Origin of the sequence: Amycolatopsis sp. NPDC051128 (assembly GCF_040682715.1) — a bacterium.
In the GTDB taxonomy this organism is placed as follows: domain Bacteria; phylum Actinomycetota; class Actinomycetes; order Mycobacteriales; family Pseudonocardiaceae; genus Amycolatopsis.
This window is the reverse complement of sequence record NZ_JBFBBN010000030.1, coordinates 1-54,513: the sequence shown is the minus strand read 5'-3', so window position 1 is coordinate 54,513 and position 54,513 is coordinate 1. Positions and strand designations below refer to the sequence as shown.

54 protein-coding genes, 1 tRNA gene, 1 pseudogene and 1 riboswitch are annotated in these 54,513 nt (G+C 71.1%); of the genes and pseudogenes, 30 read left to right on the top strand and 26 right to left on the bottom strand.

Going from position 1 to position 54,513, the window contains the following annotated elements:
- Positions 1-62 precede the first annotated feature (62 nt).
- The 3 genes from AB0M82_RS27460 to AB0M82_RS27450 are packed head-to-tail and all read left to right on the top strand — an operon-like array spanning position 63 to position 3,239.
- On the top strand, positions 63-1,481 hold the full coding sequence (locus AB0M82_RS27460; RefSeq protein ID WP_364727492.1) for a hypothetical protein: 1,419 nt from the start codon (positions 63-65) through the stop codon (positions 1,479-1,481).
- Positions 1,482-1,491: 10 nt separating this feature from the next.
- On the top strand, positions 1,492-2,193 hold the full coding sequence (locus AB0M82_RS27455; protein WP_364727490.1) for a response regulator transcription factor: 702 nt from the start codon (positions 1,492-1,494) through the stop codon (positions 2,191-2,193).
- A complete protein-coding gene (locus AB0M82_RS27450; protein WP_364727488.1) occupies positions 2,190-3,239 on the top strand; it encodes a HAMP domain-containing sensor histidine kinase in 1,050 nt (349 codons plus the stop codon). The genes AB0M82_RS27455 and AB0M82_RS27450 overlap by 4 nt, the downstream gene beginning before the upstream one ends.
- Positions 3,240-3,256: 17 nt before the next feature.
- Here the strand turns inward: AB0M82_RS27450 and AB0M82_RS27445 are convergent, their stop codons facing one another.
- Positions 3,257-4,318, bottom strand: a complete 1,062-nt coding sequence (locus tag AB0M82_RS27445; protein WP_364727485.1) for an NAD-dependent epimerase/dehydratase family protein — start codon at positions 4,316-4,318, stop codon at positions 3,257-3,259.
- A 125-nt stretch (positions 4,319-4,443) separates the two neighbouring features.
- On the opposite strand from AB0M82_RS27445, the gene AB0M82_RS27440 reads away from it, so the two are divergent.
- The 4 genes and pseudogenes from AB0M82_RS27440 (at position 4,444) to AB0M82_RS27425 (ending at position 5,837) form a co-directional block, all read left to right on the top strand.
- Positions 4,444-4,944 (top strand): molybdenum cofactor biosynthesis protein B, encoded by a 501-nt coding sequence (locus AB0M82_RS27440; RefSeq protein ID WP_360265923.1) that lies wholly within the window; start codon positions 4,444-4,446, stop codon positions 4,942-4,944.
- Positions 4,945-5,000: 56 nt separating this feature from the next.
- Positions 5,001-5,261: pseudogene (locus tag AB0M82_RS27435) on the top strand (aldo/keto reductase); the annotation flags it as partial.
- Between the two features lie 71 nt (positions 5,262-5,332).
- Positions 5,333-5,602 (top strand): aldo/keto reductase, encoded by a 270-nt coding sequence (locus AB0M82_RS27430; protein WP_364727482.1) that lies wholly within the window; start codon positions 5,333-5,335, stop codon positions 5,600-5,602.
- A gap of 61 nt (positions 5,603-5,663) precedes the next feature.
- Entirely contained in the window at positions 5,664-5,837 is a 174-nt protein-coding gene (locus AB0M82_RS27425; RefSeq protein WP_364727479.1) for a hypothetical protein, read from the top strand.
- A 5-nt stretch (positions 5,838-5,842) separates the two neighbouring features.
- On the opposite strand, the gene mscL is transcribed toward AB0M82_RS27425, so the two are convergent.
- From mscL to AB0M82_RS27405, 4 genes are all read right to left on the bottom strand, one after another.
- Entirely contained in the window at positions 5,843-6,256 is a 414-nt protein-coding gene (gene mscL / locus AB0M82_RS27420) for a large-conductance mechanosensitive channel protein MscL (protein ID WP_364727476.1), read from the bottom strand.
- 83 nt (positions 6,257-6,339) lie between these two features.
- Positions 6,340-6,987, bottom strand: a complete 648-nt coding sequence (locus AB0M82_RS27415; protein WP_364727473.1) for an SAF domain-containing protein — start codon at positions 6,985-6,987, stop codon at positions 6,340-6,342.
- A gap of 131 nt (positions 6,988-7,118) precedes the next feature.
- Positions 7,119-7,430 (bottom strand): FmdB family zinc ribbon protein, encoded by a 312-nt coding sequence (locus AB0M82_RS27410; RefSeq protein ID WP_364727470.1) that lies wholly within the window; start codon positions 7,428-7,430, stop codon positions 7,119-7,121.
- An 86-nt stretch (positions 7,431-7,516) separates the two neighbouring features.
- Positions 7,517-8,107, bottom strand: a complete 591-nt coding sequence (locus AB0M82_RS27405; protein ID WP_364727468.1) for a 5-formyltetrahydrofolate cyclo-ligase — start codon at positions 8,105-8,107, stop codon at positions 7,517-7,519.
- A gap of 24 nt (positions 8,108-8,131) precedes the next feature.
- Between AB0M82_RS27405 and AB0M82_RS27400 the strand changes: the two genes are divergently transcribed.
- From AB0M82_RS27400 to AB0M82_RS27370, 7 genes are all read left to right on the top strand, one after another.
- Positions 8,132-9,037 carry a UTP--glucose-1-phosphate uridylyltransferase gene (locus tag AB0M82_RS27400; protein WP_364727465.1) on the top strand — a complete coding sequence of 302 codons (906 nt, stop codon included), beginning with the start codon at positions 8,132-8,134 and terminating at the stop codon, positions 9,035-9,037.
- Positions 9,034-10,311: a gephyrin-like molybdotransferase Glp gene (glp, locus tag AB0M82_RS27395; protein ID WP_364727462.1), complete on the top strand. Its 1,278-nt coding sequence runs from the start codon at positions 9,034-9,036 to the stop codon at positions 10,309-10,311. The genes AB0M82_RS27400 and glp overlap by 4 nt, the downstream gene beginning before the upstream one ends.
- Positions 10,311-10,979, top strand: coding sequence for a GNAT family protein (locus AB0M82_RS27390; protein ID WP_364727460.1), 669 nt, complete (start codon positions 10,311-10,313; stop codon positions 10,977-10,979). Before glp ends, AB0M82_RS27390 begins: the two co-directional genes overlap by 1 nt.
- Before the next feature lie 188 nt (positions 10,980-11,167).
- Positions 11,168-12,016, top strand: a complete 849-nt coding sequence (gene glpR, locus AB0M82_RS27385; protein ID WP_364727458.1) for a gephyrin-like molybdotransferase receptor GlpR — start codon at positions 11,168-11,170, stop codon at positions 12,014-12,016.
- Between the two features lie 53 nt (positions 12,017-12,069).
- Positions 12,070-12,145: transfer RNA gene (locus tag AB0M82_RS27380), tRNA-Ala, on the top strand.
- 224 nt (positions 12,146-12,369) lie between these two features.
- Positions 12,370-13,521 carry a histidine kinase gene (locus tag AB0M82_RS27375; RefSeq protein WP_364727455.1) on the top strand — a complete coding sequence of 384 codons (1,152 nt, stop codon included), beginning with the start codon at positions 12,370-12,372 and terminating at the stop codon, positions 13,519-13,521.
- A gap of 8 nt (positions 13,522-13,529) precedes the next feature.
- Positions 13,530-14,183, top strand: a complete 654-nt coding sequence (locus AB0M82_RS27370; protein ID WP_364727452.1) for a response regulator transcription factor — start codon at positions 13,530-13,532, stop codon at positions 14,181-14,183.
- Here AB0M82_RS27370 and AB0M82_RS27365 read toward each other — a convergent pair whose 3' ends face one another.
- The 3 genes from AB0M82_RS27365 to AB0M82_RS27355 form a co-directional block, all read right to left on the bottom strand.
- Positions 14,184-14,684, bottom strand: a complete 501-nt coding sequence (locus AB0M82_RS27365) for a DUF1772 domain-containing protein (protein ID WP_364727449.1) — start codon at positions 14,682-14,684, stop codon at positions 14,184-14,186.
- A 146-nt stretch (positions 14,685-14,830) separates the two neighbouring features.
- Positions 14,831-15,823, bottom strand: a complete 993-nt coding sequence (locus AB0M82_RS27360; protein WP_364727448.1) for a LuxR C-terminal-related transcriptional regulator — start codon at positions 15,821-15,823, stop codon at positions 14,831-14,833.
- 192 nt (positions 15,824-16,015) lie between these two features.
- Entirely contained in the window at positions 16,016-17,314 is a 1,299-nt protein-coding gene (locus AB0M82_RS27355) for a cytochrome P450 (protein ID WP_364727445.1), read from the bottom strand.
- A gap of 200 nt (positions 17,315-17,514) precedes the next feature.
- Between AB0M82_RS27355 and AB0M82_RS27350 the strand changes: the two genes are divergently transcribed.
- Entirely contained in the window at positions 17,515-17,754 is a 240-nt protein-coding gene (locus tag AB0M82_RS27350) for a hypothetical protein (RefSeq protein WP_364727442.1), read from the top strand.
- 8 nt (positions 17,755-17,762) lie between these two features.
- Entirely contained in the window at positions 17,763-19,886 is a 2,124-nt protein-coding gene (locus AB0M82_RS27345) for an EAL domain-containing protein (protein WP_364727439.1), read from the top strand.
- Here the strand turns inward: AB0M82_RS27345 and AB0M82_RS27340 are convergent.
- The 5 genes from AB0M82_RS27340 to AB0M82_RS27320 all read right to left on the bottom strand — a co-directional run bounded on the left by AB0M82_RS27340 (position 19,829) and on the right by AB0M82_RS27320 (position 24,166).
- A complete protein-coding gene (locus tag AB0M82_RS27340) occupies positions 19,829-20,812 on the bottom strand; it encodes a DMT family transporter (RefSeq protein WP_364727436.1) in 984 nt (327 codons plus the stop codon). The two genes, AB0M82_RS27345 and AB0M82_RS27340, sit on opposite strands and share 58 nt — an antisense overlap.
- Before the next feature lie 26 nt (positions 20,813-20,838).
- Positions 20,839-21,909 carry an MMPL family transporter gene (locus AB0M82_RS27335; protein ID WP_364727433.1) on the bottom strand — a complete coding sequence of 357 codons (1,071 nt, stop codon included), beginning with the start codon at positions 21,907-21,909 and terminating at the stop codon, positions 20,839-20,841.
- A gap of 70 nt (positions 21,910-21,979) precedes the next feature.
- Positions 21,980-22,702, bottom strand: coding sequence for a DUF2786 domain-containing protein (locus AB0M82_RS27330; protein ID WP_364727430.1), 723 nt, complete (start codon positions 22,700-22,702; stop codon positions 21,980-21,982).
- A 139-nt stretch (positions 22,703-22,841) separates the two neighbouring features.
- Positions 22,842-23,390 (bottom strand): TetR/AcrR family transcriptional regulator, encoded by a 549-nt coding sequence (locus tag AB0M82_RS27325; protein ID WP_364727429.1) that lies wholly within the window; start codon positions 23,388-23,390, stop codon positions 22,842-22,844.
- Positions 23,369-24,166: an SGNH/GDSL hydrolase family protein gene (locus tag AB0M82_RS27320; protein WP_364727426.1), complete on the bottom strand. Its 798-nt coding sequence runs from the start codon at positions 24,164-24,166 to the stop codon at positions 23,369-23,371. The genes AB0M82_RS27325 and AB0M82_RS27320 overlap by 22 nt, the downstream gene beginning before the upstream one ends.
- 118 nt (positions 24,167-24,284) lie before the next feature.
- Here AB0M82_RS27320 and AB0M82_RS27315 point away from each other — a divergent pair, with 118 nt between their 5' ends.
- Complete coding sequence (locus tag AB0M82_RS27315; protein WP_364727424.1) at positions 24,285-25,064, top strand: class I SAM-dependent methyltransferase; 780 nt, start codon at positions 24,285-24,287, stop codon at positions 25,062-25,064.
- A 6-nt stretch (positions 25,065-25,070) separates the two neighbouring features.
- Here the strand turns inward: AB0M82_RS27315 and sigJ are convergent, their stop codons facing one another.
- Positions 25,071-25,970, bottom strand: coding sequence for an RNA polymerase sigma factor SigJ (sigJ, locus tag AB0M82_RS27310; protein WP_364727421.1), 900 nt, complete (start codon positions 25,968-25,970; stop codon positions 25,071-25,073).
- Between the two features lie 98 nt (positions 25,971-26,068).
- On the opposite strand from sigJ, the gene AB0M82_RS27305 reads away from it, so the two are divergent.
- Positions 26,069-27,046 carry an NAD(P)H-dependent oxidoreductase gene (locus AB0M82_RS27305; protein WP_364727419.1) on the top strand — a complete coding sequence of 326 codons (978 nt, stop codon included), beginning with the start codon at positions 26,069-26,071 and terminating at the stop codon, positions 27,044-27,046.
- A gap of 3 nt (positions 27,047-27,049) precedes the next feature.
- Here the strand turns inward: AB0M82_RS27305 and AB0M82_RS27300 are convergent, their stop codons facing one another.
- Positions 27,050-28,315 (bottom strand): MFS transporter, encoded by a 1,266-nt coding sequence (locus AB0M82_RS27300; RefSeq protein ID WP_364727416.1) that lies wholly within the window; start codon positions 28,313-28,315, stop codon positions 27,050-27,052.
- Positions 28,312-29,682, bottom strand: coding sequence for a M20 family metallopeptidase (locus tag AB0M82_RS27295; protein WP_364727413.1), 1,371 nt, complete (start codon positions 29,680-29,682; stop codon positions 28,312-28,314). The genes AB0M82_RS27300 and AB0M82_RS27295 overlap by 4 nt, the downstream gene beginning before the upstream one ends.
- A 107-nt stretch (positions 29,683-29,789) precedes the next feature.
- Between AB0M82_RS27295 and AB0M82_RS27290 the strand changes: the two genes are divergently transcribed.
- The 3 genes from AB0M82_RS27290 to AB0M82_RS27280 are packed head-to-tail and all read left to right on the top strand — an operon-like array spanning position 29,790 to position 32,009.
- Complete coding sequence (locus AB0M82_RS27290) at positions 29,790-30,704, top strand: LysR family transcriptional regulator (protein ID WP_364727410.1); 915 nt, start codon at positions 29,790-29,792, stop codon at positions 30,702-30,704.
- 26 nt (positions 30,705-30,730) lie between these two features.
- A complete protein-coding gene (locus AB0M82_RS27285; RefSeq protein ID WP_364727408.1) occupies positions 30,731-31,414 on the top strand; it encodes an MOSC domain-containing protein in 684 nt (227 codons plus the stop codon).
- A complete protein-coding gene (locus tag AB0M82_RS27280; RefSeq protein ID WP_364727618.1) occupies positions 31,404-32,009 on the top strand; it encodes a TetR/AcrR family transcriptional regulator in 606 nt (201 codons plus the stop codon). Before AB0M82_RS27285 ends, AB0M82_RS27280 begins: the two co-directional genes overlap by 11 nt.
- Positions 32,010-32,062: 53 nt before the next feature.
- On the opposite strand, the gene AB0M82_RS27275 is transcribed toward AB0M82_RS27280, so the two are convergent.
- Together AB0M82_RS27275 and AB0M82_RS27270 are read right to left on the bottom strand one after the other, a co-directional pair.
- Complete coding sequence (locus AB0M82_RS27275; RefSeq protein WP_364727406.1) at positions 32,063-33,631, bottom strand: beta-N-acetylhexosaminidase; 1,569 nt, start codon at positions 33,629-33,631, stop codon at positions 32,063-32,065.
- Between the two features lie 145 nt (positions 33,632-33,776).
- Positions 33,777-35,651, bottom strand: a complete 1,875-nt coding sequence (locus tag AB0M82_RS27270) for a propionyl-CoA synthetase (RefSeq protein ID WP_364727404.1) — start codon at positions 35,649-35,651, stop codon at positions 33,777-33,779.
- Between the two features lie 184 nt (positions 35,652-35,835).
- Between AB0M82_RS27270 and AB0M82_RS27265 the strand changes: the two genes are divergently transcribed.
- On the top strand, positions 35,836-37,575 hold the full coding sequence (locus AB0M82_RS27265; protein WP_364727402.1) for a serine/threonine-protein kinase: 1,740 nt from the start codon (positions 35,836-35,838) through the stop codon (positions 37,573-37,575).
- A 129-nt stretch (positions 37,576-37,704) separates the two neighbouring features.
- Here the strand turns inward: AB0M82_RS27265 and AB0M82_RS27260 are convergent, their stop codons facing one another.
- Positions 37,705-38,274, bottom strand: a complete 570-nt coding sequence (locus tag AB0M82_RS27260; protein WP_364727400.1) for a class I SAM-dependent methyltransferase — start codon at positions 38,272-38,274, stop codon at positions 37,705-37,707.
- 82 nt (positions 38,275-38,356) lie between these two features.
- Between AB0M82_RS27260 and AB0M82_RS27255 the strand changes: the two genes are divergently transcribed.
- Positions 38,357-39,070, top strand: a complete 714-nt coding sequence (locus tag AB0M82_RS27255; RefSeq protein WP_364727616.1) for a helix-turn-helix transcriptional regulator — start codon at positions 38,357-38,359, stop codon at positions 39,068-39,070.
- Position 39,071: 1 nt separating this feature from the next.
- Here AB0M82_RS27255 and AB0M82_RS27250 read toward each other — a convergent pair whose 3' ends face one another.
- Entirely contained in the window at positions 39,072-40,640 is a 1,569-nt protein-coding gene (locus AB0M82_RS27250) for a phospholipid carrier-dependent glycosyltransferase (protein ID WP_364727398.1), read from the bottom strand.
- Positions 40,641-40,719: 79 nt separating this feature from the next.
- On the opposite strand from AB0M82_RS27250, the gene rsmI reads away from it, so the two are divergent.
- Entirely contained in the window at positions 40,720-41,556 is an 837-nt protein-coding gene (rsmI, locus tag AB0M82_RS27245; protein WP_364727613.1) for a 16S rRNA (cytidine(1402)-2'-O)-methyltransferase, read from the top strand.
- Here rsmI and AB0M82_RS27240 read toward each other — a convergent pair.
- Positions 41,549-42,082 (bottom strand): QsdR family transcriptional regulator, encoded by a 534-nt coding sequence (locus tag AB0M82_RS27240; protein ID WP_364727395.1) that lies wholly within the window; start codon positions 42,080-42,082, stop codon positions 41,549-41,551. The genes rsmI and AB0M82_RS27240 overlap by 8 nt on opposite strands.
- A gap of 48 nt (positions 42,083-42,130) precedes the next feature.
- Here AB0M82_RS27240 and AB0M82_RS27235 point away from each other — a divergent pair, with 48 nt between their 5' ends.
- Entirely contained in the window at positions 42,131-43,087 is a 957-nt protein-coding gene (locus AB0M82_RS27235; protein ID WP_364727392.1) for a zinc-binding dehydrogenase, read from the top strand.
- Here AB0M82_RS27235 and AB0M82_RS27230 read toward each other — a convergent pair.
- The 5 genes from AB0M82_RS27230 to AB0M82_RS27210 form a co-directional block, all read right to left on the bottom strand.
- Positions 43,064-44,329 (bottom strand): aminodeoxychorismate synthase component I, encoded by a 1,266-nt coding sequence (locus AB0M82_RS27230; protein WP_364727389.1) that lies wholly within the window; start codon positions 44,327-44,329, stop codon positions 43,064-43,066. The genes AB0M82_RS27235 and AB0M82_RS27230 overlap by 24 nt on opposite strands.
- Positions 44,330-44,348: 19 nt before the next feature.
- Complete coding sequence (locus tag AB0M82_RS27225) at positions 44,349-44,963, bottom strand: GH25 family lysozyme (RefSeq protein WP_364727386.1); 615 nt, start codon at positions 44,961-44,963, stop codon at positions 44,349-44,351.
- Between the two features lie 92 nt (positions 44,964-45,055).
- A complete protein-coding gene (locus AB0M82_RS27220; protein WP_364727384.1) occupies positions 45,056-45,820 on the bottom strand; it encodes an ABC transporter permease in 765 nt (254 codons plus the stop codon).
- Positions 45,810-46,787, bottom strand: coding sequence for an ATP-binding cassette domain-containing protein (locus AB0M82_RS27215; protein WP_364727381.1), 978 nt, complete (start codon positions 46,785-46,787; stop codon positions 45,810-45,812). Before AB0M82_RS27215 ends, AB0M82_RS27220 begins: the two co-directional genes overlap by 11 nt.
- A gap of 80 nt (positions 46,788-46,867) precedes the next feature.
- Positions 46,868-47,464 carry a PadR family transcriptional regulator gene (locus tag AB0M82_RS27210; RefSeq protein ID WP_364727379.1) on the bottom strand — a complete coding sequence of 199 codons (597 nt, stop codon included), beginning with the start codon at positions 47,462-47,464 and terminating at the stop codon, positions 46,868-46,870.
- A 52-nt stretch (positions 47,465-47,516) separates the two neighbouring features.
- Here AB0M82_RS27210 and metG point away from each other — a divergent pair, with 52 nt between their 5' ends.
- The 5 genes from metG (at position 47,517) to AB0M82_RS27185 (ending at position 54,404) form a co-directional block, all read left to right on the top strand.
- Positions 47,517-49,313 (top strand): methionine--tRNA ligase, encoded by a 1,797-nt coding sequence (gene metG, locus AB0M82_RS27205; protein WP_364727376.1) that lies wholly within the window; start codon positions 47,517-47,519, stop codon positions 49,311-49,313.
- A 9-nt stretch (positions 49,314-49,322) separates the two neighbouring features.
- Positions 49,323-50,159: a TatD family hydrolase gene (locus AB0M82_RS27200; RefSeq protein ID WP_364727373.1), complete on the top strand. Its 837-nt coding sequence runs from the start codon at positions 49,323-49,325 to the stop codon at positions 50,157-50,159.
- A gap of 287 nt (positions 50,160-50,446) precedes the next feature.
- Positions 50,447-51,874: a transglycosylase family protein gene (locus AB0M82_RS27195; RefSeq protein ID WP_364727371.1), complete on the top strand. Its 1,428-nt coding sequence runs from the start codon at positions 50,447-50,449 to the stop codon at positions 51,872-51,874.
- A 240-nt stretch (positions 51,875-52,114) separates the two neighbouring features.
- Positions 52,115-52,954 carry a 16S rRNA (adenine(1518)-N(6)/adenine(1519)-N(6))-dimethyltransferase RsmA gene (gene rsmA / locus AB0M82_RS27190; protein ID WP_364727368.1) on the top strand — a complete coding sequence of 280 codons (840 nt, stop codon included), beginning with the start codon at positions 52,115-52,117 and terminating at the stop codon, positions 52,952-52,954.
- A gap of 134 nt (positions 52,955-53,088) precedes the next feature.
- A riboswitch (SAM riboswitch) is annotated at positions 53,089-53,179 on the top strand.
- Between the two features lie 211 nt (positions 53,180-53,390).
- On the top strand, positions 53,391-54,404 hold the full coding sequence (locus tag AB0M82_RS27185) for an ATP-binding cassette domain-containing protein (protein WP_364727365.1): 1,014 nt from the start codon (positions 53,391-53,393) through the stop codon (positions 54,402-54,404).
- Positions 54,405-54,513: the final 109 nt, after the last annotated feature.

The window sequence follows — 54,513 nt, the reverse complement described above, 5'->3', positions numbered from 1 at the left end:
CATCGTTACGGCTACCGTTCCGGGGGCGCGGGTCGCCCTCCGCGGACCTAGGGTGGGCGACGATGAGCGAGCCGAATCAGGCAGCCCGGCTCGCCGAGCCGCCTGCCCGCGAACCCGGTGTCCCGGCACCCGATCGGTCCGGACGCCGCGCCGACCTCCTCGCCGTGGCGATGGCCGTGGCGCTCGTCGCCGCGGCCACCGCGGTCGGCCTCCACTACAACCGGCCGAACTCCGGCGTGGTCATCTTCGTCGCCTCGCCGCCGTTGTTCGCCGACTGGTTGCCGCACGTCGGCCCGGGCTCGGTGTTCGCCGTGCTCACCGCCGCCGCGGTGGTGCTCCAGGGCCCGGCTTTGGCCGCCCGCCTGCCGTGGCGGCGCGCGCTCGCCGCCGGCTACCTGGCCTCGCTCGCCTGGATCTTCTCGCTGGCCATGGTCGACGGCTGGGCACGCGGCTTCGCGGGACGGCTCACCATTCCGCAGGAGTACCTCCACGAGGTACCGGGGATCACCGACATCCCGCGGATGCTGCGCGAGTTCTCCTCGCGCATCCTCGACTTCCAGCCGGACTCCTGGACGACGCACGTGTCCGGGCACCCGCCGGGCGCGACGCTCGTCTTCGTCTGGCTGGACCGGATCGGCCTGCACGGCGGCGCGTGGGCGGCGACGGCCGTCGTCCTCGCCGGCAGCCTCGTCGCGGTCGCCGTGCCCGCGACGGTCGCCCTCCTCGGCCGGGCCGAAGCGGCACGCGCGGTGCTGCCGTTCGCCGTCCTCACTCCCGGAGCGGTGTGGATCGGCGTGTCGGCGGACGGCTTGTTCGCCGGGACGACCGCCACTGGCCTCGCTCTGCTCGCGTTGTCCGCGAAGGGCTTCAGCGAAGGCCGCCGCTACGCCGTCCCCGCCGGGTCGGCCGCCGGAGTGCTGCTCGGCTTCGGCATTTTTCTGTCCTACGGCCTGGTGTTGCTCGGCCTGCTCGCGGTGACCGTGGCGGTCCTCGGCCGGCAGTGGCGGGCGGCCATCCTGGCGACCGCCGCGGCGGTCGGCGTCGTCGGCCTCTTCGCCTGGGCGGGCTTCTGGTGGCTCGACGGCTACCACCTGGTCGTCGAGCGCTACTACCAGGGAGTGGCGCTGGTCCGGCCCTATTCGTACTGGGTCTGGGCGGACCTGGCGGCCGTGGCCGTCGCTCTCGGCCCCGCGGTGGTGGTGGCCCTTCGGCGGGGGCTCACCGAGGCCTTCCTGCCCCGCCCGCGCCGTGCCGTGCTCGCCGACCCGGTGCTGCTGCTCGGCGTCGCCGCCCTGCTCACCATGGTGTTCGCCGACGTTTCAGGCCTGTCGAAGGCCGAGACCGAACGGATCTGGCTACCGTTCGGGGTGTGGTTGCTGCCGATGACGGCGTTGCTGCCGCGGCCCGGGCGCCGGTGGTGGCTCGCCGCGCAGGCGGGGACGGCGCTCGCGGTCAACCACCTGCTGCTGACGGGCTGGTGAGGGAGAAGTGATGAGCGATCAGGCCGGACGGGTGCTCGTGGTCGACGACGACGAGACGGTCCGCGACGTAGTCCGCCGCTACCTCGAGGTGGCCGGCTTCGCCGTCGACATGGCCGGCGACGGCGCCGAAGGGCTGGCGAAGTTCGCCGCCCACGAGCCGGACCTGGTCGTCCTCGACGTCATGATGCCGGGGATCAACGGCCTCGAGGTGTGCCGGCGGCTGCGTCACGTCAGCCAGGTGCCCATCGTCATGCTCACCGCCCTCGGCGAGGAGGAGAACCGGATCGCCGGGCTCCAGCTCGGCGCCGACGACTACGTGACGAAACCCTTCAGCCCCAAGGAACTCGCCCTCCGCGTCGTCTCGGTGCTGCGCCGCGCGCGAATGCCGCGCCCGGAACCGGTCGCCGCCGAACTGAGGGACGGCGACCTGCGCCTGCAGATGACCGCGCGGACCGCGACCCTCGGTGGTCGCGAACTGCCGCTCACCAGCCGCGAGTTCGACCTGCTGGCGTACTTCCTCGCGCACCCGGGTGTCGCCTACTCTCGGGCCGACCTGCTCGAGAAGGTGTGGGGCTGGGACTTCGGCGACCAGTCCACTGTGACCGTCCACGTGCGACGGTTGCGCGAAAAGATCGAGCGCGACCCGGCCAAGCCGAGCCGGGTGGCGACCGTGTGGGGCGTCGGCTACCGCTACGACCGGGAGCAACCATGATCGACTCCGGTGAGTCAGTCGCAGCGATGCTGACGCATCTCTGGCACATCCTGCCGTTCGCGCTGCTGTTCTCCCTGCCGGTCGCGGCACTGGGCGGCGTGGTGCTGTACGTCCTGCGCCGGGGCTCACTGGCCACCACGCTCACCGTGCTGGTGCTGATCCCGGTGCTCTCCACGCTGGTCGGCGTCCTGGGCGTCAGCGGGTTCATGTTCACCCCGGCACTGACCACGATGCTGCTGGTCTGCCTGCTCGTCGCGGTGGTCACCGTGCCCGCGGCGATCATCCTCGGCCGTGCCATCGCCCGCCGCAGTGTCTGGGAACGGGAGGCGCGGAACCGGGAACGCGCGGCCGAGGCGTCCCGGCGCGAGCTCGTCGCCTGGATCAGCCACGACCTGCGCAGCCCCCTGGCCGGGATCCAGGCGATGGCCGAAGCACTGGCCGACGGCGTGGTGTCCGAACGCCACGAGGTCGCCGACTACGCCCAGCGGATCAGCGGCGAGACCACCCGGCTCTCCGCGATGGTCGGCGACCTGTTCGAGCTCTCGCGCATCACCGCGGGCGCCCTCGAGCTGACCATGTCCGCGGTGCCGCTGCGCGACGTCGTGAGCGACGCCGTCGCCGCCCAAGCGCCGGTCGCCTACCGGAAGCGGGTGCGGGTGCTCGCCAACGCCTCGACCTGGCCGGTCGTGACGGGCAGCGATCCGGAACTGGCCCGGATCGTGCGGAACCTCGTGTCCAACGCCATCCGCCACACCCCGCCGGACGGCACGGTGGCCGTGCAGATCGGCGTCGACGGCGACGAGGCGCTGCTCGCCGTCGACGACTCCTGCGGCGGCATTCCGGACGACGAGATCAGCCGCGTCTTCGACGTCGCCTTCCGCGGGACACAGGCTCGGACGCCCGAGCGTGGGGGGACGACCAGCGGTGGCGGGCTCGGCCTGGCCATCGCCAAGGGGCTGGTCGAAGCCCACCGCGGGAAGATCGGAGTGCAGAACCACGGGCCCGGGTGCCGGTTCGAGGTCCGCCTGCCGTTGGCGATGTCGTAGACCGAGGTCCCCGCCCGTCAGGGGGTGACCGAGGCGCGGAGTTCGGCTGTCGCGAAGTCCGCCATGCCCTTTTCGAAGCCGATCTCCGCCGTGAAGCCCAGCAGCTCGCGGGCTCGGGCCGGGTCGGCCACCACGTGGCGGACGTCGGCCGGACGGGCGCCGCCGACCACCTCAGGCGCCGGGCCGTCGCAGGCCCGGGCCAGCTCCTCGGCCAGCTCGCCCACTGTGTGCGGGGTGCCGGAGCAGACGTTCACCGGGGTGATGTCGCCCGGCTGGCCCTCCGCGCGCAGCGCCAGCACGTTCGCCCTGGCGACGTCGTGGACGTGCACGAAGTCACGCTGCTGGCGGCCGTCCTCCAACACTCGGGGAGCCTCGCCGCGCACCAGCGCCGAGCGGAACAGCGACGCCACCCCGGCGTACGGCGTGTTCTGGGGCATCCGCGGGCCGTAGACGTTGTGGTAGCGCATCGCCCACACGCTGCCGCCCGTCTGCCGCGCCCACGCGCCAGCCAGGTGCTCCTGAGCCAGCTTCGTCGCCGCGTACGTGCTCCGGGGGTTCAGGGGCGCGTCCTCGGGCACCAGCCGCCAGCTCAGCTCGGCGCCGCAGGACGGGCACCGCGGCTCGAACCGGCCGGCGTCCACATCGGACCGGCGGCGTGGCGACGGCGCCACCACGCCGTGCTCCTGGCACGAGTACCGGCCTTCGCCGTAGACGACCATCGACGACGCCAGCACGAGCTTCCGCACCCCGGCCGCGTGCATCCCGGCCAGCAGCACCGCCGTGCCGTAGTCGTTGTGCAGGGCGTACGAAGGCGCGTCCGACGGGTCGATCCCGTGCCCGACCACCGCCGCCTGGTGGCACACCGCGTCGACGCCGTCGAGCAGTTCCGCGACGATCTCGGCGTCGGTGACGTCGCCGCGCAGGAAGCGGTGCCTCCCGGTGTACGCCGGCGGGGTGCGGGAGCCGTGGGCCGTGGGGAGCAGGTTGTCCAGCACCACGACGTCGTCACCGCCGTCGGCCAGCAGATCGGCGATGTGTGACCCGATGAACCCGGCTCCGCCGGTGACCAGTACGCGCACACCGGCCACGCTAGGCGGCCAGACCGGAGCCTGCCCCGGCTCGCGCGGCCACGTCACCGAATCGTCAGAACTCACCCCGGGCACCTCCCGGCGCCGCACGACCGAAACCGACTACGGTGGGCGCCATGGAACGGAGTGCACAACGGCTGGGCCGGGCCCTCGTGGTCATCGTGGACGATCGCGTGGCGCACGGCGAGCACGAGGACACCACTGGCGCGCTGGTCACGGAGCTGCTCGAAGAAGCGGGCTTCATCGTCGACGGTGTCGTGGTCGTCGAGGCCGAGACCGCGGGTATCCGCAACGCGCTCAACACGGCCGTGATCGGCGGCGCCGACCTGGTGATCACCGTCGGCGGCACCGGCGTGCTGCCGCGTGACCGCACCCCGGACGCCACCGCCGGCGTGCTCGACCGCCCCATCCCGGGCATCAGCGAGGCGATCCGCGCGTCCGGCCTGGCCGCCGGCGCGGTCGACGCCGGGATCTCGCGGGGCCTCGCCGGGGTGTCGGGCAGCACCCTCGTGGTCAACCTCGCCGGCTCGCGGTCCGCGGTGCGCGACGGGATGGCGACGCTGACCTCGCTCGTCCCGCACGTGATCGACGAGCTTTCGGGTCTCGAAGAGGTGTGACACCCGATTTCCGCATCGGCGGCAGGCGGAACGTCCGCAGGCTCGGTTTCGGGGCCATGCACCTGCCGACCGAAGCCGGGCCCGCCCGGGCAGCCGCGATCGCCGTCGCCCGGCGGGCCGTCGAGCTGGGCGTCACGCTCATCGACACCGCCCACCTCTACGGTGGCGGCGCCAACGAGGAGCTGCTCGCCGAAGCGCTGTACCCCTATCCGGACGACCTGCTGATCACCACGAAGGTGGGCGTCGCACGGACGGGGCCCGACGGTGACTGGCGGCTCGACGCCCGGCCCGAGATCTTGCGTGACCAGGTCGACCAAGCCCTGCGCCGGCTCCGGGTGGAGCGGATCGAGTTGTTCGCTACAGCCTGCTCGATCGCGAGCACGAACCGGTGCTGCGGGCTTGCGCCGAGGCAGGCATCGCCTTCCTGCCGTGGCGGCCCGTGGCTCCGGCCACGGCCGGCGGATCCGAAATCGCCGCCGTCGCGACCGAGCTCGGCGCCACCCCGGCCCAGGTCGCGCTCGCCTGGCTGCTCGACCGTTCGCCGGTGATCCTGCCGATTCCGGGCACCGGCCGGATCGCGCACCTGGAGGAGAACGTCGGCGCGGCCGGGCTCCGGCTCACCCCGGCCCAGCGGCAGCGCCTCGATGCTCTCGGCTGACACGGTGCTCTCGGCTGACACTGTGGAGTTGTCAAAGAACGCGTCGTGGGACACTGGGCGCATGCCGGGCCGTGAACGTGATCCCCAGACCAGCGGCGAGCAGCGCCGCCGGGTCGACGAGATCTTCGGGGACGTCCTGCCCGAGACGACCTCCGACGAGCGCGACCCCGACCGGAGCACCGGCCTCCCGGACGAGTGGTACCGGGAGAACCGGCCACCGCACCACGACCGCTGACGGCTTCAGTCCCGGCTTTCCTCGCGGCGGGCCTGCGCCCGCAGCAGGTCGCGGATCTCGATCAGCAGCTCCACGTCCGTCGGCTCGGACGGACCCGGTTCCTGACCCCGCTTGCGCCGTTGCTGCAGGTGCTTCACCGGCATCACGATCACGAAGTAGACCACCGCCGCGACCAGCACGAAGTTGATCGCCGCGTTGATCACGCCGCCGACGTCCATGAACGTCGACGGGTTGCCGGTGAAGATCTTGAAGCCGAGGCCCTGTGCGGCGTCCGTGCCGCCGACCGCGTTGATCAGCGGCTTGATCAGGCCGTCGGTGAACGCTGTGACGATGGAGGTGAACGCCGCGCCGATGACCACCGCGACGGCGAGGTCGACGACGTTGCCGCGCATCAGGAAGTCCTTGAACCCTTTGAGCACTTACTCTCCTCACGAACGGGGACGGTGCTCCACCGCCCCGAGGCTTCCGGGGGGACGCCGTCACCCGTCTCGGCGGGCGCGGGCTAGCGGAGAGTAACGGTTACCGGACGCTCCAGTGAAATCGCCGCCACCCGGGTCGCGATCGTGTCCGGGAGCCGGAGCAGCACGAGTGGTCCCTTGCCAGGCGGGCCGGTCCCCTTCGCCGCCGTGTCGGAGTGCCCCACCGTGACCACCATCGCGCCACTGGCCAGCACGGACGCGGGCGTCCCCGGTTCCGGCGCGGCCACGACGTCGACGCGCCGGCCGGGCTCCAGCAACTCGGCGACGGCCACGTCGGCCAGCCGGACCGGCACGGCCGCCGTCCCGGGCTCACCTGAGACGGGAACGGCCGAGGCCAGGCGGACGTCGGTCAGCGGTTCGCCGGCGCGGACGGCGCCCGCCAGCAGACGCCCGTCGGCGACGTCGAGGGTGCTCAGCACGCCCCCAGGACGCGCCTCGTCGGGGAGATCGGCCAGCCGGACGTCGACGGCGCGCAGAACGGCGCCGGAGGGAAGATCACGCGCCGCGACGACGGTCGGAGTCGTCGGCGCGCCCCGCGCGGAGCCGGGGTGGACGAACAGCAGCGCACCGGTCAGCAGCAGACCCGCGGCGAGCCAGCGGCGGATCAGCCGCGTCCGCCGGCCTCGCAGCCGGGTGAAATCGGATGGATGGAGCTTCGACAGGACGTCCACGGGGCCCCCTCGGCCGGATCGGGTGCGGCGGCGTGCCACACGAGATCGACGTTAGGGAAGCCGGACGGGCCGCCGGAAGGGCCGCGTCCGGCATCTGTGGACAACCGGGGTGTTGTGGACAACCGCCGGCGTCAGGACGCCGCGGCGGCCGTTTTTGTCGTACCCGAGGAGGATGATGCCGAGCTCGTGTCGGACTTCGTCTCCGTCTTGGTCTCCGTCTTGGTCTCGGTCTTCGCCGGGGCCGACGTCGTGCTCGGCTTGCCCGAGTCACGCGAGTCGGTGCGGTAGAACCCGCTGCCCTTGAAGACGACGCCGACCGAGCTGAAGACCTTGCGCAGCACGCCGGAGCACTGCGGGCAGACGGTCAGGCTGGGGTCCGAGAACGACTGCACGGCTTCGAACCGGTGGTCGCATTCTTTGCAGGCGTACTGGTACGTAGGCACTGACGGCTCCTTTGCTGGCACTCATCCGACAAGAGTGCTAACCCGATTGTGCTGGATGACATTCCCCGAAAGCAATTCCTGATTGCTCACATCGGCAGCTCGAGCACGCCTCGACCCGGTGTCAAGGCCCCACTCATGCGCACGTCGTGAGGTTCCCCCGGCAGCCGGTCGACCAGCTCTTCGTCCCGCACGACGGCGAGCAGCGTCGCGCCGGCCGCGGCGAACACCAGCGAGCGATCGTAGTGGCCGGCGCCCCGGCCGAGCCGGACGCCCCGGCGGTCCACGGCCAGCGCGGGCACCAAGATCAGCTCCGCCGCCCCGACGGCGTCGGTACCCAGGCGTTTCCCGCCGGGCTCACGGATGCCGCGGAACCGGCTGGGCACGAGATCGGCCTCGCCGGTGTACTCGGCCCAGTCGAGCGGGCCCGGTGACGGCAGGATGACGGGCAGCAGCACCCGCGCGCCCCCGGCGGCCAGCGCGTCGGCGAGCGCCGCCGTGCCCGGCTCGGTGCCGAACGGGAGGTACGCGCACACGGTGTTCACTGTGACCTTCGACACCGCGCTGACCAGCGCCGTCGCCTCCCTGGCGTGGGATTCGGCGGTCTGCCCGGCCCGCGCGCGGGTCAGCCGGGTACGCCACTCCGCCTTGCTCAGGTGCTCATTGCCCAGCGCGTGCATGACCTCACGTTAGGCTTTGCGCCCATGACGGGCGCCGCAACCACCCAGACCTTCAGAACCGCCATCGTGCCTGCCGCCGGCCTCGGGACCCGCTTCCTGCCGGCGACGAAAGCAGTGCCCAAGGAACTGCTGCCGGTGGTGGACACGCCGGGGATCGAACTGGTCGCGGCCGAGGCCGCCGCCGCCGGGGCGGAACGCCTGGTCATCGTGACTTCGCCGGGCAAGGAAGCCGTCGTCAAGTACTTCGAGACCCAGCCCGAGCTGGAGGAGAACCTCAAGGCCAAGGGCAAGACCGAACTGCTCGAGAAGGTCCGCCGCGGTCCCGCGCTGCTCGCGGTCGAAACCGCCATCCAGGAGCAGGCGCTCGGCCTCGGCCACGCCGTCGCGCAGGCCGAGCCGAACCTGACTCCCGACGACGAGGCCGTCGCCGTGCTGCTCCCGGACGACCTCGTGCTGCCCACCGGCGTGCTCGAGCGGATGAGCGCGGTCCGGGCGCGGTACGGCGGCAGCGTGCTCTGCGCGTTCGACATCCCGAAGGCCGAGATCTCGCCGTACGGTGTCTTCGACGTCACCGACACCGACGACGAAGACGTCAAGCGCGTGCACGGGATGGTCGAGAAGCCCAAGCCGGAGGACGCGCCGTCGACGTACGCCGCGGCGGGGCGGTACCTGCTCGACCGGGCGATCTTCGACGCGCTGAAGCGGATCACGCCGGGCAGCGGCGGCGAGCTGCAGCTGACCGACGCGGTCGCGCTGCTGATCACCGAGGGACATCCGGTGCACGTCGTCGTGCACCGCGGCGGACGCCACGACCTGGGGAATCCGGGTGGTTTCCTGCGCGCCGCGGTCGATTTCGCACTGGAAACGCCCGAGTACGGTCCATCTTTACGGGCGTGGCTGACGGAACGGATCGGGACAGAACGCCCATGACCGAATCCCTCGACGCGGCGCGGCCCGAGGTGGCCGGGGACGAGGCCGAGCTGCGCTCGGTCGACGCGCAGATCTCGATGACCTTGGACGCCGCCGTCCGGCCCCAGCCGGTGCGCGTGGCGATCTCCGAGGCCCAGGGCCTGCTCTGCGCCGAGGAGGTGGTCGCCGAGCACGCGCTGCCCGGGTTCGACCAGGCCGCGATCGACGGTTACGCGGTGCGCAGCGTCGATGTGCGCGCCGCCGGGCAGGAGCCGGTGCAGCTGCCGGTCGTCGGGGAGATCGCGGCGGGCTCGCGCCAGCCGCGGCGGCTCCAGCCCGGCCAGGCGGTGCGCGTCGACACCGGCGCGCCGCTGCCGACGCTGGCCGACGCGGTCGTGCCGCTCGCCTACACCGACGGGCACCAGGCTCGCGTGACCGTGCACCGGTCGGTGCCGTCGGCGGGATACGTGCGCCGGACCGGCGAAGACGTCCAGATCGGCGACGTCGCGGTGCGCCGCGGCGACACGATCGGATCGGCCCAGGTGGGCCTGCTGGCCGCCGTCGGCCGGGCGAAGGTCCTCGTCTACCCGCGGCCGCGGGTGTCGATCGTGTCAGTGGGCGACGAGCTGGTCGACGTCGATCGGACGCCGTCGGTCGGGCAGGTCTACGACGTCAACTCCTACGCGCTGTCCGCGGCCGCGAGAGATGCGGGCGCCGAGGTCAGCCGGGTCGGCATCGTGCCGAGCGATCCGAAGCGGCTGCGGGAGGTCGTCGAGGGCAGGCTGCTGATGTCGGAGATCGTCGTGGTCGCGGGCGGCGCCGGGGGCGCCACCGGCGACGAGGTCCACGCCGCGCTGGCCGACCTCGGCCGGATCGACATGACGCGGGTGGCGATGCACCCCGGCTCGGTGCAGGGGTTCGGCAGGCTCGGCCCCGACTCGGTGCCGACGTTCCTCATCCCCGGCAACCCGATGAGCGCGCTGGTGGTGTTCGAGGTGCTGGTCCGGCCGCTGATCCGGGCGGCCCGCGGCACCCGCAACCCGCACCGGCGGATCGTCGGCGCGCGGCTGCTCTCGCCGATCAGCTCGACCGAGGGCAGGCGCGGCTTCCTGCGTGGCCAGCTCCTGCGCGACGAGGCCAACGGCGAGTACCTGGTCCAGCCGCTCGGCCAGTCCGGGGCACACCTGCTCGCGTCGCTGGCCGAAGCGAACTGCCTGATCAACGTGCCGGAAGAGCTGACGGAAGTGGCCGCCGGCGAGCAGGTCCAGGTCACCTTCCTGGCGCAACGGGCCTGATGAACTCCGTGTCCGGCGTGTCCTACCCGGTCGAAAGCCGCCACCCGGGCTGGCCGGCGCGGCTCGGCCCGCTGCGGGTGCCCGCGGGCGTGGTCGCGATCCGGCCGGTCCGGCTGCGCGACGCCGGCGAGTGGAGCCGGATCCGGCTCCGGGACCGGGCGCACCTCGAGGTGTGGGAGCCGACCGGCGTCGGCCCGTGGCCGGAACGCAACGCCTTCTGGTCGTGGCCGTCGCAGTGGGCGGCATTACGCTCGCTCGCACGGCGTGGTCAGTGCCTGCCGTTCACGATCACCCTGGACGGTCAGCTCGCGGGTCAGATCACTGTCGGTAACGTCATCCGGGCGTCGCTGAGGTCGGCCTGGATCGGCTACTGGGTGTCGTCCGAGGTGGTCCGCGGCGGGGTCGCGACGGCCGCCGTCGCGCTCGTCACCGACCACGCCTTCGGACCGGCCGGGTTGCACCGGCTGGAGGCCACCGTGCGTCCCGAAAACGCCGCCAGCCTGCGGGTTCTCGCCAAGGCGGGCTACCGGCAGGAGGGGCTGTTCGAACGCTACCTCGACGTCGCCGGGGCGTGGCGCGACCACTACTGCTTCGCCATCACGCGCGAGGAGATCGGGGCCGGACTGGTGTCCCGGCTCGTCGCGGCGGGTCGTGCCGACCACGCCTGACAGTGATTACCCGCCACGATTACCCGCCGTGATTACCCGTCTGGGTTCGTGAGCGCGATACCACATGCAGTGAGATTCACCTAATCCGGTGAGGCATTTCCGTGATCGAAACCGGCGAGCCTCCGTCCGATCTGTTACTCCTGTGACTAGCGTGATTTCAGGTGAAGGATCGGGGGAGGTGACGGGAGATGCCCAGCTCCGTGATCATCGTCGCGCTCGCCGCGGCATGGCTCGTCGTACTCGTGCCCATGGTGGCGCGTCGACGGCAGCAGGTCGCGAGGACGGCCGACTCCGCGTTGGCGGCCAGGGTCGTGCGCAGTGGTGGCGGTGGACGCAACGAAGACCGGGAGGAATTCGCGATGTCCGATGAACCCGAGAAGTCCCGGCCCTCGGTCGAGGACGACCTCGCGGAGCTGGAGGCGGAACTCGAACTCGACGAGGACCTCGAGGACCTCGAGGAACCGGAGGACGAGCCCCAGCCGCTCCCGCAGCCGGCCCGCGGTTCGCGGGCCGAACGCGACCGGCCGGGTTACCGGCCCGGCCGAGGTGGCTTCGACCCCGAAGCCGCGGAGATCGCGGCCCGCGCCAAGTACGGCTTCCGGCAGCGGATCGTCGTGATCCTGCTCGTGATCGCGGTGGGCACCGCCGCCGTCGCCGGGTTCCTCGTTCCCCTGGTCTGGTGGGGCCACGGCGCCGTCGACTTCGTGCTCGTCGGCTACCTCTTCTACCTGCGCCGCCAGGTGCGCATCGAAGAGGAGATCCGGCAGCGCCGGCTCGCCCGCTTCAACAGCTCCCGCGCGCCCCGCCGCGCGGCGCCGCCCCGTCCGGCCGTCCAGGACGAGGAGATCGAGGCTCCGGAGGTCGAGGACGTCGAGGTCGTCGAGCCGGTCCGCCGCGAGGTCGTCGAACGCCGCCCATCCCCGACATCCCGCGTCCGCCGCAGCGCGGTCGTCGTCGACCTCGACGACGAGGATCCGGCGTTCGAGGAGCTCGACGAGCCCGGGACCGGGCCTTACCGGCGAGCCGTCGGGGAGTGACCCCCCGGGTCGGGTGCTCGTAGGGCACTGCTAAGCTCTACGAGCACAACCAAGGGGCTGTAGCGCAGTTGGTAGCGCGTCTCGTTCGCATCGAGAAGGTCAGGGGTTCGATTCCCCTCAGCTCCACCAGTTCTCGGGCGAGGAGTGTCTGCGGAAGGCGCAGACCTGCTCGCCCTGTTTTGTTTCCTGGGGGCCGAGCCCCCAGACCCCCATCCGTGGTCGCTTCGGTCGTCAATGTTCGAGTAAGGTCGACCTGAGGGCAGAGGCCGTCCACTGTGGAGTGGGCGGCCTTTTTCGTTGCCGTGGCGCTCATCGTCGAGGCTTTCGCCGAGGTGGATCTCTAGGCTCACCGCATGCTTTCGTCCACGTGGGCAAAACGGAGTGTGGATCTGGGGGCAGCCACGTCCCTGACCGTGGTCATGCTCGGGGCGGCCGCGATTTCCACCGATCAGCCCGCCCATCCGGTCGACGCGGTGGTGGTGGCCGCCGTGGTCGTCGTCGGGGTGTGGGTCGTGATCGCCCGGCGCGCTCCGCGGATCGCTCTGGCGGGTTCGTGCGTGTGCTTCTTCGGCGCGCTGGCGATGGGTGTTCCCGCCTTCTCACCCGCGTTGGCGCTGGGATACGAGCTCTTCGCCGTGGCGCTGGCCGGTCACCTCTGGTGGGGCGTGACGGTGCTCGGGGTGGTCGGGCTCAGCAGCACGTTCTACCGGTTGCTCGGCGAAGGAGCCGAGACGTTCGCGCAGGTTGCGATCGGAACCCTGTTCGACGTCGCCTTGTTGTCCGTCATCCTGCTGCTCGGCGAGACGCTGCGCAGCCGGCACGCGCTTCGTGAGGAAGCCGGGTTGCGGCTGCGGCTGGCCGAACAGGAACACGAGCAGCGGGTCACCGCCGAACGGCTCCGGATCGCCCGGGACCTGCACGACGTGCTGGCCCACACCGTGACCGTCGTCGGCATCCAGGCGAACGTCGCCGCGGACAACCTGACCGACCGCCCCGATCGAGCCAGGGAAGCCGTCGAGTGGGTGCGTTCGGCCAGTGAGGACGCCATGACCGACCTCCGCAGCACGATCGCCGTGCTGCGGACCCAGGCGGACAGCGGTGACCGGCCGGCGCCGGGCATCGGGCAGCTGGCGGACCTGGCCGAGGCCGCCCGTGCCGCCGGGATGGCGGTGACGCTGAGCGTGCGCGGCGACACCACGTCGCTGCGGCCGGCGGTCGAACTCACCGTCTATCGGCTGGCGCAGGAATCGCTGACCAACGCACTGCGTCACTCCGGGGGCGATACATTGACCCTCACCGTCGACTGCGGACGGGACGAAGTGCTGGTCACCGTGCGGGACAACGGTCGCGGGACGAGCGGGGCCGGCAGGTCGTCCGGCTCTGGTCTGCGCGGTATGGCCGAGCGGGCCGCGGCACTGGGAGGGCTGGTGCGGTGTGGTCCCGCCGACGACGGGATGCCGGGGTGGGCGGTGCGGGCCCGGTTGCCTTCAGGGGGTGTGTCATAGCGATCACGGTGGTTCTCGCCGACGACCAGCCGATGGTGCGGACCGGCCTGCGCACGTTGTGCGAGCGCGACGGCGACATCGTGGTGGTGGCCGAAGTGGAGAACGGGGCGGCGGCGGTGGCCGCGGTTCGAGCGCACCGGCCCGACGTGGTGTTGATGGACATCAGGATGCCGGTGCTGGACGGTCTGACCGCGACCACGCGGATCGTCGCCGACCCGGGCATCGGCCGTGACGTCCGGGTGCTGGTGTTGACGACCTATGAACAAGACGAGTACGTGTTCGCGGCCCTACGGGCGGGCGCCAGCGGGTTCATCACCAAGGACATCAGGCCAGAGGCCCTTCGTGACGCGGTGCGCACGGTAGCGGGCGGGCAGTCGTTGCTGAGTCCGCACGCGACCCGCACGTTGATCGAGGCGTTCGTGACGAACCCTCCCCACCAGCCCGACGACCGGCGGCTCGCGGTCCTCACCGAGCGGGAACGCGAGGTGCTGGCGCTCGTCGGCCGCGGACTGTCCAACGTGGACATCGGCGGGCTGCTGTTCCTCAGCCCGGCGACGGTGAAGACCCACGTGAACCGGTCCATGGTGAAGCTGGACGCGCGTGATCGCGCCCAGCTCGTCGTCGTGGCGTACGAGACCGGCCTGGTGCGGGCCGGTGCGTGACTAGCGCCGTTCGAGCAAGGACAGTGCCCGGATCAGGCACAGCCACCCCGCCGCACCGATCGCCATCCGCACGTAGTTCAGCCCGGTCCACCAGTCGACGAGGGATTCGACCCGGTCCGCCGGCCACGTGGCGCCGTCCGCTTGCAACAAGAGCATCTGCGGCACGAAGAAGCCGTAGCTGAAGACCGCGTACCCGACCATGAGCGCCGCTCCGGCCAGCCACCAGCGCCGGTTCGCCGCCTTCGACCGCCAAGCCACGACGAGGTTGCCCACGGCGAACAACGCGACCAGCGGCGACACGAACGGCCAGAACACCCGCCCCGCCGCCTTCATCCCGCTGTTTTCGATCGCCGCCACCACTTGGTCGCCGGGCAGCGACGACCACTGCGCCACGACGATGATCTTCTCGTAGAGCCCGGCGCCGAACTGGACGCCGACCAGGACGGCGAACGGGAAGAGCCACACGGCCGGGTTCCGCCGCAACCGGTTCGCACTAGTCATCGATCTGCTCCTACCACGTCGATTTGCCTTGTGGAACAGATCTTCGGCACTCGCGCGCCCGTTGCCATCGTCGTCACGGCTCGCGTGCACTACCGCATCCGCGGTAGGCGACCCCGACACCGGCTCAGGGCTGGATCGCGAACGGATCAGCGTGCCAGATGCTTCCTGACGTCGTCGGCGACGGCGCCGCGGCCGGCCATCCGGTACTTGGCCAAGATGTGGCGGACGTGTGTTTTGACCGTGTGCAAGCTGATTCCCAGCTCGCGGGCGAGCTGATCGTTCGGCAGGTCGCTGCTCAAGAGCACTGCGACACCCTGCTCCGCGGCGGTGAGTGAGCGAAAGCGTTCCTCGGGGCCGTTGTCGATGTTGAGCGTGAGTTCCACCAGGTCCGATTGGAGTTGCTGGCACTCGGCGACGATGCGGCGCAAGGCTTCGCGCATCGAACCCGGGTCGGGGGCTGTCAGGGCGTCCTGGGCTCGCTGCCGGACGTCGGCCACGCGCGACGAGAGCAGCTCGACGATGTGGTCGGCGGTGACCAGCTGCGGTGCGTCGTCGACATCAGCCGGCAGCCGGCGGAGTGCGTCGAGGTCTTCGGCCTCCTTCGACAGCACGCGGGCGACCAGGTCGGCCAGCCACTCGAAGGCACGCACGGAGTTGTCGTCGAAGGCGTTGGGCTGGTAGCTCTGCATGGACATCATGCCGAACACCATCGGCTCCCCGTCGCGGCCGCGTCGGAACAACGGCGTGGTGACAGCGTCGGCGGAAGCGCGACTGGTGTCGCCGGACGCGACGCCCGCGTTGAGCGCGGCGCCGTTGTCGTACTGCATCCGGTAGGTCTGACGGTGTTTCAGCAGCCACGCGGCTTGGCCGTGTGGTCCGTACGTGTGCGAAGCCGGATCCGAATACATGCCGTTGTCGTAGCCGTAGGGATAGCGCACCCGGTTGGCGCCGTGGAAGAAACCGATGTAGAAGTGCTCCAGCGGGACGATCTTGCTTGTCACCGCGCGGGCGTAGTCGTAGAGGCCGTAGTGGTCGTTGCGGTAGTTGGCGTCGATCTTGTGGAACGCCTCCCGCAGGATCTGGGTCGTCTCGGCGCTGACCCGAAGCCGGGCCGGCTTTCCGGACTCTTCCGGGGACATCCGTTCATCATCCTTCCAACGCCGCTCCGTGATGAGTGCTTCGGAGGCATTTCGTCGCTCGGCGAGCGATGGAGACGCGCCAGTCGAGCTGCCACGGTTGACGTGCAACGCGCCGGCACGAGAGACGGAGGAGTTCCCATGGAAACCCATTGACGTTCCGCACCAAGGCGGGGCAAGGAGAACGACCTCCGGCTAGCGGGGGACCGCCGTCATCGGCAGGCTGTCGGGGTAGGCGGCGGAGGTGAACTTCACGTGCACCGGCCGGCCCGGTACCGGGACCAGCCGCCACCGCGCGGCCACCGTCGCCACCGTGATGACGATTTCATTCTGGGCGAAACGGTTTCCGATGCACTGCCGGGCGCCCGCCCCGAACGGGACGAACGCGCCCTTCGGCAGCCGCGCCGCCCGCTCCGGCGCCCAGCGGCCGGGATCGAACCGGTCCGGGTGGTCGTACGACGCGGGATCGTGGTGCAGCGCGTGCGGGCTGACGATCACCTCGGCTCCCGCCGGGAGCCGCACGCCGCCGAGGTCGACTTCCTCGAGCGTGCGGCGCATCAGCATCCAGAGCGGGTACTGGCGCAGCACCTCGTCGACCACCTGCCGAACGTAGGTAAGCCGGGTGAGGTCGTCGACCGTGACCGGGCGGCCGGCCAGCACCTCGTCGACCTCGGCGTGCACCCGCTCCTCCACCTGCTTGTGCCTGCCGAGCTCGTGGAACGTCCAGGCCAGCGCGAGCGCGGTGGTCTCGATGCCGGCAGTGAGCAGGGTGAGCACTTCGTCCCGCGCCTGCTCGTCGGTCATGCCGACCAGCAGCAACGTCGAGAGCAGGTCGCCGTGGTCGGCGCCCTCGGCCCGCCACTCGCGGATCACCTCGAGCACGATCGCCCGCATCCGGCTGATGGCCTCGTCGAACCGCCGGTTTCCGGGCACCGGCAGCTTTTCGACGAACTTCGGCGACAGCGCGCGAACCATTCCCTGCTGGATGATCAGGTAGATCGACCGGCGGGCCTCGGCGATCGCCTCTTTCCCCAGTTCCGTGGAGAACAGCGCTTCGCCGACGATCGTCACCGCGAGGCCTTGCAGGTCCTCGTCGATCAGCCGCACTTCGCCGGGCCGCCACGAGTCGCTCAGCTCGGTTGCCGCGCGCCGCATCGTCTCCGCGTAGGCGGCCAGGCGGTCGCGGTGGAACGCCGGCTGCATCAGCCGTCGCTGCTGCCGGTGGAAGTCGCCGTTCGAAAGCACCAAGCCATTTCCGACGAACGGCCGGAACTTGTCGAACATGGCGCCCTTGCGGAACTTCGTCCCTGCCGTGACCAGCACTTCGTGCGTCAGCCGCGCGCTGGTGACGAAGTACGTCGGCGACGGGCCGAGGTAAAGTTTTACAATTTCACCGTACTCGTGCAATGAACTGGTGAACGCGAAGCGTCGCCGCAGCAGTGCCGGCGTGTGCCCCAGAAAGGGCCACCGGCCCGGTGCGACCGGGACGGTCATGTGGGGCTCCCCGTTTGCGCCATTGTGGTGAATTTCCCTAGGAGAAGGTCTACGGTAGGCACATCCAGTCGAACGGGACAGTGCCCGATCGGGTGGTGTGTGCTCACACATATGGCGCAGTGGGCGAACCTGGAGGAATCGCTAAGATCTTTTCGGCCCGACACGACTGAGAAGGTGTTCTCTGTGACACGATCGCCGGAATGGGTGCCACCGGGCCCGGACTCGAAGAAGCGACCGAGGTGATCAAAGAGAGCCGGAGTCCCGATCAAGTGACCCTGCGGCCGCAAGCCCAGGTTTCCACACTTTTCACCGGATTCGCTATCGTTGAGTCGGGTTTGGCCGGCTGCGGCGAATGGCGGCCGTCCGGACTGGCGGACATCTCCGACGCGGCCGCCATGAAATTCTGGTTCACGCCGGAATCGATCGCAGAAGCTGAGTGAAACCACGAATGCCGAAGATTGATCACGCCCCGGAGCGGCTTACGGTTCCCGGCCCGGACCACGGGCGGGCGGTGCTCGCCCGGAAATGGGCCTCCCTGCTCAGCCGGGTGACCGTCGTGTCGCCGGGCCGGGAGGAGCTCGACCGGGAACTTCGCGACATGCTCGACACGCTGTGCGAATGCCTGCACAGCATGTCCTCGGACGCGACACGGGCCGAGCGGGTCGGCGCGCGGCTGGTGGCGCTCGGCTATGTCGGCGAACCCGGCCTGCGGTCGACACTCGACGTCCTCGGGAAGGGCTTCGCGGCGCTGCCCGAATTCCAGCCGGCGGACCGCTTCGCCGAGCGGATCGTGCTGACCTTGGGCGCGCTCTCCTGCGGGTTCCTGCTCGCGCACGAGCGCAGCGTCCTCGGCCTGCAGGAGACCATGCACCTGTCGCTGCTCAAGGCGGTGCGGGACGCCCAGTGGAACCTCAAGGAGAGCGAAGCGCGCTTCGAACAGGTGGTGACGTCGTCGGCGAGCGGCATCGCGCTGGTCGCCGTCGACGGCCGGATCGTGCGGGCCAACGCGGCGCTGGCCGAGATGCTCGGGCGCGGACCCGCCGAGCTCACCGGCGCCGTGCTGTACGACGTCGTCCACCCCGACACCGTCGGACTTCTCCGCGAGGCGATGACGGCGCTGCTCGACGGTGGCAGGGAACGGATCCGGCAGTCTCAGCGGCTGCTGCGCGGCGACGGCGACGTCGCGCGCATCTCGCTCACCGCGTCACTGCTGCGCGACGCCGAAGACCGGCCCGGTCACTTCGTCGTCGTGGTCGAGGACGGCACCGAGCTGATGCTGCTGCGGGGCGAGCTGAGCCGCCAGGCCCTGCACGACGTCCTGACCGGATTGCCGAACCGCCAGTACTTCGGCACCCACCTCGAGACGGCGCTGCGCCGCGCCGACCCGGTCTACGGCGTCACCCTGTTCCACGTCGACCTCGACGCGTTCGGCATGGTCTGCAACAGCCTCGGCCGCCGCGCCGGCGAGCAGCTGCTGGTGCACTTCGCGCAGCGGCTGAGGGTGGTGATGGCCCGCGAGAGGGCGATGATCGCGCGGTTCCACAGCGACGAGTTCGGCATCCTGGTCGAGAACACGGCGGAGACGCCCGACATCGCCGCGATCGTGCGCGCGATCAACGACGAACTCGCCGAGCCCTTCTTCATCGACGGGCACGGGCTCGCGCTGTCGGCCAGCGCCGGCGTGGTCCACCGGCCGGAGCGGGGCATCGACCCGATCGAACTGCTGCGCCAGGCGGACCAGACGCTGCGGCGCGCCAAGACACGGCGGCGCGGCCAGTGGAAGATGTTCGACCGGGAGGCCGACGCCCACGACCGGCGGACGCAGGCGCTGGCCGTCGGCATGGCCGGAGCCTGGGAGAACGGCCGGATCGGCGTGCGGTACCGGCCGATGGGACGGCTGGCCGACGGCGAGGTCGCCGGCGTCGAAGCCCGCCTGCACTGGGACCGGCCGGACGAGACGGCGCTTTCGCACGAGTGCTGCCTGGAGCTCGCCGAGCCGACCGGGCTCGTGCTGCCGCTCGGGGACTGGATGCTGCGCGCGGCGGCCCGCCAGGGCGAGTGGTGGCGGCAGAGCGCGGGCTTCAGTCTCCCGATGGTCGTCGGCCTCACCGCGCACCAGGTGTCGGACGAGGCGCTGGGCACCCGGGTCACGCGGCTGCTGGCCGATACCGGCCTGTCGCCGGGGCAGCTGACGCTCGGGGTGCCGGCCGGCGCGCTGGCCGTGTCCGGCGTCATCGAGAACGTCACCGCGCTCGCCGACCTCGGTGTCCACGTCATGCTTGACGAGTTCGGGCTGGGGCCCGACGACCTGCGGGCGATCGAGGACCTGCCGGTGGGCATCGTGCGCGTCGACCGGCGGCTCGCGGAATGGCAGGCGTGGTCGGACTCGACGTTCCTCGGCGCGCTGGTGCCGCTGGTCCGGCAGGTCGGCGCGACGCTCGTCGTCGACGGCATCCACACCGAGGACCAGGCGAAGTGGTGGCGCGCGGCCGGCGCGGAGCTGGCCACGGGCGACTACTTCGGCACCGCCAGCCCGGCGGGCGAGCTCGCGGGGCCCTTCGCCGGCACCTGAGCTGCGTTTGGGGGGTTCCGGGTGGCGGAGCCCCCGGCCCGGGGCGGAGCCCCGGTTGTCACAGCCTTCCACCGGGTCAGGCCGACGGCGACCAGCACGATCACCATGCCGCCGACGACCCGGGGCGTCAGGGGTTCACCCAGGAAGAGGGCCCCGAGCCCGATCGACACGACCGGGAGCAGGTAGCCGACGGTCGCCGCGGCTGTCGGGCCTTCGTCCGTGAGCAGCCGGTAGTTCAGGTAGAACGTGATCCCGGTGCCGAAGACGCCGAGGATCGTCACCGCGACGACGGCGGTCAGCGTCAGGTGCGGCGCGGTGGACGCGACGGGCAGGGCGACCGCGGTCAGCGCGGTGGCCGTCATCAGCTGCGCGGCCGAGAGTGCCAGCGGAGCGCCGTCCGGTGGCAGTTTCCTGGCCATGTAGGCGAACGCGATCGCGTAGCTGAGGCCCGCGCCGAGCAGGGCGAGCGCGCCCGCGCTCAGCAGGCCGGCCTGCTGCCACGGCGCGAAGATCACCAGGACGCCGCCGAAGCCGAGGGCCAGCCCGAGCAGCCGGACCGGGTTGAGCCGGCGGTCCGTGCCGAGCGCGACGCCGATCAGCAGCGACCACAGCGGGGTGGTGGCATTCATGACGCCCGCGATCCCGGAGTCCACCGTGCGCTCCCCGATGCCGAACAGCGCGAACGGCAGGGCGTTGCAGAAGAACGCGGCGATGACCAGCCTGCCCCAGGTCCGGCGGTCCCGGGGAAGCCGTTGGCGGGCCGCGAACGCCAGCGCCAGCAGCGTCAACGCGCCCAGGGCGCAGCGGACCAGAGTGAGGTGGACGGGGCTCAGCCCGGTCAGGGCCAGCTTGATCCACAGGAATCCAGACCCCCATAGCAGGGCCAGCGCTCCGATGCGCACCAGCGCACCCCGTCCACCGTTCATACCTTCACCGTGCCGGAGATGATCAGTCAGGACAAGTGAAGAGTTCTGGACGGATCTTTAAGGTTTGCTACAGCCTCAGCGCGCCAGAGCCGGTCCCCGAACAGCGCCAGTGCCGCGGGGAGCAGCACGCCGCGGACGATCGTCGCGTCGAGCAGGATCGCGACCGCCATGCCGAGGCCGAGCATCTTGTACTCGATCGCGGCGAGACTCAGGAAGATGCTGAACACACCGGTCATGATCAGCGCGGCGCTCGTCACCACGCCGGAGCTGCGCGCGGTGCCTTCGACGATCGCTTCCCGCGGTGAGCCACCGGAAAGCCGTCGTTCGCGAATCCGGCTGAGGATGAAGACGTGGTAGTCCGTGCTCAGCCCGAACAACAGGACGAACAGGAACATCGGCAGCCAGCCGAGCACGCCGCCGTACGGCGTGAAACCCAGGAGTGGCGCGAGGAAGCCGTCCTGGAACACGAGCGTGAGCACGCCGTAGGCCGCGCCGACCGACAGCAGGTTGAGCAGGATCGACACCACCGGCACCGCGACCGACCGGAACACCACGAGCAGCAGCACGAAGGCGAGCAGCAGGATGAAGCCGAAGACGTACGGCGCGCGGGCGAGCACCTGCGCGGTGAAGTCGTGCGCTTCGGCGGTCCGGCCCGCCACCGCGTACCCGATGCCGTCGAGCCGCCCGATCGTTCGCGGCAGCAGCGTTTCGCGCAACGCCGTGAGCGTCCGGCTCGCCGCTTCGTCGTTGCCGGTTCCGCCGAGCGGGATCCGGACGACGAGCGCCTGGTCCACCGGGACGATCACGGCCGGTTTCGGGGTCGCGGAAGTGAGTTCGCCGATCGCCCGGCGCAGCGCGGGCGTGTCGACCGGGCCGCCGCGGGTGTTCCAGAGGACGAGGTGCGCGGGCATCGTCACGCCGGGAAACGCTTCCTGGACGCGTGCGGCCGCGTCGATCACGGGAATGCCGCGCGGCAGGCTCTCGGCCGGTGCGGGGTCCTGCAGCCGGATCCCGATGGCCGGCACCGTGAGCAGCACCAGCACTCCGGCGGCGATTCCGCTCCACAGAGCCGGACGCCGGGTGACGGTGCCCGCCACGGCGGCCCAGAACCGAGCGCGTTCGTGGAGGAAGTCCGCTCCCCGGTGATCATGCGGCCGCCGGCGCGACTCAGCGCGTGGGGAGCGCCTTCAGCCGGCGCGTGAGCGCGGACGGGTCGAGGTTCGCCTTTGTGCCGGCGTCGTGGCCGTCGAGGTAGCCGCTGCCGGACAGCCGCCGTGGCGCGGCCGACCGCAGGTCGCCGTACTCCGTGTCGAACGCGTGCTGCACCATCTGCGCGCGGTCGCGGACGACCAGCTCGGCCGACCGCGCACCGGACGTCGCCGTGCGGACGGCTTCCTGCTCGGCCAGGGAAAGCCGTTCGTGGACCGCGCGGGCGAAGCCGTGCAGCCACGTGCGCCGGTATGCGGCCAGCGACTCACCGGGGAAGAAGCCGTCCGGCCGGACGCGGGTCAGCTGCGTGCTCGCCTGCAGCAGCAGGCTGGTGAACAGCAGCTCCACCCGGCCGAGGTCGGAGTGGTAGCCGAACACCGTGACACTCTCGACCTTCTGGCCGAGGCGGTGCAGCAGGGTCCGGCAGCGCAGCGGATACGCCACCGAGGTCAGCAGGCTCGCCTTGTCGCGGCTGTACGGGTCGCTGATCGGGATCTTCAGCGTGCCGATCTCGTCGCTCGCGCCGGCCGCCGCGAGCATCGCCTGGTCGATGCCGTACCGCGCGACGAGTTCGGCGGCCTTTGTGTTGTACGCCTCGGCTTCCGCCTCGGTGACCGCCGGATCCTCGGCCTTGGCCAGCAGCTTGCGGATGCGCTCGAGCTGCGGGTCTGACTCGGTCATGGCGGGAAGCCTATTCGATCAGATGTTCGGGTGCGCGCACCGGGGGACCGCGTGTCGCCCGGTGCGCACGAGCTCGGCAAAGGCTGTTGGCCAGGGTTGCATCGAGGGTTTCTTGGCCGCGAATGAGTCATTCGCGACCTCAGTCGAGGTACGCGTCGAGCGTGACGGCCAGCGCCGATTCGGGCGACGGCGCGAAGCTCGCCCCCGCCAGCCCGCCCCACAGCCACAGCTGGGCGAGGCCGTGCAGCGCGGCCCACAGCGACGCCGCGACCAGCCGCGGGTCGGTGCCCCGGTGCCCGCCTGCCGCGGCGACCAGTGCCGCGAACTCGTCGAACACCGCGCTGCTGGCGGCGGCGAGCGCGGGCTCCGCCGGGTCGATCAGGTCCCGGCGGAACATCAGCTCGAACATCGCCGGGCGTCCCAGCGCGAAGTCGACGTAGTTGTGGCAGGCGGCCGTGAGCCGTTCCCGCGGACCGGCGTCCGGCAGGCGCGTCCGGCGGTCCAGCAGTTCGGTGAAGCCCTCGGTGGCGACGGCGGACAGGAGCTCGGCGCGGCCGGAGAAGTGGCGCAGCGGCGCGCCGTGCGAAACCCCGGCTGCCTTGGCGATCCCGCGCAAGGTCACCGCGGCGACGCCTTCCTCGGCGAGCAGCTCGGCCGCCGTCGTGATCAGGCGTTGCCGGGTGCCCACGCCTCGTCCCGGGTCAGGGGGAGCAGGTCCGGGCGCTTCGGGAGGAAGCCGTCGCCGGGCTGGCGGCCGATCAGCCGGTTGCGCGTGCGCGTCACGGCGACCGGCAGCACCTCGCGCAGCAGCCAGCGCAGGTCCGCGCGCCAGCCGCCGTCCGCGGCGACGCCGGGCAGCGGGGCGAGCCAGGCGGGGTCGGGGGCGAGGCCGAGCCGGTCGAGGACGTAGGCGGCGAGCCTGCGGTGGCCGTCGGTGGACAGGTGGAGACGGTCGGCGCCGAAGTACCGCGAGTCGGTGACGGCCTGGTCGGGCCACAGGTCGACGAGCAGCGCGCCGTAGCTGACGGCGGCTTCGCGGATGGCGTCGTTGAGCGCGACGATCCGCGGCCGCATCCGGTGTCCGAGCGGCATCCGGTGGGAGATGTCGCTCAGGGTGAAGGTGACGACGACGGGGCTGATCTCGGTGCAGGCGCGGATGGCGGCGTCGACCCGGCGGGCGACGGTCCGCGCGTCCCAGCCCCGGCTCATGACGTCGTTGCCGCCTCCGAAGAGGGCGACCAGGTCGGGTGCGAGGCGGGTCGCGGCCGGCACCTGCTCGGGGACGATCTGGTCGAGCCGCCGCCCGCGGACGGCGAGGTTCGCGTACCGGAAGCCGGGCTCGTTCTCGGCGAGGCGCGCGGCGACGAAGTCGGCCCAGCCGCGGTAGTGGCTTTCTCCGGGGTACGGGTCGTCGAGGCCTTCGGCGCAGCTGTCGCCGAGGACGACGAAACGGTGGTAGCTCATTCCGGTCTCCGTAACCCGTGGTTCACCTTGCGGACACTGTCTATCAAACTGATGTAGACACTGTCTACTTCGAAAATGGGCTGAGGAGCACGTGGTCGCGGGCGTACCGTCGGTGACCGTGATCAGTGAGGCGAATCCGGAAGACGACCCGGCGGACGGCTGGTTTCCCGAGAGCGTGGCCGCGGGCTACGACGCGCCGGGCGGTGCGAACGCACCCGAGGTGGTGACGCTCGCGGTGGACGTCCTCGAAGACTTGGCCGAAGGCCCGGTCCTCGAGTTCGCCGTCGGCACCGGGCGGATCGCCGCGCCGCTGGCCGCTCGCGGTGTGCCGGTGAGCGGCATCGAGCTGAGCCGGGCGATGGCGGCGCGCCTCGCGAGCAAGCCGGGCGGCGACGCCGTCGAGGTCACGATCGGCGATATGACGACGACGCGGGTCGCCGGTCAGTTCTCGATGGTCTATCTGGTGTACAACACGATCAGCAACGTGACCACTCAGGACGGGCAGGTCGACGTCTTCCGCAATGCGGCCGCGCATCTCCGGCCGGGCGGGTTGTTCCTCGTCGAGGTGGGCCTGCCGGACCTGCGTCGCCTGCCACCCGGACAGGACACCGTCCCGTTCGCGGTGGCGCCCGGCGACAGCGCCGGTTACGTCGGGTTCGACCAGTACGACGTCGTCACGCAGGAGTTCACGTCGAACCACGTCACCGTGTCACCGGACGGGACGGGGCGGTTCCGCCGTATTCCCTTCCGGTATGCCTGGCCGGCCGAGATGGACCTCATGGCGCGCATCGCCGGGATGAGCCTGAAGCACCGCTGGGCGGACTGGGACCGCTCGGAGCTCACTGCCGAAAGCACCAAACACGTGTCGGTCTGGGAGAAGACCCGAGCCGACGCCTGAATAAGGCTAGGCGCGCCGGCCGTCGGCACCTTCCGCCGGACCGGCGATCCACCGGCTGAGCTTCTCCGGGTTCCGCATCGCCCAGATCCGGGTGATCCGGCCGTCCGCGGCATCGAAGGCGTACACGGCCGCGAGGTCGTTCCCGCGCTGGAGCAGCAGGCCGGGCAGGCCGTTGACCGTGCGCTCCACGAGCGTCAGCGCCCCGGCGGCCCCGGTGGCGAGGGCGACGACGTACCGCGCGACCGGCTCGCCGCCTTCGATCGGGGTCAGTGCGGCGCGGACCACGCCGCCACCATCGGCGGTGAGGGTCGCGGCGGGGTCGAGGAGGCCGACCAGGGCGTCGATGTCGCCCGCTTCCCAGGCCTGCTTGAAGTTCCTGACCAGGTCCGCCTGCCGGGTGGCCGGGGCCGCCGGCCGGGCGGCGCGCACGCGGCGGCGGGCCGAAGAGGCCAGTTCGCGGCACGCCGCCGGGGTGCGGCCGGTGATCTCGGCGACCTCGGCGAACGCGTAACCGAAGACGTCGTGCAGGACGAGCGCGACGCGCTGCGCCGGGGTCATCGCTTCGAGCGCGACGAGGAACGCCATGGTGACCGACTCGTCGAGGGTGATCCGGTCGGCGACCGAGTCGTTCTGCTCGGGCACCGGCTCGGGCAGCCACTCGCCCACGTACCGCTCGCGCCGGACCCGCGCCGAGCCGAGCACGTCCAGGCAGACGCGGCCGGCGACCGTCGTCAGCCACGCGCCGGGCGAGGCGATCGCGTCCCGCTGCTCCTGGGAAAGCGCGTACCAGCGGGCATACGTCTCCTGCACCGCGTCCTCGGCTTCGGCCAGCGAGCCGAGCAGGCGGTAGGCGAGGTTGAGCAGGTGACGTCGTTCGCCGACGACCGGCTCCGATGGCGTGGTCATGACTCCTCCGACGACACAGCGTCCCCGATCGTCAGGCCTGACATTCCGCGGGGCCGCTTCGTCGGACCGGTCGAAGCCGAAACGAACAGGGGAGAACGATGATCACGATCGGAATCGTGCTGGGCAGCACCCGCCCCGGCCGCGTGGGGGACCAGGTGGCCCGGTGGGTCCACGAGCGGGCGACCCGGCGCACCGACGCCGAGTTCACGCTGATCGACCTGCGCGACCACCCGCTGCCCCACCTCGAGGAGCCACCGGGTTTCTCGGGCGAGTACCAGGACGAGCGCACCCGGGCCTGGGCCGCCACCGTCGCCGCCTGCGACGGGTTCGTGCTGGTCACGCCGGAGTACAACCACTCCGTTCCCGGCGTGCTGAAGAACGCCATGGACCACGTGCACGTGGAGTGGAACACCAAAGCCGCCGGGTTCGTCTCGTACGGCGGTGTCGGCGGCGCCCGCTCGGTCGAGCAGCTGCGGCTGGTCTGCGGGGCCCTGCAGCTGGCGGACGTGGCCCCGCAGGTCACGCTGCCCCTGGCGACCGAGTTCGAGAACCGCACGGTCTTCAAGCCGGGCGACCACCAGCTCGCCGCGCTGGACCTGCTGCTCGACCACGTCGTCGCGTGGAGCACCGCCCTCGCCCCGCTGCGGCGCGGGGACGCCGAAGCCGCGATCAGGGGCCGGATCGACGCGATCGTCGACGGGCTCCGGAACAAGGACCTCGAAGCGCTGCGCCGCTGCTACGCCCCGGACGTCGTGTCCTTCGACGTCGAACCGCCGCTGCAGCACGTGGGGACCGACGCGAAGCTGAAGAACTGGGCGAAGGTGTTCACGTTCTTCGAAAAGGTGGACTACGAGCTGCGCGACCTGACCGTCACGGTGAGCGGCGACCTCGCCGTCGGGCACGGCTTCGGCCGGGTCAGCGGGATCCTGACGAACGGGGTGGCGGCCGACGGCATGTGGGTCCGGGCCACGTTCGTCTTCCGGAACACCGGTGACGGCTGGGTGATCGTGCACGACCAGGCGTCCGTGCCGTTCGACATGGCGACCGGGAAGGGGGTGACCGACCTCGAACCCTGACGCTCACCGGATGCCCCGGCGCCGGTGGGCGACAGTCAGGGCCGCGATGCTCAGGCAGGCTGTCAAGACGAGGTAGCACCCCGGCGAGACCGGCGACCCGGTGGTGGCGACCAGCGCCGCCGCGATCGTCGGGGTGAAGCCGCCGAAGACGCCGACCGTCGCGTTGTAGCCGAACGAAAGCCCGGTCGCGCGGGTGTGCGGCGGGAAGGCGTCGGCCATCACCGAAGGCAGCGCGCCGAAGTACGCGGCCTTCAGCAGCCCCAGGATCGTCATCGCGGCGGTGAGCGTGAGGAACGACGGCGCCGTGGTGACCCAGACGTAGAGCGGAACCGCGCTCACGCCGATCAGCACCGCCGCCGTCACCATGATCCGGATCCGGCCGTGACGGTCGGCGAGCAGGCCGGCGACCGGCGTGCCCACGGTGAGCACGAAGCCGGTGATCACCAGCGCCACGAACGAAAGCGAGTCGTCGAGGCCCAGTGTCTTGATGGCGAACGTGGGCAGCGACTGCAGGATGAAGTTCAGCGACGTCGACACGACCAGCGCGCCGCCGGCGATCAGCAGCCCGCCCCAGTGGTTCCGGAACAGCGACCGGATCGTCGACGTTGCCGGTTTCTCCGAAGGCATGGCGGGCGATTCGTCGACGTGACGGCGGATGTAGTACCCGACCGGGCCGACGAGCAGGCCGAAGACGAACGGGACCCGCCAGCCCCACGACGTCATGGCGTCGTTCGACAGGAGCGCGGTCAGCCCGGCCGCGAACCCGGCCGAGAGCAGCGTCGAGAAACCCTGGCTCGCGAACTGGAAACTGCCGAGGAAGCCCTTGCGCCGGTCGTCCTGCTCGATGAGGAACGACGTCGCGGCGCCGAATTCGCCGCCGGCCGCGAAGCCCTGGAGCAGCCGCGCGACGATCACGCCGAGCGGCGCGAGCACCCCGATTCGCGCGTACCCCGGCATGATCGCCAGCAGGAGCGTGCCGACGACCATCAGCCGGATCGTCAGCACCAGCGCCTTCTTGCGCCCGTGCCGGTCGGCGTACGCGCCGAGGACGAGGCCGCCGAGCGGGCGGATCAGGAAGGTGATCCCGAAGACGGCGTACGCCTGCACCAGCTGGATCGCCGCGTTGCCGCCGGGGAAGAACGTCTTGCCGATGTAGGCCGCCATGAGCGCGTACGCGGCGAGGTCGAACCACTCGAGCGCGTTGCCGATGGTCGCGGCGGCGATGGCGCGCCGGGTCGTGGCCGGGTGGCGGGTCTGCGTGCCGGTCATCCGCGTTGCCCGAGGGCGTGGAAAAGCGCGGTGGCGAGCACGACGCCTTCGCGGGCCACGGACGCGAGCAGGTGCTCGTCGGGCGCGTGCTGGAGGCAGCCGGGGTAGGAGTGCGGCAGCCACAGCGTCGGCAGCCCGAGGACGTCGGTGAAGACGTGGTTGGGCAGACCGCCGCCGAAGTTGGGCAGGAGCGCGACAGGCCGGTCGGCGACCGCGTCCAAAGTGGACTTGGCCCAGCTCACCCACGGGTCGTCGACCGGCGTGCGGCTGGCCTTGAAGCTGCCGTCGATGGTCACCTCGACCATCGGAAACCCGTGCTCCGCAAGCCGTTTCTTCACGACTTCGGCGATGCCGCCGACGTCCGTGCCCGCGACGTACCGCAGCTGCAGCACCGCCCTGGCCCGGCCGGGGATCGCGTTGACCGGGCGGTCGACGTCGGCCGCGCCGAGGGCGAGGACCTCCAGGGTGTTCCAGCCGTACAGCCGTTCGGCGGCGGTCAGCCGCGGGTCGCCCCAGCCGCTGTCCGGCACCGGGTCGCCCGGGCTGTTGGCGACGACGACGCCGGCCAGCGCCGCCCGCACGGTGCCGGGAAGTCCGGGCGGCAGCAGCTCGGGCACCTGGATGCGGCCGTGGCCGTCGACCAGGCACGCGATGGCCGCGGCGAGCGTGGTGGCGGGGTTGCGCAGGAGGCCGCCCCAGTTCCCGGAATGGTAGGAGCCGGGCCGCAGATCGACGTCGAGCGCGATCCGGACGCTGCCGCGCGCGCCGAGGAACAACGTCGGCGTCGCGGAGTCCAGGCGAGGGCCGTCGGAGGCGATGAGGACGTCGGCGCGGAGCAGTTCCTTGTGCTCTGCCGCGAATTCCGTGAGGCCGGGAGAGCCGATCTCCTCGCCGGTCTCGAACAGGAACTTCAGGTTGAACCCCAGCGAGCCCTGCTCGGCCAGGAGCAGCCGCAGCGCGGTGAGGTTGATCAGGTGCTGGCCCTTGTTGTCGGCCGTTCCGCGGCCGTACCAGCGGTCGCCGTCCGCGGTCAGCGTCCACGGGTCAAGGCCGTCGCTCCACTGTCCCGCCTCCCCGACGACGTCGGCGTGGCCGTAGCAGAGCAGCGTCGGCCGCTCGGGTGACTCGACGCGGGTGCCGACGAGGAACGGGCCGCCGGCCGGGTCGGGATTCGGGTAGGTCGCCACCGCGCAGCCGAGCGCCGTCAAGGCCGGCGTCAGGACGTCGTCGAGGTATGCCTTGATGGCAACACGACCTTCCGGAGCGTCGCTCACCGTCGGATACCCCACGAGCGTGGCGAGTTCGGCGAAGAACGCCCCCGAATCGACGTGGGCCTGCGCCTTGGCAAGCAGTTCGGTCGGAATCACGTGCCCTCCCGGGTCGGGTTGCGCAGCAGCCTAAGCCGGTCCCGGGGCCGTGACCATTGCCGTTTTGGCCGTCGGGCGTTCTCATTGAGGCAAACCAGGAGGCTCTGATGCGACTGCTGCCCACCGGGCTCACCTACTTCCTCGAGGTCGCCCGCACCGGCTCGGTGTCGGAGGCCGCCGTCGCGCTGACCGTCGCGCCGTCGGCGATCAGCAGGCAGATCACCAAGCTCGAGGCCGGGATCGGCGTGCCGCTGTTCCTCCGGCACCCGCGCGGCATGATCCCGACCGACGCCGGGAACCTGCTGCTCGACCACGTCCGGCGCAGCGAGGCGGAGTCGGCGGCGCTGCTCGGCGAACTGCGCACCGGCCGCGGGTTGCAGGCCCGGTCGATCACCGTGGCGTGTTCCGAGGGCTTCGGCCGCCGCGTCGTCCCGCGCGCGATCGCGGAGTTCCGCCGCGAGCACCCGGACGTCGCCTTCCGCGTCGACGTCGTCGGACGCGAGGAGGCGACCCGGCGCGTTCTCGACGGCGCGGCCGACGTCGCCGTCACCTACACGACCGGACCGCAGCACGGCGTGCGCGTGGAAAGCGCGGTCGTCGTGCCGGTGTACGCGGTCGTGCCGCCCGGGCACGCGCTGGCCGGCCGCGACCGCGTCGGCCTGGCCGAGCTGGCCGGGTACCCGCTCGCGCTGCCGACCACCGGGCAGAGCCTGCGGGAGCTGTTCGACATCGCGGCCCGGATCGAGAACCTCGCGGTCCGCCCGGCGCTGGTGTGCGACGAACTCGGCCCGCTGTACGAGTTCGTGCGCGCCGGGGGCGGGGTCGCGCTGGCGGGCGGGCTCGGCGATCTCGAACGGGACGCCGAAGCCGAGGGTGTCGGCTATGTCCACCTCGACAATCCGGCGTTCCGCCAGCGGGAAGCGCAGGTGCAGACGATGGCGGGCCGGACGCTTTCCCTGACGGTGACGCGGTTCGCCGCGTTGCTGGTGTCCTTCGTGCGGCCGGCGGAACCGGGAAAATAGACGAACGGTCGTGCTACCTTCGTGAGATGGAAGTTGCGGGCGTGTATGTGGGCGAACCGAGCGTGCTGGGGTACCGCCGGGAGCGGGCGGTGCTGAGCGCGATCACGAAGACGCGAGTCACGGCGCCGGAGTTGACACTCACCGAGCTGAACCTCGACGGTGACCGGCAAGCGGACCTCAAGGTGCACGGCGGCGTGAACAAGGCCGTCTACGTCTACCCCGCCGAGCACTACCCGGCCTGGGTCGCGGACGGCTTCGCGGTCGAGCCCGGCGGGTTCGGCGAGAACGTCTCCCTGACCGGCGTGACCGAGGCCGACGCGCGGATCGGCGACGTCTGGGCGTGGGGTGACGCGCTCGTGCAGGTGTCGCAGCCGCGGCAGCCGTGCTTCAAGCTGGCGATGAAGACCGATCGCAAGGACGTCGCCCCGGCGATGATCGACTCCGGGCGCACCGGCTGGTACCTGCGGGTCCTGCGGCCCGGCACGGTGCCGACGGCGGGCGCGATCGAGGTCGTGGAGCGAGCCGACGCGCCGAGTGTCGAAGAGGTGCACGTGATCGCGTTCACGAACTTCGGGCAGGTGCCCGCCGAGCGCGTCGACGAGGCCCTCGCGCTTGCGGAGCGGGTGCTGGCCACGCCGGCGCTGCCGAAGTCCTGTCGTGCCGGTGTTCAGTCCACTGTGGATCGGTGGCGGGCGCGGCGTGCCGGTTGACGGCCGGATCGCCCGCGGCGACGCGACCCGGCGCCTGGTGCTGCGCCGGGCGGTGGACGTCGCGTCGGTCGACGGCCTGGCCGGGCTGTCCCTCGGCAGGCTGGCCGGCGAGCTGGAGCTGAGCAAGAGCGGCGTGTTCGCGCTGTTCGGCTCCAAGGAGGAGCTGCAGCTCGCGACGATCGAGGCGGCGCTGGAGATCTTCACCGCGCACGTGGTGACGCCCGCCGGAACGGCCGAACCCGGCCTGCCACGGCTGCGGGCGATCTGCGAGAAGTGGCTGGACTACTCGGAAAGACGCGTGTTCCCGGGCGGCTGCTTCTTCTTCAACGTCGGCGCGGAGTTCGACGCGCGCCCGGGGCGGGTGCACGACGCGGTGGCGGCGGCGAGCGGCTCGTTCGCGGCGCTCCTCCGCGAAACGGCCCGTGCCGCGGTCGCGCTCGGGCACGTCGACGTCGACGCGGAAGTGCTGGCGTTCGAGCTGCACGCGCTGGGCCGCGCGGCGAACGCGGACGCCGTCCTCAATGGCGGCTCCCGCCCCTACCGCCTGGCCCGCCGCGCGATCCGGGCCCGCCTCACCGCCGTCGAAAGTCCGTGAATGTCGCATTGAGGGACTCTGAGTCCCTCAATGCGACATTCACGGACTTGACGCTACTTCCAGGCGACCTGCGGGCTGCGGTAAAAGTCGATGCCCTGCGCCGCCCAGCGCGGGCCCTGCTTCGCCAGCCGGGCCCGGTAGGCGTCCCAGTTGTGCGACGCCCTGGGCGACCAGCCGATCTCCGCGATCCCCGGCAGCCTCGGGAAGGCCATGTACTCGATGTCGTCGCTGGTCCGGATCGTCTCGGTCCACAGCGGCGCCTCGACGCCCGCGACCTGGTTCTCTCCGACGCCCTCCACGAGCGTCGCCGGGTCCCAGTCGTACGCGTCGCGCACCTCGACCAGCCCGGCCCAGTCCTGGCCGAGCGGTGTCGACGCGTCGTACTTCATGTCCAGGTACGCGTGGTTCGCCGGCGACATGAGGATCTTGTTGCCGCGCGCCGCGGCGGCCGCGACGTCCGGCGAGGCGCCGCCGAAGTCCCAGTACTGCGGGATCGCCGACGTCGGCGGCGTTGACTTGGCGATCTCGTGCCAGCCGGTGATCTTCTTGCCGTACTTGGCGACGATCGGCTGCACCTTGCGCTCGAAGGTGAGGTAGTCCGCGGGCGGCGTCGCGTGCGCCTCGTCGCCGCCGATGTGCAGGTACTTCCCGGGCGTGATCGCCGCGAGTTCGCGCACGACGTCCTCGACGAACCGGTAGGTGATCGGCGAGGAGATGCACAGCGAGCTGTAGCCGACTTCGGTGTCCGTCCGCGGCGGCACGGCCTTGCCGTCGCAGTTCAGCTCCGCGTACGTCGACTGCGCCGCGTTCGTGTGGCCCGGCATGTCGATCTCCGGGATCACCGTGATGTGCCGCGAAGCCGCGTACGCGACGATGTCCTGGTACTGCTTCTGCGTGTAGTAGCCGCCCGGGTCGCCGTCGACGGCGGTCCGGCCGCCGACCGTGGCCAGCTTCGGCCAGCTCTTGATCTCGATGCGCCAGCCCTGGTCGTCGGCGAGGTGCAGGTGCAGGGTGTTGACCTTGTACTGGGCGATCTGGTCGACGTACAGCTTGACCTGGTCCGGCTTGAAGAAGTGCCGGGCAACGTCGAGCATCGCGCCGCGCTCGCCGAAGCGCGGGTAGTCGAGGATCGTGCCGCCGGCGACCGTCCACGTCCGGTGCTGCACGTGCTTCGCCTCGATCGCGGAGGGCAGCAGCTGCCGCAGCGACTGCACGCCTTCGAAGAGCCCGTCCGCGGTGTTGGCGTTCAGTGTGACGCCGTCGCGGTCGACCTTCAGCTCGTAACCCTCAGTGCCGATCCGGGAGTCGTGCCCCAGTTTCAGTGAGATCGCGGGCAGGCCCGCGGCGTGCGGCACGACCGGCAGCGGGAAGCCGGTGGCGGGGCGGAGCAGGCCGCGCAGGTAGTCCGCGACCTGGCCGGCGCCGCGGTCGGCGCTGATCACGGTGGACGGCGAGAGCCGGAAGCCCGCCTTCGGGTCGGCTTTCGCCGAGACGGGCGCCGGGACGATGTCGGTCACGCCGCGTTCGGTGCTCGCGGGGGTGCCCGCGCTCGCCGGGGCGGGCAGGCCGGCGGCCGTGAGACTCACGACAGCCGCGGTCAGGACGGCTCTGGACAAGCGCATCAGGGCACCTCCGGTCGGGGGACTCCCCGCATAGGTATAGACCAGCCGGAGCATTCGGCACAATACTTTACGAAGCCCTCCGTCGAAGTCCGTGAATGTCGCATTGAGGGACTTCAAGTCCCTCAATGCGACATTCACGGAACCTTCAGCTGCGCAGGGCGGCCCGGATCGCGTCCAGGACGCTGGGGTCCTCGATCGTCGAGGGGACCGGCTCGTCGCGGCCTTCGGCGATCGCGCGCATGGTCTTGCGCAGGATCTTCCCCGACCGCGTCTTCGGCAGTGCGTCCACAATGGACACGTCGCGGAACGCGGCGACCGGGCCGATGTCCCGGCGCACGAGTGCGACGAGCTCGTCGCGAAGCTGCTCCGGAGGGATGTCCGCGCCCGCCTTCAGGACCACGAGCCCGCGCGGCAGCTGGCCCTTGAGCTGGTCGGCGACGCCGATCACGGCGCACTCCGCGACCGCCGGGTGCGCGGCCAGCACGGCCTCCATCGACCCGGTGGACAGCCGGTGCCCGGCGACGTTGATGACGTCGTCGGTGCGGCCCATGACGAACAGGTAGCCGTCTTCGTCGAAGTAGCCCGAGTCGCCGGTCAGGTAGTGGCCCTCGTAGCGGGAGAGGTAGGCCTCGCGGTACCGCTCGTCGTCGCCCCACAGCGTCGGCAGCGACCCCGGCGGCAGCGGCAGCTTCACCGTGATGGCGCCTTCGCGCCCGGCCGGCAGTTCCTCGCCCGCCTGGTCGAGGATCCGGACGTCCCAGCCGGGGACGGGCTTGGTCGCGGACCCGGGCTTGACCGCCATCGGCTCGAGGCCGCGCGGGTTGGCGGCGATCGGCCAGCCGGTCTCGGTCTGCCACCAGTGGTCGATCACCGGTGTGCCGAGCTTCTCGTGCGCCCAGTGGTAGGTCTCCGGGTCGAGCCGCTCGCCCGCCATGAACAGCGTCCGGAACTCCTTGAGGTCGTACTTCGCCAGCTCGCGGGCGTCCGGGTCCACCTTCTTGATGGCCCGCAGCGCGGTCGGCGCGGTGAACAGCGCCTGGACGCCGTGCTCGGCGATGACCCGCCAGAACGCGCCCGCGTCCGGCGTCCCCACCGGCTTCCCCTCGAACATCACCGTCGTCGCGCCGACCAGCAGCGGCGCGTAGACGATGTAGGAGTGCCCGACGACCCAGCCGACGTCGGAGGCCGTCCACCAGACGTCGCCGGCGTGGACGTCGTAGACCGCGTCCATCGACCAGGCCAGCGCCACGGCGTGGCCGCCGGTGTCACGCACGACGCCCTTCGGCTTCCCGGTCGTCCCGGACGTGTAGAGGATGTAGAGCGGGTCGGTGGCCGCGACCGGCACCGGGTCGGCCGGGGTGGCGCCCGCCGCCAGCTCGCGCCAGTCGAGGTCGCTCTTGGCCAGCTCGGCGGGGGCCTGCTCACGCTGCAGCACGACGACGTGGTCCGGCTGGTGCTCGGTCAGGTCGAGGGCGGCTTCGATGATCGGCTTGTACTCGACCACCCGGGTCGGCTCGATGCCGCAGGACGCCGCCAGGATCACCTTGGGCTTGGCGTCCTCGATCCGCGCGGCGAGCTCCTTCGGCGCGAACCCGCCGAACACGACCGAGTGCACCGCCCCGATCCGGGCGCAGGCCAGCATCGCGATCGCGGCCTCCGGCACCATCGGGAGGTACACGATCACCCGGTCACCCTTCGTGACTCCCAGTGAGCTGAGCGCACCGGCGAAGCGCGCGACCGTGTCCCGGAGCTCCTCATAGGTGTAGGTGCGTTGCTGTCCGGTCACGGGAGAGTCCCAGATCAGCGCGGCCTGACCGCCGCGGCCGGCCTCGACGTGCCGGTCGAGCGCGTTGTACGAGGTGTTCAGCTCCGCGCCGGGGAACCACCGGTAGAACGGCGGGTGGGCGTCGTCCAGCGCCCGCTCCGGTGGCTTCGTCCAGCTGATCGCCCTGGCCGCGGCCAGCCAGAACGCGTCGGGCTCGGCCAGGCTTCGCCGGTAGGCTTCCACATACGCGCCCATTCCCGCTCCCTAGCCTCGAACGTCCCCACCGACTCCCATCATCGCGCGGCCACGGCGGCCGCGCCGGATTCCGGTCCGGAAAGACCCGGCAACCTCACGAGGAGCGCGAGCGTCCTAAGCTGGACTGCGGGAAAACGCCGCACGGCGGTGCGAAGTGAACACGGACAGTGAGGGGAGCCCGGCGGTGAACGGACTCGCGAGCGCGTTGCTCTCGCTAGCCCATTCCTTGTTCGGCCCGGGCTTCTGCCCCGGCGAATGGGTCTGGGCCACGAGTGCGGCCGGCGCGCTCGTCGCGCTGCTGCCGCCGATCGGCGCGCTGGCGGTGTCGATCATCCGGAAGGGCACCGGCAACCGGTACGACGTCACCACGCTGTCGGTCTTCGGCGCGATCGGCGTGTTCACCACGCTGGTGCTGCCGTGGCTGCTGGCCATCGGCGTTTCGGGCGTCTACCAGGCGGCGTTCGCCAAGAAGAAGACCGGGCTGTCCTCGGCCGAGCTCTCGTCGCTGAACGGTCCCGGCGGTTGCTGGGTGGACAACCAGCGGGAGTACCTCGGTGGCGGCCAGACCGTCTACGACGTGCTGTTCTCCCGCAACGGCAGTGACATCCCGTTCTTCGTGTACCTGCTGGCGTTCATCGTGCTGGGGGCCGGGTCGCTGCTGTTCGTGATGCTGCAGGGCCGCACGGCCTTCCGCCGCGGCCCGAAGTGGCCGTCCCGGTTCTTCTGGATCCCGTTCGCCGCGATGCTCGTGTTCAGCGTCGGCATGGAGGCGAACACCGCGCTCCACTTCTGGCTGGGCTTCATGCCGTTCAGCGTGCTGGGCCTGATCCCGGTCGCGATGGTCGGGCCGCCGCCGTGGTCGGTGATCAACCGGCCGGACGCTCCGCCGGACCGCGAGCCGGAGCCGCACCGGCCGCCGCCGTCGCAGGTCCAGCCGCGCCCCACCCCGCCGCCCCCGCCGCCGCCGCCGGTCAACAAGCCGTACCCGAAGACGGCACTGGCCTCGGCCCCGGAGCCCCCGATGGCCGGGGCGCTGGCCGCGGCGCCCGGCCCGGTCCCGCCGCCGCCCGGCTCGCGCAACGCCGGTGGCAGCCGCTACCGCCGGATGAAGCAGCTCGGCGCCGGTGGCTTCGGCACGGTCTGGCAGGCCGTCGACACCCAGCTGAACCGCACGGTCGCGCTGAAGATCGCGCACGCGCCGGACCGCGACACCGCCGAGCGCATGCAGCGCGAGGCCCGCGCGCTGGCCGTGGTCAGCCACCCGAACTGCGTGAAGGTGTACGACCTGGTCGAGGAGCCGGACGGGCTCGCGCTGGTGATGGAGTACCTCGAAGGCCGACCGCTGGCCGAGCTGGTCGACGGGCAGGGCCCGCTCGACGACGTCGCGGCCGGCCGGCTGTGGGCGACGATGGCGGGCGCGCTCGCCGCGGCGCACGAGAAGGGCGTCCTGCACCGCGACATCAAGCCGTCGAACGTCGTCGTCGACCCGAGCGGCCTGGCCCACCTGATCGACTTCGGCATCGCCCGAAGCCAGGGCGACTCCAAGATGACGGCCACCGGGATGATGATCGGCACGCCCGACTTCGTTGCCCCGGAGCAGGCGATGGGCGCGACGGCCAGCCCGGCGTCGGACGCCTGGCAGCTGGCGGCGACGATCAGCTACGCGCTGTCCGGCCAGCCGCCGCGCGGCACCCGCGAGACGCCGATGGCCGCGCTGATGGCCGCCGCCCGCGCCGAACCGGTGTCGCGGCTGCCCCAGCGCAGCGCGCACGCCCGGCTGCTGGCGGCGTCACTGGACCCGGAGCCGCGTCGCCGTCCGACGCTCAACTCGGTGCGCCGCGAGGTCGAGGGCTGGCTGTCGCGGGCGGGCAAGTCCGCGGACGGCCCGGTGACCCGGGTGGTGCCTCGCCAGCCTCACCGCTAACCCGGCTTCACGGCCGAAAGGTGGCCGGGTTCCGGCGGCTCCTGCACGCGGCTTGTGAGCGAGACGCTTGAGTCGGACCGTGAGCGGCTGGGCGCGACCCCGCCCCGGCGACCCTTCCCGGTCGCCGCGCTAACCCGGCTTCACGGCCGAAAAGGTCACCAGCTCCTTCGGCCGGAGTTCCACCTTCACCTGCTCGAAGCCCGCCTTCTCGAGACGTGCCGGCAGGGTGGCCGCGTCGACGACGTTCATCGTGTCGCCGATGTGCAGGAGGCGGAACCGGAAGTTGAGCTGGCCGTCGAAGCCGCAGTAGGTGCCGCCGGGCCGCAGGACCCGGGCGGCCTCCGCGAAGATCGCGTCCTGCAACCGCGCCGTCGGCACGTGGTGCAGCATCGTGAAGCAGGTGACGGCGGAGAAGCGTCCCGAGTCGAAGGGCATCTCCGCGCCGCTGCCCTCGACGACCTCGGCGCGGTCGCCGAACTTCGCCCGCAGCAGGCGGGTCGACGCGGGATCGATCTCCAGGACGGTCAGCCTCGGGACGACGCCGAGCAGCACCTTCGTCGTGGCGCCGAAGCCGGGCCCGATTTCGAGCACGTCGTCACCCAGGTCGAACCGGGTCAGCCACGGCGTCAGCCGTTCGTCGATCGTGTCCGCCCACTTCGCGGAGCTGCAGATCCTGCGGTGGATCAGGTTCATCGGCATGCCTTCGACGGTAGGGAGCCGCGTGGGTGGCCGACAGACGATAGCCTGACAAGTGATGTCGCTGAACAGACAACCCGGGGCCATGCTGCTCGGCGAAGTCGACCTGCCCGCCGGCACCTGGTTCCCCCGGCACGAGCATCCGGTGCACCAGCTCGTCTGGTCGGCGCGGGGCGTCGTCGCGGTGAAGGCGGGCGACGCGGGCTGGGTGCTGCCGCCGACCCGTGCCCTGTGGATGCCCGCCGGCGTCCAGCACCGCACCGGCGCCCTCGGCCGGGCGGCGCTGCGCGCCATCTACGCCGAGCCCGCGTTGTCGCCGGTGTCCTGGCCGGAGCCGCGGGTGGTCGTCGTCCGCCCGCTGCTGCGGGAACTCCTGGAGTACCTGACCGGCGACGGCGTCGCGCCGGCGGCCCGGCTGCGCGCCGAGGCCGTGGCCTTCGATCTGCTCGAACCCCTCGACGTCGTGCCGATCGTGGTGCCGTCCCCGGCCGATCCGCGCGCCAGGGACGTCGAGACCGCCCTGCTGGCGAACCCGGCCGACCCCAGGAGCCTCGCCGAGTTCGGCCGCGAGGTGGGCGCGGCCGAGCGGACGCTGGCGCGGATCTTCGTCCGGGAGTGCCGGATGCCGTTCGGGACGTGGCGGACGCAGGTGCGGCTGCGTGCGTCGCTGCCGTCGCTGGCGCAGGGCACGCCGTTGGAGACGGTGGCGTACCGGGTGGGCTACAGCTCGGCCAGTGCGTTCGTCGCGGCGTTCCGGCGCGCCGTCGGCGTCACGCCGGGCGCCTACTTCGCCGGGTGAACTACCGCCAGGAGGGCAGCCAGCGCTCGGCTTCCCACTGGCCGCTCGTGATCGCGACGCCGTTCAGGATCGGCCACAGCCAGGCGAAGTTCGCCACCACCAGCCCGACGTACAGCGACACGACGAGCAGCCCCGTCCCGCGTCTTTCGAAGCCGCGCCGGGCGCTGCCCAGGATCTGCCCGAGGCACAACGTCAACCCGAGCACCAGGAACGCGGCCAGCGGCGTCGCGTAGAAGAAGTACATCTGGCGGTCGATGTTGGTGAACCAGAAGACGTACCCGCCGAGGTAGCCGACCAGCACGGCCGCGTAGCGCCAGTCCGCGCGGAAGATCGACCGCCAGGCCGCCCAGCCCAGCATCGGGATCGCGAGCCACCACATCGCCGGCGTGCCGACCAGCATCGTCGCGCTGATGCAGTGGGCCTCGCCGCAGCCGGTGACTTCGCCTTCGTAGCTGTAGAGCATCGGGCGCAGGCCCATCGGCCACGTCCACGGCTTCGACTCCCACGGGTGCGGGCTGTCCTTGGGCGTGACCAGTGTTTCGTGGAAGTGCAGGACGTTCGCCGTGTAGTCGCCGAGCGAGCGCAGCGCCGGCGGCATCCACGACCAGAAGCCGGGCGCGATGTCCTTGATCTCGGTGTAGTGCCGGTCGGTGGCGGTTTCGCTGGCGAACCACGCCCAGTACGCGGCGAGGTACGTCAGGAACGGGATCAGCAGGATCGCCCACAGCGCCGGCAGCACGTCCCGGCGGATGGTGCCCAGCCAGGGCCGTTCGACGCCGGCCGCGCGCCGCGCCGCGACGTCGAAGCCCACGCACAGCAGCCCGAACGCGACGATGTAGTACAGCGCCGACCACTTGACGCCGAAGGTGAGCCCGATCATCAGGCCGGTCGCGAACCGCCACCAGCGGAACCCGAGCTTGGGGCCCCACACGGACTCGTTCACCCAGCCTTCGCGGACCGCCGTCGCGAGCCGTTCGCGCACCTGGTCGCGGTCGACGAGCAGGCAGGCGAAGGCGGCGAGCACGAACAACGCGATGAAGATGTCGAGCATGCCCATGCGCGACTGCAGGTGCAGCACGCCGTCGCTGATCACCAGGATGCCGGCGATGCCGCCGAGCAGCGTCGAGCGGGTGAGCCGGCGGGCGATGCGGATGGTGAGCAGCACGATCAGCGTGCCGGCCAGCGCGGGCATGATCCGCCAGCCCCAGCCGTTGTAGCCGAACAGCCACTCGCCGATCGCGATCAGCTGCTTCGCCAGCGGCGGGTGGACGACCAGTTCGTAGCCGTAGTTGTCCTCGTAGCCGCCGTTGCGCAGCACCTGCCAGGCCTGCGGGACGTAGTGCTTCTCGTCGAAGACCGGGCTGCCCTTGTCGGTCGGCACGCCGAGGTTCTGCAGCCGGACGATGCCGCCGATCACGGTCAGCACGATCGTGACGACCCAGCCGCGCAGACGGTCGGCAGGCATGCCGCGGCCGAGCAGGGTCATTTCGCGGTCGGTCGGCGGGCGGAGGGCCTCGACCGGGTCCGGGCGGACGCTTTCGTCGTCGGGACGGGTCAGCACGGCGGTCACGGGGCGATCCTACGGGCGGGGCAGGGCGTGCGTCGTCCGGATCGGCTGATCAGCCTAGGCTGACCCGGTGAGCTCACCGGTGACAACGGGCCGTCTGGTCCTGGCCGCTACTCCGCTCGGCGACGTCCGCGACGCCTCGCCACGCCTGGCGGAGGCGCTGGCGGAAGCGGACGTCATCGCGGCCGAGGACACCCGGCGGCTGCGGTCACTGACTTCGGCGCTGGGCGTGACCCCGCGCGGCCGGGTGGTGAGCTTCTACGAGGACGTCGAGACGGCGCGCCTGCCCGGGTTGCTCGAATCGCTGCGGGCGGGCGAGACGGTGGTGCTGGTGACGGACGCGGGCATGCCCAGCGTGTCCGACCCTGGCTTCCGCCTGGTGGCGGCGTGCGTCGCGGAGGATCTGGCGGTGACCTGCCTCCCGGGCCCGTCCGCGGTGACGACGGCGCTCGCTTTGTCCGGTTTGCCGTGTGACCGGTTCTGCTTCGAGGGTTTCGCGCCCCGGAAGCCGGGCGAGCGCGCGAAGTGGCTTTCGTCGTTGCGCGACGAGCCGCGGACGGCGGTGTTCTTCGAGTCCCCGCACCGGCTGGCCTCGACGCTTTCCGACGCGGCTTCGGCGCTCGGTCCGGAACGAAGGGCCGCGGTGTGCCGGGAGCTGACGAAGACGTACGAAGAGGTGAAGCGGGGGACGTTGGCCTCGCTGGCTTCGTGGGCTTCGGAGGGGGTGCGCGGGGAGATCACGGTGGTGCTTTCCGGGGCGGAGCCGCGCGCGGTCTCGGTGGCCGACCTGGTGGACGAGGTGTCCTCCCGGGTGGCGGCGGGCGAACGGCTGAAGAATGCGGCGGCGGAGGTCGCCGAGGCGACGGGTGTGTCCAAAAAGGAGCTTTACGACGCGGTGCTGGCCTCGCGGGTCAAGTGAGCAGCGCGGTCACGGCGGCGTGCGCCTTCGACGCGTCCGGCGCGTCCCCGGTGATCACGTCCGTGTACACGAACGACTCGCCGATCCGCACCAGCAGGTAGGCCAGGTCCGGCACCGGCAACGGCGGCGCCAGCCGCCCCGCCGCGACCTCCGCGGAAAGCAGTGACTCCAGCTCCGCGGTCGTCCGCCGCTGGCAAACGCTCGCTCGAGTCGTCAGCAACCGCAATGCCCGCTCCGGCTCCCGGCGCAGGAAGTCACGGAACGGCGGTGACTCGTTCGCGAACCGCACGTACCCGCTGACGAAGTCGGCGATCCCGGCTGCTCCGCGCCCGGCGCAGGCGGGGCGCAACCGGGCGATCGAAGCCGCCGACAGCGACCACAAGATCTCGCCGAGCAGGCGGTCGCGTGAGCCGACGCGGCGGTGCAGCGTCGCCCGGCTGATCGACAGCTTCTCCGCCAGTTCGCCCATGTCCACGCGACGGCCGGACAGGAACCACTCGCGCGCCTGCTCGAACTCCTGAGACATATGTCAGAATGTCTCACATCGAGCAGCCCAGAGCGAGAGGGACGCGACATGCGCGCAGTGCAGGTGACCGAGTTCGGCGGACCCGAAGTGCTCAAGCCGGTCGAGCTGCCCGAGCCGGTGGCCGGCCCGGGCGAAGTCCTCATCGACGTCGAGCGCGTCGGTGTCAACTACGCCGACACCCACCAGGCCGAGAACAGCTACCTCGCGCCCAGCAAGCTGCCCCTCGTCCCCGGTGGTGAGGTGGTCGGGACGCACGAAGGCAAGCGTGTCGTCGCTCTGCTCAACGGCGGTGGCGGGTACGCCGAAAAGGCCGTCGCGCCCGCGGCGACCACCTTCCCCGTTCCCGACGGCATCGACGACCTGACCGCGCTGTCCATGCTGGTCCAGGGCGCCACCGCCTGGGTGCTGCTCCGCAAGAACGCCCATCTCGAGGCAGGCGAGTCGGTTGTCGTGCACGCCGCCGCCGGCGGGGTCGGCACCATCGCCGTCCAGCTCGCCAAGGCCTGGGGCGCCGGCCGCGTCATCGCCACCGCCAGCAGCGACGAGAAGCGCGCCCTCGCGCTCGAACTCGGAGCCGACGTCGCCGTCGACTCGCGCGCCGAGGACATGACCGCGACCCTCGTCGAGGCGAACAACGGCCGCCGCGTCGACGTCGTGCTCGACATGGTCGGCGGGACGACGACCGACCAGAGCATCGCCGCCCTCGCGCCGTTCGGGCGGCTCGCCTTCTACGGCATGGCCGGGCGGGAGAACCCGAAGCCGGTCGAAATGCGCAACCTCCTCGGTCACAGCACCACCATCAGCGGCATGTGGCTGCCGCACGTGTTCCGCCTGCCGGGCAACGTCTTCGGCACGGCGCTGACCGAGCTGTTCGACCTCGTGCTGGCCGGCAAGCTGAAGGCGATCCAGGGCGGCGAGTACGCGCTGTCGGACGCGCGCGCCGCGCACGAGGCCCTGCGCTCCCGCAAGACGGTCGGCAAGCTACTGCTCGACCCCGCCAAGTAGCGGGCCGGCCAGGAGGTGTTCCAGGGGTGCCGCCTTGTGGAGGCACTCCTGCCACTCCGCCTCCGGGTCCGAATCCGCCGTGATGCCGCCGCCCACCCCCAGTGCGATCGTGCCCGAAGCGATCTCGAACGTCCGGATCGCCACGTTCAGCTCCAGGCCCGCCACCGGCGACAGCAGCCCGATCGCGCCCGTGTACAGGCCGCGGCCGGACGGCTCCAGCGAAGCGATGAGGTCCAGCGCGCGGATCTTCGGCGCGCCCGTCACCGAGCCGGGCGGGAAGGTCGCGGCCAGCAGGTCCGCGTCGGAAACCTCGGGGCGCAGCACTCCGGTGACCGTGGAATCCAGGTGCCAGACCCCCGGCGCCGGCCGGACCTCCAGCAGCGACGGCACCTTCACCGATCCCACCTCGCACACCCGGCCCAGGTCGTTGCGCACCAGATCCGTGATCATCACGTTCTCCGCGACGTCCTTCGCGGACTGACGCAGCAGCCGGGCGTTCCCGTCGTCCGCGGGCCCGCGCCGCGGGAGCGTCCCCTTGATCGGCGTCGAGCGGACCGAACGCCCATGGCGCGCCAGGAACAGCTCCGGCGAGAACGAGACCACCGATCCCCACGAGCCGGTCAGGAAGGCCGCGCGGCGGGGAGCCAGCGAAGACACCCCGGCCGCGAACAGGGCGACCGGGGAGCCCGAGAACGAGCCGGTGAACCGGCAGCAGATGTTCGCCTGGAACAGCTCCCCGGCCTCGATCGCGTGGACGCACGCCTTCACCGCGTCCCGGTGTTCCGAGGGCAGCGGACGCCGGAGCGGCCCGGCCGACCACGCCCCGGCCGCGGGGGGCGAGGCCAGCAGGGACTCCATTGTGGACACCGACGGGCCGCCGCCGTCCAGCGACTCCAGGTGGCACGTCCCCGAGGCGGACCAGCGCAGCACATGGTCCGCCCAGCCCCACGCGGAAGCGGGCAACGCGCCCGAGCGGCCCGATGGGTCGGCCAGGTCGTAGGACAGGGAGCCGAACCAGCCGCCGCCGATCACCTCCGGTGGTGCGTCGACCTCCGCCGGGGAAGAGGGAAACTCCCGGGGCGACACCGTGAGGGACGGCGCGATGACGGCCCGCGCCCCGAACCAGTCGCCGGAGAGCATCGCGGGTGGCGGGAGCCCGCGGGAACGGGCGTGCGCAGCCAGCGTCGAGAGCGCGCGCGACGGCGTCACGTCCGTCCGGAGTGCTCTGCTCGTCACGCGCATGGCGACATTGTCGCCGGTCCTACAGCAAAAGGTCGCCCAATGTGAACGGGTACACGACGGCGTTCTGCTCCACCGGCCCGGCGATGCCCGGCACGCCGGGCGCGCACGCGTGCTGGTGCACGCCGAGCCGCGAGTGGAACCAGCCGGCCCGCCCGGGGATGCCGTTGTGCCGGACCAGCCACAGCATGACCTCGCTGTCCGCCCAGCGGTCGGGGTGCAGCCGGTGCGCCCAGCAGTCGTGGTCGGCGTAGACCAGCACCCGCTCGATGCGCGCCGCGTGCCGGACGTGCTTGATCCACGCCTTGATGAACCGGTCGTCGACGCTCGGTGCCGCGACTTCCAGCGCCGGCGCCAGCGAGCCGGGCGCGAACGCGCCGAGCCGGCTCGCCGTCCGCACGAAGAAGTTCGCTTGGTCGTGCACCGCGCCGGGGCGGGCGTAGTGCCGGCCGCCGACGTGCAGCCCGGCTTCCTGCGCGCCGGTCAGGTTGCGCTCCGCGGCGGAGCTGGTCCAGTTGACGTTCTCGCTGATCGTCACCGACACGAACCTGGTCTCGGCGGCGCGGACGGCGTGCCAGTCGGTCACCTGCTCGCGGTGGGACAGCGAGATCCCGTGTTCGCTGTCCGGTTCCGTCACAGTCCGCCCCTGGCACGTCGGTGAAGAGCACACCATACGTCGCCAGGAGCGGACTCGCAGTGGCCAACGCGCCGTTGATCAGACCTTCTTGATCAGGCACTTTCCCGTTGGAAGGTCCGGGTGCCCCACCACACGGACAACACCGCCATCACCAGCACCACGACGCTGCCGGTGATCAGCGCGTCCATCGTGAAGTCGCCGCGGAACGTGTTCCGTTCGACGTCGACCACGTGGCGGAACGGGTTGATCTGGGAAATCGTGTACAGCCACCGCGGCGCGACGCCCGCCGTGATCGGCAGCAGGATCCCGGAGAGCAGCAACAGGGGGATGAGCACCGCGTTGAGCAGGGCGGGGAACGTCTCCTCGCTCTTCAGCGTCAACGCCAGCGCGTACGAGCACGACGCCAGCGAGACCGCCAGCAGGAAGACGATCACCAGGCTCAGCAGCACCCCGCCCACCGGCGCGTCGAGGTCGAACGCCAGGTACGCCAGCGCGATGATCAGCAGTGCCTGCACGACGGCCTGCGACGCGCTGGCCAGCACCTTGCCCAGCAGCAGCGCCGTGCGGCTGACCGGCGTCACCCGGAACCGCTCGACGACGCCGGAGCGGTATTCGGCCAGCAGCCCGAACCCGACGAACGAGTTGCCGAACAGCGCCAGCTGGACGATGAGCGCCGGGGTGAGCAGCATCCAGCCGTCCACTTCGGACAGGCCCCGGGCCTGCATCGCCTTGACCATCAGCGGCCCGAACAGGAACAGGTACAGCAGCGGCTGCATGATCCCGATCACGATCCAGGTCGGGTTGCGCAGCGCCGCCCTCATGTCGCGGCGGAAGATCAGCCAGGTGTCACGCGGCACGGCCGGCCTCCTCGGCTTCGCGCAGCGAACGGCCGGTCAGCGTCAGGAAGACGTCGTCGAGCGTCGGCCGGTGCACCTGCACCGACAGCATCGCGATGTCCTTGGCGTCCAGCGCGCGCAGCAGGTTCGGCAGCGCGACGTCGCCGCGCGGCACGCGGAACCGGATCGTCCCGCCGGCCACCGAGAGCTCGTGCGCGCCCTCCTGCCGCCCGGCGATCTCCGCGGCGTCCGCGCCCTGTTCCGGGGCGACGCCCACCTCGACGCGGTCGCCGCTGACCCGCGCCTTCAGCGCGTCCGGCGTGCCTTCGGCGACGATCCGGCCGTCGTCGATCACGATCAGCCGGTCCGACAGCGCGTCCGCCTCGTCGAGGTAATGGGTCGTGAGGAAGACCGTGACGCCCTGTTCGGCGCGCAGCCGGCGGATGTGGTTCCACAGGTTGGCGCGGCTCTGCGGGTCGAGCCCGGTCGACGGCTCGTCGAGGAACACCAGCCCCGGCGAGTGGATCAGCCCGAGCGCGATGTCGAGCCGGCGCCGCTGCCCGCCGGAGAGGGTCTTGGTCAGCCGCTGGTCCAGTCCGGTCAGGTCGAGTTGCTCGATGAGGTCGGCGCCGCGCGCGATCGCGTCGGCCTTGCTCATCCGGTAGAGCCTGCCCTGCAGTTCGAGTTCGTCGGCGACCTTGCTCTCCGGCGCGGTGCCGCCGCCCTGCGCGACGTAGCCGATCCGCTCGCGCACCCCCAGCGGGTCGGCGAGCAGGTCGCAGCCGCCGACGGTCGCGGTGCCCGCGGTCGGCTTCAGCAGCGTGGTCAGCATGCGCAGGGTGGTCGTCTTCCCGGCCCCGTTCGGCCCGAGGAAGCCGACCAGCTCGCCCGCTTCGACGTCGAGGTCGACGCCCTTCACCGCGTGTACTTCGCCCCCGTTGCGGCCCTTGCGGCGGAACCGCCGCTCGAGACCGCGTGCCCTGATCATGGAGAACCCCTCTCAAGTATTCAATCTTGACTAGTTGAACCACACACTGTGCCCGAGGAGCATGCGCTAGTCAAACTTGATTACCGGGCCGGGGGTTCCCCGGCGGCGCCGGTGTCGTCGGCCATCACGTATTCGCCCGCTTCGAGCCGGGCGACCAGGCCTTCGAGCCAGGCGAGGCTCGCGTCGGTGATCCCGCCCCACAGCCGGTACAGCTCACTCACGTGCTCGGGGGTGCCCAGCTCCATGTGGGCCTTCAGCTCTTCCGCCATCAGCTTCGCCTGCCGCTGCTCGGCCTCCAGGTGCACCAGCCGCTGGCGGAGCAGGTTGATCACGCGGGCGCGAGGCAGCGTGGTCATCAAGGAGATCGCGGCCGACAGATCGGGGTGGTTGAGCTGGGGATCGGACAGCGCCTTCGCGATCAGCACCTGGTACTCGTGCTCGCCGACGTCGGTGAGCCGGTAGGCGGTCCGGTCCGGACCGCCCTCGCCGGGCTCGACGTCCACCAGCTCCAGCAGCTCTTCGGCGGCCATCTTCTTCAGCGCGTGGTAGATCGATCCGGGCTGGACGTTGGCCCACTTGTCCGCCGACCAGGTCAGCAGCTCGCGCCGCACCTGGTAACCGTGCGCGCGGCCGAACATCCGCACCACCCCGAGCACGAGCAACCGTGTCGCCGACAACTGGACCTCCCTCCCGTCAAAGCGCGTGACGCCCTCCGTAGGCTAATAAGGTATGAGCACCCCTGTGTTGACCGCGGTGGCCTGGCCCTACGCCAACGGCCCCCGCCACATCGGCCACGTGTCCGGATTCGGCGTCCCCTCCGACGTCTTCTCCCGCTACCAGCGAATGGCCGGCAACCGGGTGCTCATGATCTCCGGGACCGACGAACACGGGACCCCGATCACCGTCCAGGCGGACAAGGAGAACTCCACCCCGCAGCAGACGGCGGACAAGTACACCCGCCAGATCGGCAACGACCTGCAGGGCCTTGGACTGTCCTACGACCTGTTCACCCGTACCACGACCGGCAACCACGCCGAGGTGACGCAGCAGATCTTCCTGGCGCTGCACCGCAACGGCTACGTCGTGCCGAAGACCACGCGCGGCGCGATCAGCCCGTCCACGGGCCGCACGCTGCCCGACCGCTACGTCGAGGGCACCTGCCCGATCTGCGGGTACGACGGCGCGCGCGGCGACCAGTGCGACAACTGCGGCAACCAGCTCGACGCCGCGGAGCTGATCAACCCGAAGTCGCGGATCAACGGCGAGACGCCGAAGTTCGTCGAGACCGAGCACTACTTCCTCGACCTGCCGGCGTTCACCAAGACCCTCGGCGACTGGCTGGGCACCAAGACCGACTGGCGGCCCAACGTCCTCAACTTCACCAAGAACCTGATCGACGACATGCGGCCGCGGCCGATCACGCGCGACCTCGACTGGGGCGTCAAGATCCCCCTCGACGGCTGGAGCGACCAGCCGATGAAGCGGTTCTACGTCTGGTTCGACGCGGTGATCGGGTACTTCTCGGCCAGCGTCGAGTGGGCCCGCCGGTCCGGGAACCCGGATGCGTGGCAGGAGTGGTGGAACAACGCCGACGCCCGGTCGTACTACTTCATGGGCAAGGACAACATCACCTTCCACGCCCAGATCTGGCCGGCGCTGCTGTTCGGGCACAACGGCGAGGGCGACAAGGGGGGCGAGCCCGGCAAGTTCGGCGGGCTGCACCTGCCGGACGAGATCGTCTCCAGCGAGTTCCTCACCATGAGCGGCTCGAAGTTCTCGACCTCGCGCGGGCGCGTGATCTACGTCGAGGACTTCCTGCGCGACTTCGGCCCGGACACGCTGCGGTACTTCATCTCGGTCGCCGGCCCGGAGACCCAGGACACCGACTTCACCTGGGACGAGTTCGTCCGCCGGACCAACTTCGAGCTGGCCAACGAGTGGGGCAACCTGGTCAACCGGTCCATCTCGATGGCGCACAAGAACGTCGGCGCCATCCCGCGTCCGGAAGCCCCCACGGCGGCCGACGAGGAGCTGAAGGCGCTGTCGCGCAAGGCTTTCGACACCGCCGGCGCGCACCTGGCCCGGTCCCGGTTCAAGCTGGCGGCGAGCGAGGCGATGAAGGTCGTCACCGCGGCGAACAAGTACATCTCCGACCAGGAGCCGTGGAAGCTGAAGGACGACCCGACGCGCCGCGACACCGTGCTGCACACCGCGCTGCAGGTGGTGAGCGACGCCAACACGCTGCTGACGCCGTTCCTGCCGCACTCGGCGCAGAAGGTGCACGAGGCCCTCGGCGGCACCGGCGTCTGGGCCGCCCAGCCGGAGCTCAAGGAGGTCGAGGACCTCGACATCGCCGGCCGGGTCAACCCGATCCTCACCGGCGACTACGCGGCCGAGCAGGCGAAGTGGGAGTCGACGCCGATCGAGGTCGGCAAGCCGCTCGCCAAGCCGTCGCCGCTGTTCGCCAAGCTCGACCCCGAGCTGGGCGAGACCGGTCCGGAGTGGGCACCGATCGTCAAGGAGTAAGAGGTATGCATGGGTGACGAGAAGCGCGAGCTGCCGCCGGTCCCGGACCGGCTCCCGGTGGCGGTGGTGGACGCGCACACCCATCTCGACGCGTGCGGCGCGATCACCGCGGCCGATGTCAAGGCTGTGGTCGATCGCGCCGAGCGCGCCGGCGTCGCGCGCGTCGTCACGGTGGCGGACGACCTCGCCTCGGCCCGCTGGGCCGCGGAGGCGGCCACCTGGGACCCGCGCGTGTTCGCCGCGGTCGCGATCCACCCGACGCGGACCAAGGAGTTCGGCGACGCCGAGAAGGCCGAAGTGGAGCGCCTGGCGGGGCAGGAGCGCGTCGTCGCGGTCGGGGAGACCGGCCTCGACTACTACTGGGACTACTCGCCGCACGACGCCCAGCAGGAGGCGTTCCGCTGGCACATCGACCTGGCGAAGCGGCTGGACAAGCCGCTGATGATCCACGACCGCGACGCCCACGAGGACGTGCTGCGCATCCTGGCCGAAGAGGGTGCGCCGAATGCCGTAATTTTCCATTGTTTTTCCGGGGACGCCGAAATGGCCCGCACGTGCGTCGGTGCGGGATATGTCCTTTCCTTCGCGGGCACCGTGACGTTCAAAAACGCGAAGGGCCTCCACGAGGCGGCGCGGCTCTGTCCGCCGGGGCAGTACCTCGTCGAGACGGACGCGCCGTTTCTGACCCCCCACCCGTTCCGTGGGCGGCCGAACGAGCCGTACGGCGCGGCCTACACCGTCCGTCACCTCGCGGCCCTCAGGGGCGAAGCTGTGCACGAAGTCGCCGAATCGGTCCGGACCACCGCCGAGCGGGTCTACCGGCTGCCGAGCGTTACCCAGGGTTGAACGCATTGCTACATCAGGGTTCCGCGCTCCGCCACTTGGTGCGTGACCCAGGTCACGACGCTCCGAGGGGTGTTTGCGTAACCCGCCGGGACCCGTTACTGTCCCGTGATCGTGCCGGTCGGTACTGCACACTGCAGTTGCCGACTGTTACGCCCACAGTCACGTCAGTGCACGTCGGGGAAGCGGAACCGGGTAGGTACGACCGGAGCCGTGACGATGGCGCCGACTGCGGGCCCAGACGTAAAGACGCCGCCCCGAACGGCGTCTTGGGAAAGGGAACGACAGCGGTGACAGGTAGCAGACAGGCTGGAGCGCGCTCCGCGGCCGTACTCGACCGTGAATATTACGAAGAAACCGCGTACGGCCAGCTCGACTTCTCGGATGACCCGAACATCACGCAGCAGGACATTCTCGCCGCGCTCGGCCCCGACGCCGAAGCGATGATGGCCGAGATCGACGTCGATGTCGACGAGCTGATCCGCCTCATCAACGCCGAGACCACGTACCTGCCGCCGATCGTCATCCCGGACGGGTTCGACGCGGACCGCACGACGTCGCCGCAGGCCAAGCGGGCCGCGCTGGACGAGGGGCTCCGCCAGACCACCAAGGTCTGGAAGCGCCGGTTCCTCAAGGGCGCCGTCCTCAGCGTGATGATCAGCGTCGCCGGTGGCGGCGCGGCCGCGCTGGCGATGAACAAGAGCGTCACCGTCGACGTCGACGGCCACCAGCAGACCGTGCACTCGTTCGGCGACACCGTCGGCGAGGTGCTCGAGGACGCGGGCCTGTCCGTCGGTGAGCACGACTCGCTCTCGCCGTCCCCGCAGGCCGAGGTCGGCGACGGCGGCGTCATCAAGCTCGAGCGCGGCCGACAGCTGAAGCTGATCGTCGACGGCGCCGAGCGCACCTCCTGGGTGCGCGCGACCCACCTCGGCGACGCGCTCAGCCAGCTCGGCATGACCGATGTCGAGAAGGCCGGCACGTGGATGTCGATGCCGAAGGACGGCGAGCTGCCCCTGCAGGGCGCCACCGTCGAGATCAAGACCCTCAAGAACATCACGCTCTTCGACGGCGCGAACGGGCCGAAGAAGGTCACCACGACCGCGCTCACCACGAAGGAGTTCCTGGGCGAGTACAAGCTCACCCTGGGCCCGGAGGACGCGGCCGAGGGCGGTCTGGACGTCAAGCTGACCGACGGTGCCGAGGTTCACATCAGCCGCACCGGCGTCTCGATGGTCAACCAGAAGGAGACCATCGCCCCGCCCGAGCAGCGCGTCGACGACCCGGACCTCGAAAAGGGCAAGACCAAGGTCGAGGACCCCGGCACGCCCGGCGAGAAGATGGTGACCTACAAGGTCACGCAGAAGAACGGCAAAGAGGTCGCCCGCGAGAGCGTCTCCGAGCAGGTCCTCACGGCGGCGAAGCCGAAGATCATCCACGTCGGCTCCAAGAAGCCCGCCGAGCCGGCGATCGGCGACACCTCGGTGTGGGACCGCATCGCGCAGTGCGAGTCGACCGGCAACTGGGCCATCAACAACGGCAACGGCTACTACGGCGGCCTCCAGTTCGACAAGCGCACGTGGGACGCCTACGGCGGCGACCAGTACGCGGCTTACCCGCACCAGGCCACCAAGGCCCAGCAGATCGCGATCGCGGAGAAGGTCCGCGACGCCCGCGGCGGCTACAGCGCCTGGCCGGTCTGCGGCAAGAGGGCCTGACGCCTCTTTCGAAACGGCCCCCGCCTCCGGCGGGGGCCGTTTCGCGTGCGCCCCCTCAATCACGCGAGATGCCCCGCCAATCACGCGAGTTCCGCCTTCAATCACGCGAGTTCCGGCCCTGATCACGCGAGTTCCGGCCAGGAGCACGTGAGCCGACCCTCTGGGTACGCGAGCCGACCCTCTGGGTACGTGAACCGACCGTCCAGGTGCGTCGGCCGACCCCCTGGGTAGGCTCGTCCGGTGGTTGAACTGTTGGGACCTGCCGAAATCCGCGGGCTGGCGGCCGAGCTGGACGTGCGGCCGACCAAGAAGCTCGGACAGAACTTCGTGCACGATCCCAACACCGTCCGCCGGATCGTCGAGCTCGCCAGGGTCGGCCGGGACGACGTCGTCCTCGAGGTCGGGCCCGGGCTCGGGTCGCTGACGCTGGGGCTGCTCGCCACCGAGGCGCGCGTCGTGGCCGTCGAGATCGATCCGGTGCTCGCCGAACGGCTGCCGAAGACCGTCGACGAGCGGGGAGCCGAGGCGGCCGGACGGCTGACCGTCGTCGGGGCCGACGCACTGCGCATCACCGCGAAGGACCTGCCCGCCGAGCCGACCACCCTCGTCGCCAACCTGCCGTACAACGTCGCCGTGCCGGTGGTGCTGCACCTGCTGGCCGAGCTGCCGTCGTTGCGCCGCGGCCTCGTCATGGTCCAGACCGAGGTCGCCGATCGGATGGCCGCCGGGCCGGGCAGCCGGATCTACGGCGTGCCGAGCGTCAAGCTCGCCTGGTACGGCAGCGCGCGGAAGGTCGCCGCCGTGCCGCGCTCGGTGTTCTGGCCGGTGCCGAACGTCGATTCCGCGCTCGTCGCCTTCGAACGCGGCGACGTGCCGGCGTCCGAGGACCGGGAGCGGCTCTTCGGGCTGGTGGACGCCGCCTTCTCACAACGCAGGAAGACGCTCCGCGCCGCGCTCGCGGGCTGGGCCGGCTCGGCCGAGCGCGCCGGGGAGCTGCTCGCGGCCGCCGGGATCGACCCCAAAACCCGCGGCGAGCAGCTCGACGTGCACGCCTTCGCCCGGCTCGCCGCCGCGCGTTAGCCCCGCGGTATCTCCACAGTGGAGGCGGCGAAAATACCCCTCGTCGCGCTCGATCCCGCGATTCGGACACCGCCAGTCGTGTGATCTGGGCCGACAGGCTTGCTTTCGCTCCTCGGGATCGGTTTTACTCAGTACGTCCATCCCGAGCGACTGAGAGACCTGGCTCGCCGAAGTCGCAGCAACCACCCTCCACAGGGCAGGTGCTACCGCCAGGACCGATGGAGGCCGTGTTCGATGAAGAGGGTAGCTCGCCCCCTGCTGCTGACCAGGCGTCGCGTTGTCGACGAAGGCCGCCGCTCCGTGACCGCATGTCGACGCTCCCGTTGAGCTAGTCCGAGCCGTCCCACCCTTCTTCACGCACCGTCCATAGCGGACGGACATTCGCTTGCGGCCGGGCGCGCCCACGTGTGGCGTCGCCCTGTTTTCTGGAGCCTTCGTGATCACCGTCGAAAATCTGTCCAAGTCCTTTGCCCTCAACGGAAATCCGGTCGTCGCGCTGCACGACGTGAGCGTCGACGTCCAGGCCGGCTCGCTGTTCGGCGTGGTCGGCCCGGCCGGCTCCGGCAAGTCCGTCCTCGCCCGGTGCATCGCGCTGCAGGAGCGCCCCGACCGCGGCGTCGTCCGGCTCGACGGCCTCAACACCGGCACTCTCGACGGCCGCCGGCTCCGCGAAATCCGCCGTCAACTGGGTGTCGTTTCCACGAAGCCGGAGCTGATCGCCGAGCGCACCATCGCCGGCAACATCGCCTCCCCGCTCGAGCAGCTCGGCGTCGACGGCCCGCAGCGCCGCAGCCGGGTCGGCTCGCTGCTCGACCTCGTGGGCCTGACGCCGCGCGCCGCACAGCGTCCCGGCGAGCTCACCGCCGGTCAGCTCCGCCGCGTCGCGGTGGCGAAGGCGCTGGCCGCGGGCCCCGCGGTGCTGCTCGCCGACGACCCGACCGCCGGCGTCGACCCGGAGGAGGCCGGCGCGGTGCTGACCGTCCTCGACCGGGCACGCTCCGAGCTGGGTGTCACCGTCGTGCTCACGACGCCGGACGCGGGCGTGGTCCGCCGGGTCTGCGACGACGTCGCGGTGCTCGAAGACGGCACGGTCGTCGAGCGCGGCACGGTGCTCGACCTGATCTCGGACCCCAGCAGCCGCACCGCGCAGGCGCTGCTGCCGGCGATCGAGACCTCCCGCGCGCAGGCGGCGCGCTACGACCGCTCGGCCGACGTCGTGCTGGTCGGCTTCGCGTCGGTCGGCGCGCTGCTGCCCGAGGCCGCCGGCCGCTTCGACGTCGAGTTCGCCACCATCGGCGGCGGCCTGACCCGGATTGGCGACACCCCGGTCGGCCGGTTCCGCCTCGGCGTCCGCGGCGAGCGGGCCGACGCGGCGCTGGCGTGGGTCGCCGAGCGCGGCGGTCACGTCACGCACACCGCCCGCGGCCCGCAGGGCATCGCGGCGGCCTGACACGCACGTCCCAAGCGCCCCAATGTGGCGTTGGTTGCGTCCAACGCACCCAATGTGGCGGTGCGGGGGGGACTCACCCCGAAGGACACCACAGCGGCGACGCGCTGGC

What these genes read in the sequence shown, in the direction of transcription:
- AB0M82_RS27460 (WP_364727492.1), top strand. Translation starts at nt 63, where the DNA reads ATGAGCGAGCCGAATCAGGCAGCCCGGCTCGCCGAGCCGCCTGCCCGC.
- AB0M82_RS27455 (WP_364727490.1), top strand. Translation starts at nt 1,492, where the DNA reads ATGAGCGATCAGGCCGGACGGGTGCTCGTGGTCGACGACGACGAGACG.
- AB0M82_RS27450 (WP_364727488.1), top strand. Translation starts at nt 2,190, where the DNA reads ATGATCGACTCCGGTGAGTCAGTCGCAGCGATGCTGACGCATCTCTGG.
- AB0M82_RS27440 (WP_360265923.1), top strand. Translation starts at nt 4,444, where the DNA reads ATGGAACGGAGTGCACAACGGCTGGGCCGGGCCCTCGTGGTCATCGTG.
- AB0M82_RS27425 (WP_364727479.1), top strand. Translation starts at nt 5,664, where the DNA reads ATGCCGGGCCGTGAACGTGATCCCCAGACCAGCGGCGAGCAGCGCCGC.
- AB0M82_RS27405 (WP_364727468.1), bottom strand. Translation starts at nt 8,107, where the DNA reads ATGCACGCGCTGGGCAATGAGCACCTGAGCAAGGCGGAGTGGCGTACC.
- AB0M82_RS27400 (WP_364727465.1), top strand. Translation starts at nt 8,132, where the DNA reads ATGACGGGCGCCGCAACCACCCAGACCTTCAGAACCGCCATCGTGCCT.
- glp (WP_364727462.1), top strand. Translation starts at nt 9,034, where the DNA reads ATGACCGAATCCCTCGACGCGGCGCGGCCCGAGGTGGCCGGGGACGAG.
- AB0M82_RS27390 (WP_364727460.1), top strand. Translation starts at nt 10,311, where the DNA reads ATGAACTCCGTGTCCGGCGTGTCCTACCCGGTCGAAAGCCGCCACCCG.
- glpR (WP_364727458.1), top strand. Translation starts at nt 11,168, where the DNA reads ATGCCCAGCTCCGTGATCATCGTCGCGCTCGCCGCGGCATGGCTCGTC.
- AB0M82_RS27375 (WP_364727455.1), top strand. Translation starts at nt 12,370, where the DNA reads ATGCTTTCGTCCACGTGGGCAAAACGGAGTGTGGATCTGGGGGCAGCC.
- AB0M82_RS27365 (WP_364727449.1), bottom strand. Translation starts at nt 14,684, where the DNA reads ATGACTAGTGCGAACCGGTTGCGGCGGAACCCGGCCGTGTGGCTCTTC.
- AB0M82_RS27360 (WP_364727448.1), bottom strand. Translation starts at nt 15,823, where the DNA reads ATGTCCCCGGAAGAGTCCGGAAAGCCGGCCCGGCTTCGGGTCAGCGCC.
- AB0M82_RS27355 (WP_364727445.1), bottom strand. Translation starts at nt 17,314, where the DNA reads ATGACCGTCCCGGTCGCACCGGGCCGGTGGCCCTTTCTGGGGCACACG.
- AB0M82_RS27350 (WP_364727442.1), top strand. Translation starts at nt 17,515, where the DNA reads ATGGGTGCCACCGGGCCCGGACTCGAAGAAGCGACCGAGGTGATCAAA.
- AB0M82_RS27345 (WP_364727439.1), top strand. Translation starts at nt 17,763, where the DNA reads ATGCCGAAGATTGATCACGCCCCGGAGCGGCTTACGGTTCCCGGCCCG.
- AB0M82_RS27340 (WP_364727436.1), bottom strand. Translation starts at nt 20,812, where the DNA reads ATGAACGGTGGACGGGGTGCGCTGGTGCGCATCGGAGCGCTGGCCCTG.
- AB0M82_RS27330 (WP_364727430.1), bottom strand. Translation starts at nt 22,702, where the DNA reads ATGACCGAGTCAGACCCGCAGCTCGAGCGCATCCGCAAGCTGCTGGCC.
- AB0M82_RS27320 (WP_364727426.1), bottom strand. Translation starts at nt 24,166, where the DNA reads ATGAGCTACCACCGTTTCGTCGTCCTCGGCGACAGCTGCGCCGAAGGC.
- sigJ (WP_364727421.1), bottom strand. Translation starts at nt 25,970, where the DNA reads ATGACCACGCCATCGGAGCCGGTCGTCGGCGAACGACGTCACCTGCTC.
- AB0M82_RS27305 (WP_364727419.1), top strand. Translation starts at nt 26,069, where the DNA reads ATGATCACGATCGGAATCGTGCTGGGCAGCACCCGCCCCGGCCGCGTG.
- AB0M82_RS27300 (WP_364727416.1), bottom strand. Translation starts at nt 28,315, where the DNA reads ATGACCGGCACGCAGACCCGCCACCCGGCCACGACCCGGCGCGCCATC.
- AB0M82_RS27290 (WP_364727410.1), top strand. Translation starts at nt 29,790, where the DNA reads ATGCGACTGCTGCCCACCGGGCTCACCTACTTCCTCGAGGTCGCCCGC.
- AB0M82_RS27285 (WP_364727408.1), top strand. Translation starts at nt 30,731, where the DNA reads ATGGAAGTTGCGGGCGTGTATGTGGGCGAACCGAGCGTGCTGGGGTAC.
- AB0M82_RS27275 (WP_364727406.1), bottom strand. Translation starts at nt 33,631, where the DNA reads ATGCGCTTGTCCAGAGCCGTCCTGACCGCGGCTGTCGTGAGTCTCACG.
- AB0M82_RS27270 (WP_364727404.1), bottom strand. Translation starts at nt 35,651, where the DNA reads ATGGGCGCGTATGTGGAAGCCTACCGGCGAAGCCTGGCCGAGCCCGAC.
- AB0M82_RS27260 (WP_364727400.1), bottom strand. Translation starts at nt 38,274, where the DNA reads ATGCCGATGAACCTGATCCACCGCAGGATCTGCAGCTCCGCGAAGTGG.
- AB0M82_RS27255 (WP_364727616.1), top strand. Translation starts at nt 38,357, where the DNA reads ATGCTGCTCGGCGAAGTCGACCTGCCCGCCGGCACCTGGTTCCCCCGG.
- AB0M82_RS27240 (WP_364727395.1), bottom strand. Translation starts at nt 42,082, where the DNA reads ATGTCTCAGGAGTTCGAGCAGGCGCGCGAGTGGTTCCTGTCCGGCCGT.
- AB0M82_RS27235 (WP_364727392.1), top strand. Translation starts at nt 42,131, where the DNA reads ATGCGCGCAGTGCAGGTGACCGAGTTCGGCGGACCCGAAGTGCTCAAG.
- AB0M82_RS27230 (WP_364727389.1), bottom strand. Translation starts at nt 44,329, where the DNA reads ATGCGCGTGACGAGCAGAGCACTCCGGACGGACGTGACGCCGTCGCGC.
- AB0M82_RS27215 (WP_364727381.1), bottom strand. Translation starts at nt 46,787, where the DNA reads ATGATCAGGGCACGCGGTCTCGAGCGGCGGTTCCGCCGCAAGGGCCGC.
- metG (WP_364727376.1), top strand. Translation starts at nt 47,517, where the DNA reads ATGAGCACCCCTGTGTTGACCGCGGTGGCCTGGCCCTACGCCAACGGC.
- AB0M82_RS27200 (WP_364727373.1), top strand. Translation starts at nt 49,323, where the DNA reads ATGGGTGACGAGAAGCGCGAGCTGCCGCCGGTCCCGGACCGGCTCCCG.